The following is a 50741-nucleotide window of genomic DNA, read 5'->3' on the forward strand; positions in this document are numbered from 1 at the left end:
GAGTGCCCACACAGATTGCTTGATTCAAATTGTTAAAGAGCGTCACGCTTGTCGCGTTGAGGAGGCGCATATTACGCTTCTCACTTCGAAAGTCAAGCGATTGTTTTCGCTTTTCTTTCGGCGCCCACTTCGCTAGGAAGCTGGCTCATCAGTTTGGCGTGTTCCGCCGTGCTGGTAGGGGCGCATTATAGGGAGCGGCGCCGGGATGACAAGGGCTTTTTGCAAAAATGCGTTCGTTTGCTGAAAAAGCGAACTGAACGCCCCAAAACAACCCCTTGGCATCTCTTTTACGCCGCTTTTTTGCTCAATTCTTCGCTTTGTGCCCGAATATAGTTGACCCAGGTGGTTGCCTTCTGCTGCCAGTTATCCTGTTGCTGTAGCTCACGGGCTAGTTCCAGCGCCTGGGCATACTGCTCCTTATTAAGGTGTGCCTGCACCAGCAACGCTTTGGCACGATTGCCTTGCTCGCCTTTTACCGACTTGATGGCGGCGAGCTGGGTCATGGCAGCATCTGTCTTGCCCTGTTGCAGCAGCAGTTCGGCGGCGCGCATGGCGGCTTTGGGCTGACCGTGCTGGTTGGCTAGCTGCTGCCAGCTATCGACCGCTTGTGACCACTCCCGGGCACCTTCCCACAATTGGGCAAGCAGTTGGCGGTTTTCAGCACTTTGCTTCATCTGTCCCTTGGCCATGGCCGCTTCCAGCAGACGGGCACCACGATAAGGCAGCCCTTGCCAGGCATAGAGACGGATCAGCTGATTGCGGGCTGACGCGTCATCCATCAGTTTTCTGTCGATGGCAGTCTGCAGCAATGCCAACGCCTGATCGCCACGTTTGGCGGAGAGGTTGAGCGACACCGCCTGCTGCCACCATTTGCTCTCTTTGGGTTCGTGGCTGATCAACTCTGCCGCCTGATCGGCCGCCACGCCATAACGTTGCTGAGCGGTGAGGGCGGATAGGCGAATAATGGCGGCCTGCTTCTGCCAACCCTTCTTCAACAACTGTTCGCTCTGGCTGGCAGCATCACCATACTGTTTGTTGTGGTAATAGAGGCCGGCCAGACGCAGGCGCAGCCCATCGTCTTGTTTGAGTGCAAGTGCCGCCTTGTAGCTGGCGATGGCGCCAGACCAGTTGGATTGCTGGGCCTGAATATCGCCGCGCAGTCGCAGCAGCTGGAGCTGTTGTTGCTCGGGCCACTCTTTATAGGCAAGAGCCTGTTCGACATAACGGCTCGCCTGGGCGGTCTGTTGCAGATTGGCCGCCAGCGAGGCTTGCAACTGCGCCAGCCAGGCACGCTCGGCATCGCTATTTGGCTTGAGGCCGGACGCCTTGCTCTGGGCTTGTTGCCACTGACCGGACTGATAGAGCTTCATCACGGGTTCAAGCTGACGGGAGAAGTGAGGACTGACCTCCATCGCCAGACAGGCTTGGCCGACCAGGGCCAGCAGACAGATCCAGATCCGCAACATAGTTATGACTCCAGTTTGAATTTTAGCGTGATGACTTGCACCAGCTTGTCGGTAGCGCCCGGTCTCGGCTGATAGCGCCACTTGTTGATCGCCTGAATGGCCGCCCGCTCGAACTGACGCTTGGGCTTGGCCTCGACCACTTCCACATCCTGCACGCCACCTTCAGCATTCACGCTAAAGCGCAGGGTGACGAATCCTTCGATCCCTGACTGCTGGGCACGATAGGGGTAGACCGGCTCGATCCGTTGCAGCGGCATCAGCATGTCACCTGCGCCGATACCCGCTCCCTGCTGCTGGCCGTGGTAGTTGCCACTCAATACCGGTGCGGTACTGGTCGCCACTCCGGGGGCATAGACCTGCACCGCGCTGAGGCTGGAGACCAGATCCAGACTCGGCTCAACGGCCGCCAAGGGGGCCGCGGCAGGCATCGGCAGCGGTGTCGAGGCCAATGCAGCGGGAGGCTCTGGCAGAGGCTCGGGCTCCTGCGGCACTGGACGCTCGCGTACCTGCACCTCGGTCACCTCGTTCTGCATATTGATGACGATGGGCTTCTGTTCGCTCGCCACCTTCTCGCCCCGGGGCGGTTCAACCAGCGTGGCCATAAACAGCAGGATGCCCAGACTGAGGGCAATCCCCAGCCCCAGGCTCATCAGCTTGTATTTCATTTCGGCGCCACCGCCACGGCGATATTGGCGATACCCGCCGCCTTGGCCTCATCCATCACCCGCACCACCTTGCCATGGGGCACTCGCTCGTCGGCCTGGATCACCAGGCTGGCATCGGGCTGCTCCGCCAGCAGACGGGCGATGGTGGCCTGTACCCGCTCCACATCGATCTGCTTGCGGTCGAGGAAGATCTGACCCTGAGCCCCGATCGCCAGCATGATGCTGGAAGATTTCTGCGCCTTGGCCTGACTGGCCTGGGGTCTGTGTACCTCGAGCCCGGCTTCGCGCACGAAGGAGGTGGTGACAATAAAGAAGATCAGCATGATGAACACGATATCCAGCATGGGGGTCATGTCGATCTGTACTTCATCACGCTGGCGTTTGGATTGCCGTCTCATTGCATTACCTTCTCTTCTCGCAGGCCGTCCCGGGTCTTGGCCAGCGCACGCTTGGCCTGACTCTCGAGCCGACTGAGTAACAACACACCGGATAGCGCCACCACCATGCCTGCCATGGTGGGGATGGTGGCGCGGGAGATCCCGCCCGCCATGCTCTCCGGGTTAAAGCGGTTGGCCGCAGCCAACGCATCGAATACGCCGATCATGCCGGTCACTGTGCCCAGCAACCCCAGCATGGGGCAGAGCACCACCAGGGTGCGGATGAAGATCAGATGACGGTTCAGTTCCAACTCTGCCTGCGCCAGCCAGCGGCTGCGGATCGCCCGGGCGTGCCAGCTGTGGCGCTCGCTGCGGGCCTGCCAGCGGCCAAGCAGCTGTTGCTGCAAGGGACCGAAACCCAGATTGAGGTAGAGCAGCCGCTCGATCATCAAAATCCACATCAGCACCAGCAGGGCCAGAATGACCCAGAGCACAGGGCCGCCACGGCCCATGAAACTCTGCAGCTGTTGCCAGATGTCGAGCATCATGCTGCTCGCTCCATCCCGCCGTTATTGCTCTCGGCGCGCTCGGCCAAAATACCGGCTACCTGCTGCTCCAGTACATTGGAGAGCTCGGTGAAGCGCGATTGCAGCAGGCTGTGGGCCAGGATCAGCGGAATGGCCGCAACCAGACCCTGTACCGTGGTAACCAGCGCCATGGAGATGCCGCCAGCCATGATCTTGGGATCGCCGGTACCAAACTGGGTGATGGCCTGGAAGGTGCCGATCATCCCGGTTACGGTACCGAGCAGACCCAGCATGGGGGCGATGGCCGCGATCACCTTGACCATGCCGATGCCGCGCTCCATGCGAGGAGTCTCCTGCAGGATCGCCTCATCAAGACGCAGCTCGAGGGTCTCCATGCTCAGCTCGGGGTGTTTGTCTGCCACCGTCAGCACCCGGCCGAGGGCGTTGTCGGCGTGATACTCGCCGCTCTTGAGCTGGCGGCGCACCCGACCCAGTTCGCGGGAGAGGCTCCACAGCCGTACCGCCGCAATCCCCAAGCCGATGGCGGCCAACAGCACGATAATGGCGCCGACCTGACCACCTTGTTGTACCTGCTGCCAGAAGGTGGGCGCCTGTGCCAGCATCGCCAGCAGAGTGCCATGAGAAGGATCCAGCGGCAGCGCTTCCCCTTCCTGACCCTGATAAGCCGCAACGGCAGAGAGCACGCTACCGGGCAGACCCAGTACCGGGCTCAAGCCTTCGGCGGTCGGTTGCAGGAAGCCTTCGCTCCCCAGCAGGGCAAAACTGCCAACCCGGGTCAGCGACTGCTCGCTGGCAGCCCCCTGGGCATCGAGCACCTTGCCGTTGAACTGGGCAATCCGGCCAGATTCGCGGATCTCCTGCAGCAGCGTGGCGGGCAGCAGGGCGAGAGCGGCACGATCCGGTACCTGTTTATCCTGTGCCATGGCTTTCAGCGGGGCGAGACGCTCCGGGTACTGGCCCTCGACGGCGGATTCGCTCAGCAGCTTGACCGCATCGCTGGCGCCCTGACGGGTGACCGCGAAGATCTCGTTCATGTCGCCGGAGGCTTGCTCCCACTGGGCGTTAAGCTCGACCAGCTGCTTCTCGTTGCTGGCGAACTTGCCAGCCAGCTCCTTGCTCAGGCGCTGGGCCTCGGCCAGTCTGGCGCGGGCAGTGCCGAGCTCCTTGGCAACGGTCGCCAGATCTTGCTGAGCCTGCTGTTCACGAGCCTGTTCCTGCTGTTGCCACTCATCGGCGACAGCGGCGTTGGTCCCGCAGGAGAGGGCAATAAGGAGGGGGAACCACTTCATGGTGACTCTCATGATTGGGCCTCCTGACTGCGGCTGACAGAGAGGGGGACATTGAGCAACTGGGGAACTTTCTTGTCGGCGGCCACATCCATCGCCTCAGCGATAGGGGAGAGCCACTGGCTGTCGAGGGCTTGCCACTGCTTCGCCTCGGCAGACCAGCGCCATGCCTGACTGCGATCGGCCGTCATCGCCAGCAGGGAGACCCGACCCAGCGCCAGCACATCGACCCGACGCGGAGCACCATCCAGCTCCAGCTCGGCGGAATAGCTGTCCATCCTGCTGCCGTACTCGGCTTCAATCTGATAGGCCTGCAGCAGCTGACGGAATTTCTCTGCCTCGCTAACGTCTGCACGGGCCAGGGTCGCTTTCAACTGTTCAACCCGCGCCAGCCGATCTTCCTTGCGCAGCGGGATGTCGTTTTGCACCAGCTGTTCCAGATCTGCCTGCATCTGCAACATCAGCGGGATCAAGCCCTGACGGGTCTCTTGCACCGCTTCCAGCTGCTGACTCAATTTACCCAGCTCATTTTGCTGATCGGCCACCAGAGATTGCATGTAGCGGTTGTAGGCTTCGAGGTCGCGCAGTTGCAGCTGGGCATTTTGCAGCTCCAGTCGTGCGGCAACGGCGGCATCGGCGGCTTTTTCCACCCGCTGCTGGGAGGCTTTCCCGGCAGCTATGCTGTTCTTGAGGGCGGGAGCAACCAGCTCATCCCCGATGGCAGCAAAGTGGACTGACAGTGGCAGCAGGGCCACACCCCATAATTTGTTCATTGAAATACATCTTACTAATGATAACTATTATCATTATCTCAAATGCGGGGCGGACTGGCAACGAGAGGATTTTCTTGGCCTTTATGCACAAAAACAGGATAATTTTTAGACACGCACGGAATAAGTGGCGCCAATAGCCACCGCACAAATATAAATAACGAGAAAAAATCTTTTCGATCAGTGTGATAGAGATCGAAAAAGGAGAAAGTCATGCTCAACGATGCGATCTGGGAACATATCGACAAGTTCACCAAGGCAACAAAAACCAGCGATATCCAGCAACAACTGGAACGCTTCAGTCATCAAATGGGCTTTGATTACTTCCGGCTGTTGATTATTTTCCCCATCAGCATGCAGAAATCCCACGTGGCACTGTTCAACAACTGTCCGACCAGCTGGTTTGACGCCTACAGCGAAAACCAGTATCTGACCCAGGATCCGGTGGTCTATCTGGGGCTGAAACAGACCCAGCCTATCTTCTGGAACAAACTCGACTGCGACTCGCCCTGGCTGCCCAGCGCCAGCCGCGATGTGATGAATCTGGCTGCCGATTTCGGGGTGCGCAACGGCGTATCCTTCCCGCTCCACACCCCGCAGGGGGAGCACGGTATCCTCTCATTCATCACCAAGGAGAAGTCCAACTCTGATCTGATGTTTGAAAACGTTCCCTTGCTGTCATTCTGCGCCAGCTACATCTTCAACTCCGCACTGCAACTGATCAAAATCCGGCCTGACCTGATGAAGTACCTGACCGAACTGTCGGATCGGGAGAAGGAGTGCCTGTTCTGGGCCAGCGAGGGCAAAACCTCCTGGGAGATCGCCACCATCCTCGGCATCAGTGAGCGGACGGTCAACTTCCACCTGACCCAGGTGACCAACAAGACCGACTCGAAGAATCGCAGTCAGGCCATCGCCAAAGGGATCACCAGCGGCATCATAGTGCCCTCCCTCGACGAGGTCACCATCACCAACCTGCGGCTGTCGTAACCCTCAGCCGAAACAAAGAGAGCCGCAATTGCGGCTCTTTTTCATTTCAGAAAGTGACTTATCAGATAGCGACTTACTCAACGGTCACTGATTTTGCCAAGTTGCGCGGCTGGTCGACGTCAGTCCCCTTGATCAGGGCGACGTGGTAGGAGAGCAGCTGCAGCGGTACGGTATAGACGATGGGGGCGATCACCTCTTCCACATGGTTGAGGTTCATGACCCGCATGGTCTCGTCGCTCTTGAAGCCGGTATCGGCATCGGCGAACACGTAGAGGATACCGCCACGGGCGCGCACCTCTTCCACGTTGGACTTGAGCTTCTCCAGCAGATCGTTGTTCGGCGCCACCACAATGATGGGCATTTCGGCATCGATCAGCGCCAGCGGGCCGTGCTTCAGTTCGCCAGCGGCGTAAGCTTCGGCGTGGATGTAGGAGATCTCTTTGAGCTTGAGCGCCCCTTCCATGGCGATGGGGTACTGGCTGCCACGGCCGAGGAACAGGCTGTGCTGCTTGTCGGCAAACTCTTCGGCCAGGGTTTCGATATCCTTGGCCAGTGCCAGGCTCTCTTTAATTCGCAGCGGCAGGGCTTGCAGCGCCTTGACCAGTTCGGCTTCGGCGGCGGCGCTCAAGTGGCCACGGCAGTGACCGACCGAGGCCACCAGCATCAGCAGGCCAGCCAGCTGGGTGGTAAACGCCTTGGTGGAGGCCACGCCGATTTCGGCACCGGCGCGGGTCATGAAAGCCAGATCTGATTCACGCACCAGCGAGGAGCCCGGCACGTTGCAGATAGCCAGCGAGCTCATGTAGCCGGATTCCTTGGCCAGACGCAGCGCCGCCAAGGTATCGGCGGTCTCGCCACTCTGGGAGAGGGTCACCAGCAGGCTGTTGGGGCGCACTACCGATTTGCGATAGCGGAACTCGGAGGCGATCTCCACATCGCAGGAGACGCCAGCGATCTCTTCGAACCAGTAGCGAGCCACCATGCCGGAGTGATAGGAGGTGCCGCAGGCGACGATCTGCACGTGCTCGACCTTGTCAAAGATGGCGCGCGCGCCGTTGCCGAACGATTCGACCACCACGTGATCGCTGCCCAGACGCCCTTCCAGGGTGTTGGTGATCGCTTTGGGCTGCTCGTGGATCTCCTTGAGCATGTAATGACGGTATTCGCCCTTGTCACCGGCATCGTGGGAGAGCTCGGACTCCTGCTCTTCGCGCACCACGGCGTTGCCGTTGGTATCGAAGATGTGCACGTCGCGGCGGGTCACTTCGGCCACATCACCCTCTTCCAGGAAGATGAAGCGGCGGGTCACCGGCAGCAGCGCCATCTGGTCGGAGGCGATAAAGTTCTCGCCGATACCGCGGCCGATCACCAGCGGTGAACCGGAGCGGGCAACTACCACGCGACTGTCGTCGCGGCTGTCCATCACCACGGTACCGTAGGCACCGCGCAGCTGCTTCACCGCAGTCTGCATGGCGGCCAGCAGGCTGCCAGCGCTCTTCAGCTCGTGATGGACCAGATGGGCAATCACCTCGGTATCGGTGTCGGAGCTGAACACATAGCCCAGCGCCTTCAACTCTTCCCGCAGCTCTTCGTGGTTCTCGATGATGCCGTTGTGCACCACCACGATATGCTCGGAGATGTGGGGGTGGGCATTGCGCTCGGAAGGCTCGCCGTGAGTGGCCCAGCGGGTATGGGCGATGCCGGTACCACCATGGACGGACTGCTCGTCAAGCGCCTTGGCCAGCTCGGCCACCTTGCCCAGACGGCGAACCCGCTGCAACGGCTGGTTGGCGCTGAACACGGCCACACCGGCTGAGTCATAACCGCGGTACTCCAGACGGCGCAGGCCCTCTACCAGAATTTCAGCCACATCACGTTGGGCAACAGCCCCGACGATGCCACACATACACTTCTCCTTGAGATGCAAATCGTAAAGTCAGTTGGATGGTTCAGAGCTCGATGTCAGCAAGTGACCGGGGCGCAGATAAGCGTCACCCCCTGGGCTTGAATCTGTTCTCTGGCCTCGCTGGCCAGCCCCTCGTCGGTCACCAGGGTATGGATGCTCGACCAGGGAAGTTCGAGATTGGGGATCTTGCGGCCGATCTTCTCCGATTCGACCATCACAATGACCTCCCGCGATACCTCGGCCATCACCCGCGACAACCCCACCAGCTCATTGAAGGTGGTGGTGCCACGCTCCGGGTCGATACCGTCGGCACCGATAAAAAGCTGGTCGAAGTCGTAGGAGCGCAGCACCTGTTCCGCCACCTGCCCCTGAAAGGATTCGGAGTGAGGGTCCCAAGTGCCACCGGTCATTAACAGGGTAGGCTCATTTTCCAGCTCGCGCAGGGCACCGGCCACATTGAGGGAGTTGGTCATCACGATGAGGCCGCGCTTGTTGCCCAGCATGGGGATCATGGCGCTGGTGGTGCTGCCGCTGTCGATGATGACGCGGTTGTGATCACGCAGCCGCTCGGCCGCCGCACGGGCAATGGCTAACTTTCGGTTCGAAACTTGTTCAGGATTGACCTCGACCACCATCTCGCTCGGCAAGGGAACGGCACCACCATAACGGCGCAGCAGCAGACCGCCGGTCTCCAGTACCGCCAGATCTTTACGGATGGTCACTTCGGAGGTAGAAAAGTGTTTGGCGAGGGCGTCAACGCTCACTTCACCCTGCTCTTGTACCAGGGTCACTATGGTGTGTCGGCGTTGTTGAGTATTACGTTTGGTCATTTTTAAGTTTCGATTCGAAAGAACATCGAAATATTAGCCCCTTTTTTGAAAAAATAAAACAGCAAATAGGATCCGATTTGGTTCGATGCCAGAATGGAGTGCCAATTTGCGACGAGGATGCCATGCAAAAGAGAGTCATCTGGCTGGTGGAGGATGAGGCCAGCATCGCCGACACCCTGATTTACGCCCTGCAGACCGACGGGTTCGAGGTGGAGTGGTTCATGCTGGGCCAACAGTTGCTGACACGACTGGAACAGACGCGACCCGACTTCCTGATCCTCGATGTGGGGTTGCCCGACATCAGCGGCTTCGAGCTCTGCAAGCAGGTGAGGGCGCTGACCGATATTCCCCTGATGTTCCTCACCGCCCGCAGCGAGGAGATAGACCGGCTGATCGGGCTGGAGATCGGTGCCGATGACTATGTGGCCAAACCCTTCTCCCCCCGGGAAGTGTGCGCCCGGGTGCGGGTCATCCTGCGCCGCAGCCAGCCCGTCGCCCCCCAGCCCAGCGCCCTGCTGGTGCTGGATGAGGAGCGGGCCCGCATCCATTTTCGCGGCCAACCGCTGGCCCTCACCCGCTACGAATATCTGCTGCTAAAGACCCTGATGCTTGCGCCGGGCCGGGTCTATTCCCGCCAACAGCTGATGGATCTGGTGTGGCAGGATGCGGAGGAGAGTCTGGATCGCACCGTCGATACCCATATCAAGACCATCCGCGCCAAGCTGCGCGAACATGATCCCGAGGCAAACTTGATCCTCACCCATCGCGGGCTGGGCTACAGCCTGGAGCTGGCATGAGACTCGGGTTGCAACTGCTGTGCGGCCTGCTGCTGATCTTCGCGCTGGCCGCCTGGTTTGTACTGGAGATCTTCGTCGAGGAGATAAAACCCGGGGTGCGCAGCGCCACCGAGGATACCCTGGTAGACATGACCCAGCTGCTGGCGCCGCTGGCACTCGATGATCTGCAAGAGGGCAATATGATGAACGGGCGGCTGGCCAGCGCCTTCGCCCGCCTCAACCAGAATCCCATCAATGCGATGATCGACGGCCACCTCAAACAGCAGGCGGAGTACCGCATCTATGTGACGGATCGGCAGGGGATGGTGATTTACGACTCCGACGGCACCGATCTGGGCAAGGATTATTCCCGCTGGAACGATGTCTACCGCACTCTGCGCGGTCAGTATGGCGCCCGCAGCACCCGCACCGATCCCGACGATGCCGCCAGCTCGACCATGTATGTGGCGGCGCCGCTGCGGGAGGGGGCAGAGATCATCGGCTCCCTCACCGTCGCCAAACCCAATCGCACCCTGATGCCAGCCATCGAGCGGGGGGAACAGGAGCTGCTGCGGGCCGGCGGCCAGATGCTGCTCATCTCGCTGCTGATCGGCAGCCTGCTGGTGTGGTGGCTCAACCGCGCCATCGGCAAGCTGGTGCACTACGCCGACTCGGTCAGCAAGGGGGAGGCGGCACCGCTGCCGAAGTTACACACCGTCGAGCTGGATCGGCTCGGCCGCTCACTGGAGACCATGCGCCACCAGCTCGATGGCAAGAGCTACATCGAAGCCTATGTGCACAGCCTGACCCACGAGCTGAAGAGCCCGCTGGCCGCCATTCGCGGGGCAGGGGAGATTTTGGCCGAAACGCCGCCCCCCGAAGTTGCCAAACGGTTTATCGGCAACATCAATCTGGAAACCGCCCGCATGCAGCAGCTGATCGAGCGAATGCTGCAACTGGCACGGCTGGAGTCGGGGCAGGGGTTGGATCGTCAGTCGGTGGAACCGGCAAAACTGGGCAAGCGCACCCTCGATGCTCGCCAGATCATCGCCCAGCGCCGTCAGGTCGAGTTGGTGGCCGAGCTGGCCAGCGCGCCAAAACAGAAGTGGGATCCGCTGCTGGTGGAGCAGGCCATCGGCAACCTGCTGGATAACGCTATCGACTTCTCTCCCGCCAACGGGCAGGTCACCCTGAGCGGCAGCCAGCAGGAGGAGGGTTACTGCTTCCGGGTTTGCGACAGCGGTCCCGGCATTCCCGACTACGCCCTGCCACGGATCTTCGAGCGCTTCTACTCCCTGCCACGGCCGGACAAGGGCAAGAGCAGCGGTCTGGGGCTCAGCTTCGCCCATGAGGTGGCCCACCAGCATGGTGGCCGCCTGACCCTCGCCAATCGGCCGGAAGGTGGTGTGCTGGCGGAACTCTGGCTGCCGTTCGCCTAGTCACCCCCGCAACTTCACATTCCCCACACAAAGCGGCATTAGACTGCCGCTTTCTCTCATCCATTTGCTCAAGGAAATGCTATGTCCCGCCTGCTTCTCTCCAGCCTGCTGGCTGCCGGTCTGCTCGCAGCCCTGCCTGCCTCCGCCGCCAGCGGCTGCTTTCTCTATGCTGACGGCAACGGCCAGACCCTCTCCAGTGAAGGGGACTGCTCCAGCCAGCTGCCGCCCGCGTCCACCTTCAAGATCCCGCTGGCGCTGATGGGTTACGACAGCGGCTATCTGGTGGATGAAGAGCATCCGGCACTGCCTTACAAACCGAGCTATGACGGCTGGCTGCCCGCCTGGCGCGAAACCACTACCCCGCGCCGCTGGGAAACCTACTCGGTGGTCTGGTTCTCCCAGCAGATCACCGAGTGGCTGGGGATGGAGCGCTTCCAGCAATACGTCGACCGCTTCGACTACGGCAACCGGGATCTCTCCGGCAATCCGGGCAAGCATGACGGTCTGACTCAAGCCTGGCTCAGCTCCAGCCTCGCCATCAGTCCGGAGGAGCAGGCCCGCTTCCTCGGCAAGATGCTCAGCGGCAAGCTGCCGGTCTCGGCGCAGACCCTGCAGTACACCGCCAATATCCTCAAGGTGAGCGAGATCGACGGCTGGCAGATCCACGGCAAAACCGGCATGGGCTACCCGAAGAAGCTGGATGGCAGCCTCAACCGCGATCAGCAGATCGGCTGGTTCGTCGGCTGGGCCAGCAAACCGGGCAAGCAGCTGATCTTCGTCCATACCGTGGTGCAAAAGCCAGGCAAGCAGTTCGCCTCCCTCAAGGCGAAAGAAGAGGTGCTGGCCGCATTGCCCGGGAAGCTGAAGACCCTGTAATTCCTCCAGAAACCGGCGCAAGGCCGGTTTTTTTATCCCCCTTCACCATCACTTCACACAAGCCCATTCCCTCTTCACGTCCGGCCGGCAGACTCGCTCCATACAACAAGGGGACGTGTCATGGTCAAACAGATATTCACCCACAAAATCTTTCTGCTGCTGTTGCTCAGCCTGCTGCTGATGGTACCGGTACAATCCATCATGGAGCTCAACCGGGAGCGTCAGGCTTACCGCAATCAGGCCATTCACAGCATCATGGCCAGCAGCAGCGGCCCGCAACGACTGATGGGGCCCATTATCGTGCAGCCCTATACCCGTTCGGTGACGGTCGAGCAGGAGGGCAAGCGCTTCGTCCGTCAGGAGCAGATCTACCGCTACCTGCTGCCGGAGCAGTTGGATATCAAGGCCAACATGGAGGTCACCCCGCGCAAGCTGGGCATCTATCAGGCGCAGGTCTACCAGACCCGCCTCACCCTATCCGGCCACCTGCCAACCCGGCAGAGTTTGCTGAATGACGCGACCTCACCGCTCGGTGAAACGGCCGAGCTGGTGGCGGGCAAACCCTACCTGAGCCTGGTGCTCTCCGATGCCCGCGGTATCAACAGCGTCCCCGAACTGCAACTCGGCACACAGCGGATCCCGTTTGCCCCCGGCGCCCGCCTCGGTGATGCGCTCGCGGGTATCCATGCCCCGCTCGACAGCCTGCCGCAGCAGGATGGCACCTTCCATCTGGAGCTCAATCTGCAGGGGATGAACGCCCTCGACATAGTGCCGCTGGGCAAGGAGAGCACCCTGCAGCTGGCCGGCAACTGGCCCCACCCCAACTTTATCGGTGACTTTCTGCCGGGCAGTCGCACCCTGAGCCCACAAGGGTTTGAGGCCAACTGGCAAACCAGCTGGTTCGCCAGCGACATGGAGACCCGCTTCAACCGGATGATGAACGGGGGGGATAGCAATCTCTCCACCTTCAGCGTCAGTCTGGTGCAGCCGGTGGATCACTATCAGCTCAATGAGAGGGCGGCCAAGTATGCCCTGCTCTTCATCGGTCTCACCTTTATCAGCTTCTTCATGTTCGAGCTGCTCAAGGGGCTGAGGGTCCACCCGATCCAGTACGCGCTGGTGGGCATGGGGCTGGCCATTTTCTATCTGGTGCTGCTGGCGCTGACCGAACACCTCGGTTTTGGCTGGGCCTATCTCGTGGCCGCGCTGGCCAGCGTGCTGCTCAACGGCTTCTATCTGAGCCATGTGCTGGGCGGCCGGAAGCAGGGGATCGGCTTCGCTGCGCTGCTCGGGCTGGTCTATGCCATCCTCTACAGCCTGCTGCAGGCCGAAGAGATCGCCCTGCTGCTCGGTGCCCTGCTCTTGTTCGCCACACTGGCGCTGATCATGCTGCTGACCCGCAAGCTCGACTGGTATCAGGTGATGGACTACAGCGCACCCGCGACCACGTGGGCGGCCCCTCAGTCATCGACCAGTGACACCAACCATCAGTCATAAGCCAAAAAAACCGGCGCCATCAGGCGCCGGTTCTATTTTATCGATCGGGCATCACTTCTTCTTGACCGGACGAGCCCAGTTCTTGATGTGACGCTGGGGTACCCGGGTTATCACGAGTTCATTTTCACCCACGTCCTTGGTAATAGTAGAGCCGGCACCCAGGGTGGCCCCCTTGCCGATGCGAACAGGCGCTACTAGTTGGGTATCAGAACCGACGAATACATCATCCTCGATGATGGTCTGGAATTTGTTGACCCCGTCATAGTTGCAGGTGATGGTACCAGCACCGATATTTACCCCGGCTCCGATCTCGGCATCCCCCAGATAGGTGAGGTGACCACACTTGGAGCCAACCCCCAGACGGGCCTTCTTCATCTCGACGAAGTTGCCGACGTGGGCATCCTGCTCCAGCACGGCCCCCGGGCGCAGACGGGCAAACGGGCCGACCGAGCACAGATCCGCCACCTGAGCCCCTTCAACGATGGAGTAGGGCTTCACTTCGGTGTGATCGCCGATCACGCAATCCTTCAGCACGGCACCGGCACCGATACGAACATGGTTGCCGAGGGTTACCTTGCCTTCGATGATGACGTTGACGTCGATCACCACCTCTTCACCAATCTCGAGGGTTCCGCGCAGATCGAAGCGGGCCGGGTCGATCAGGGTAGCACCGGCGATCATCAGTTTCTCGGCCTGCATCTGCTGATAGCTGCGCTCAAGCTGAGCCAATTGCACCCGATTGTTGGCCCCTTCCACTTCAGCGGCGCGCTCCGGATGAACGGCGGCAATCGGGCAATTATCGCCGTGAGCCATCGCGATCACATCGGTCAGATAGAACTCGCCCTGGGCGTTTTTGTTGTCGAGACGAGACAACCATTGACGCAACTGGCCCCCATTGGCCACCAGCACGCCGGTATTCACCTCACGGATCTCCAGCTGTTCGGCGTTGGCATCCTTCTGCTCGACGATGCCGACTACCTGACCGTTTTCACGGACGATACGGCCATAGCCGGTGGGGTTGTCGAGCACCACGGTCAGCAATGCCATCCCGTTTTCAGCCTTGGCAGCCAGCAGTCGCTGCAGGGTCTCGGGCTGGATCAGCGGGGTATCGCCGTACAGCACCAGCACGTCGTCTTCATCCTTCCAGAACGGGATCGCTTGGGCGACGGCGTGACCTGTCCCCAACTGCTGGGCTTGCAGCACCCAGTTGACATCGGCCGCCACGATCCGCTCTTTCAGCAGCTCGGCACCGTGGCCATAAACCAGATGCAGTTGCTCGGCGCCGACCTGACGGGCAGTATCGATCACGTGGGAAACCATGGGTTTGTTGGCTACCGGGTGGAGTACCTTGGGCAGGGAAGAGCGCATGCGGGTACCTTTACCCGCCGCCAGGATCACGACGTTGAGGGACATAAATTGACCTTTGGAACATGAGAAAATACTCGGCGGAGTCTATCCAACGGGTAAAAAAAAAGCGACCCGAAGGTCGCTTTTTACATCACCGTTATTAGCGGTAATTCTTTTTGACGATATCGATGACTCGCAGTTGAGCCATCGCCTTGGCCAGCTCGGTGGCGGCCTGGGCGTAGTCGATATCACCATGGGAGCTGTGGATCCGCTCTTCGGCTGCGCGCTTGGCTTCCTGGGCTTTCGCCTCATCCAAGTCGTCAGCACGAATCGCGGTGTCCGCCAGCACGGTCACGGATTCAGGTTGTACTTCCAGCATACCGCCGGAGATGTACAGCACCTCTTCAGTTCCATTCTGCTTCACCAAGCGGACCAGGCCCGGCTTGATGGCAGTCAGCAACGGAGCATGACCGTGGCGGAGACCCAACTCACCTTCGGAGCCTGATACCTGAGCGGATTGCACGCGACCGGAAAACAGTTTTCCTTCGGCGCTCACCACGTCCAGGTGAAAGGAGATCATCTCTGCCATGGGCCCTCCTGTCGAGGCTTACAGTTTCTTGGATTTCTCGACGACTTCGTCGATACCGCCAACCATGTAGAACGCCTGCTCGGGCAGATCGTCATACTCGCCTTTCAGGATGCCCTGGAAACCACGGATGGTCTCTTTCAGCGGCACGTATTTACCCGGAGAACCGGTAAACACTTCTGCTACGAAGAACGGCTGAGACAGGAAACGCTCGATCTTACGGGCACGGGCTACGGTCAGTTTGTCTTCTTCTGACAGTTCATCCATACCCAGGATGGCGATGATGTCCTTCAGCTCTTTGTAGCGCTGCAGTACGGTCTGAACGCCACGAGCAGTCTCGTAGTGCTCTTTGCCAACCACCAGCGGATCCAGCTGACGAGAGGTAGAGTCCAGCGGGTCAACGGCCGGGTAGATACCCAGTGCCGCGATTTGACGGGACAGTACGACGGTCGCATCCAGGTGGGCGAAGGTGGTTGCCGGAGACGGGTCAGTCAAGTCATCCGCAGGAACGTAAACGGCCTGTACGGAGGTGATGGAACCGGTCTTGGTGGAGGTGATACGTTCTTGCAGAACACCCATCTCCTCGGCCAGGGTCGGCTGGTAACCTACTGCGGAAGGCATACGGCCCAGCAGTGCGGATACTTCAGTACCGGCCAGGGTGTAACGGTAGATGTTGTCCACGAAGAACAGCACGTCACGACCTTCGTCACGGAACTTCTCGGCCATGGTCAGGCCGGTCAGCGCTACGCGCAGACGGTTTCCGGGCGGCTCGTTCATCTGACCGTAAACCAGAGATACTTTGTCCAGTACGTTGGACTCCATCATCTCGTGGTAGAAGTCGTTACCCTCACGGGTACGCTCACCTACACCGGCGAACACAGAGTAACCACTGTGCTCGATCGCGATGTTACGGATCAGCTCCATCATGTTTACGGTTTTGCCTACACCGGCACCACCGAACAGACCAACCTTACCACCCTTGGCGAACGGGCATACCAGGTCGATAACCTTGATGCCGGTCTCCAGCAGATCGTTGCTGTTGGACTGATCTTCGTAGCTGGGGGCAGCGCGGTGGATAGACCAGCACTCTTCTTCACCGATCGGACCTTTTTCGTCGATTGGCTCGCCCAGTACGTTCATGATCCGACCCAGAGTCGCAGTACCGACCGGAACCTGGATGGATTTACCGCTATTCACTACTTCCAACCCACGACGCAGACCGTCGGAGGAGCCCATGGTGATGCAACGAACGACGCCGCCACCGATCTGTTGCTGAACTTCCAGCACCAGACCCTGGCCTTGACCTTCGCTAACGACCTTCAGTGCATCGTACACCTGGGGCACGGCATTCTGCGGGAACTCGATGTCCACCACAGCGCCGATGATTTGGACGATGAAACCGTTACTCATGTCAAATCCTCTAAACCTTTGATAACCCTTGCCTTACACCGCAGCAGCACCGGATACGATCTCTGTCAGCTCCTGGGTAATACTGGCCTGACGGGCCTTGTTGTATACCAGTTGCAGATCGTTAATCAGGTTACCGGCGTTGTCAGTCGCGGCTTGCATGGCAACCATTCGGGCTGCCTGTTCACTTGCCAAGTTTTCCACTACACCCTGGTAAACCTGAGATTCGACATAGCGAACCAGCAGGGTATCCAGCAGCTTCTTGGGATCCGGCTCATAGAGGTAATCCCAGTGGTGTTTCTTGGCGAGCTTGCTGTCTTCAGTTACGGGCAAAGGCAGCAGTTGATCGACCCGTGGTTGCTGCACCATGGTGTTGACGAACTTGTTGTACACCAGATACAGCTTGTCAATCTCACCGTTGTCGTAAGCCTTCAGCATGACCTTGACTGAACCAATCAGGTCATTGACGCTCGGACTATCGCCCAGTCCTGCGACATGAGCTTTCACCTTGGCGCCGTGCCGTTCAAAGAAGTTGGAGGCCTTGTTACCGATCAATGCCAGGTCAACCTTGGCACCTTTCGCGCTCCATTGCTTCATATCATTGAGGGCAGCCTTGAACAGGTTGATGTTCAAACCGCCACACAGGCCACGGTCGGTGGAGACGACGATGTAACCCACTCGCTTGACCTCACGTTCGATGAGGTAGGGGTGCTTGTATTCCAAGTTCCCCTGAGCGATATGGCCGATCACCTTGCGCATGGTTTCAGCGTACGGACGGCTGGCAGACATGCGTTCCTGCGCACGGCGCATTTTGCTTGCTGCCACCATTTCCATAGCGCCGGTGATCTTCTGAGTGTTTTTCACACTCCCGATCTTGTTACGTATCTCTTTTGCGCCGGCCATCTCTTACTCTCCATCAAGTGGCAGCTCACGCTGCCACACACGCTTACCAGGTCTGGGTTGCTTTGAAGCTATCCAGCAACGCAGTCAGCTTGCCAACGATCGCGTCGTTGTAGTCGGCTTTGGCATTGATTTCAGCCATCAGCTCGGCATGCTGGGTATTGGCGTAAGAGAGCAGAGCGGCTTCGAAGTCGACGATCTTGTTCAGCTCGACATCGGAGAGATAGCCTTTCTCGGCGGCGAACAGCACCAGAGACTGGTGAGCCACGCTCAGCGGAGAGTACTGCTTCTGCTTCATCAGCTCGGTCACTTTCACACCGTGATCCAGCTGCTTGCGAGTCGCCTCGTCCAGATCGGAAGAGAACTGGGCGAATGCCGCCAGTTCGCGATACTGGGCCAGCGCGGTACGGATACCACCGGACAGCTTCTTGACGATCTTGGTCTGAGCAGCACCACCTACACGGGATACGGAGATACCCGGGTCAACCGCCGGACGAATACCGGAGTTGAACAGCTGTGAAGTCAGGAAGATCTGACCATCGGTGATGGAGATCACGTTGGTCGGAACGAACGCAGATACGTCACCCGCCTGGGTTTCGATGATCGGCAGGGCGGTCAAAGAACCGGTTTTGCCTTTCACTTCACCCTTGGTGAACTTCTCTACGTACTCGGCGTTAACGCGAGCAGCACGCTCCAGCAGACGGGAGTGCAGATAGAAAACGTCACCCGGGTAAGCTTCACGTCCTGGCGGACGGCGCAGCAGCAGGGAGATCTGGCGATAAGCTACGGCCTGCTTGGACAGGTCATCATAGATGATCAGCGCGTCTTCACCGCGGTCACGGAAGTACTCACCCATGGAGCAACCGGCATACGGAGCCAGGTACTGCAGAGCAGCCGCTTCGGAGGCAGAGGCAACAACCACGATGGTGTTGGCCAGGGCGCCGTGCTCTTCCAGCTTGCGCACCACGTTGGCGATGGTGGAGGCCTTCTGGCCAATCGCAACGTAGACACACTTAATGCCGGAATCTTTCTGGTTGATGATGGTGTCGATCGCGATGGCGGTCTTACCAACCTGACGGTCACCGATGATCAGCTCACGCTGGCCACGACCGATTGGGATCATGGCATCGATGGCTTTCAGACCGGTCTGGACCGGCTGGTCAACAGACTTACGCTCGATAACGCCCGGTGCGATCACTTCGATCGGCGAGAAGCCGTCGTTGTCGATCGGACCTTTACCGTCGATCGGCTGACCCAGGGTGTTCAACACCCGGCCCAACAGACCACGACCTACCGGCACTTCCAGAATACGGCCAGTACCTTTTACTTTCATTCCTTCTGACAGACCGTCATAGGAACCCATAATCACCGCACCAACGGAGTCACGCTCCAGGTTCAATGCCAGAGCGTAGCGGTTGCCCGGCAGCTCGATCATCTCACCCTGCATGGCATCAGCCAGGCCGTGAATACGAATGATACCGTCGCTCACAGAGACGATAGTACCTTCGTTACGCGCTTCGCTCTTTACATCAAACTGCGCAATGCGCTGCTTGATCAGCTCGGCGATTTCAGTGGAATTCAGTTGCATGCTCTAATACCCCAATCAAGATTGCAGCGCGTCAGCCATGCGATCCAGCTTACCGCGGACTGTGCCGTCGATTACCAGATCACCGGCCTTGATGAGCACCCCGGCCATCAAGGACGCATCGATGCTGCAATTCAGCTTCACTTTGCGCGCGAGACGTTGTTCCAGAGAAGCCTGAATATTGGCTTTCTGCTGGTCGGTCAGTTCGATCGCCGAAATCACGTCAGCCTGAACCTCTTTATCCAGTTCAGCTTTGAACGCTACAAATTCAGCAACGACCGCCGGCAGCACACCCAAGCGACCATTCTCGGCCATCACCCGGATCAGGTTCTGGCCATGCACGTCGAGTTGCTCACCGCAGACACCGACAAACAGCGTTGCCAGCTCTTCGGCGGCCACAGAGCCGTTTACCAGGTTGTGCATGGTCTCGTTTTCCACTACTTGCGCAGCGAAACCGAGCATACCCAGCCACTGGTCAACCGCCTTGTGCTCAACGGCAAACTCGAAAGCAGCCTTGGCGTAGGGGCGAGCGATTGTAGTCAGTTCAGACATAGCCCCGTTCCCGTTACAGTTCTGCTACCAGTTTGTCGACGATGTCGCTGTTGGCAGCCTGGTCGATTTGACGCGCCAGGATCTTCTCTGCACCAGCAATGGCAAGAGCAGCAACCTGCTTACGCAGTTCTTCTTTGGCACGATGACGTTCAGCTTCGATCTCGGCACGGCCCTGAGCCAGGATTTTTTCCCGCTCAGACTGGGCACCAGCGGCAGCTTCATCAATGATCTGGGCTTTACGTTTGTTAGCCTGCTCAATGATTTCAGCAGCCTGCAGCTTGGCTTCTTTCAGCTGATCGGTGGCGTTGGCCTTGGCCAAATCCAGATCTTTCTTGGCACGTTCGGCAGAAGAGAGACCGTCAGCAATAGCTTTCTGACGGGCTTCGATGGCTGCAATCAGCGGCGGCCATACGTACTTCATGCAAAACACTACGAAGAAGAAAAAAGCAATTGCTTGGCCGAGGAGGGTGGCATTGATATTCACAGCCGATGTCCTCTTAAGTTAGTTAATGGGTTATGCCTGGAGAGTCGTACGACTTAGCCAGCAACCGCAAACATCACGTACAGACCCAGACCAACGGCGATCATCGGGATCGCATCCACCAGACCCATTACGATGAAGAACTGGGTACGCAGAACAGGGATCAGATCCGGTTGACGAGCAGCACCTTCCAGGAACTTGCCACCCAGGATACCGATACCGATGGAAGCGCCGATAGCAGCCAGACCCATCATCATTGCAGCAGCGATGTACAGCAGGTCCATGTTCAAGTTTTCCATGAGGATCTCCAGTTATTTAGATGTAATTGATTGTATAAAAAGGATTATTTGAGTTGCATCAACCATGGTCTTCCTGCGCCATCGACAGATAGACGATGGTCAGAACCATGAAAATGAATGCCTGCAAAGTGATGATCAGGATGTGGAAAATTGCCCAAGGCACGGACAGGATCCACTGTGACCACCAGGGTAACAAACCAGCAATCAGGATAAAGATCAGTTCGCCAGCATACATGTTGCCGAACAGTCGAAGACCCAGAGAAACAGGTTTGGAAATCAGCGTAACAGTTTCCAGGATGAGGTTAACCGGGATGGCCGCCGGGTGGTTGAAAGGCTGAAGCGTCAGCTCCTTCACAAACCCGCCGATACCCTTGACCTTGATGCTGTAATACAGGATCAAGAAGAACACGCCCAAAGCCATGGACATGGTGATGTTAACGTCAGCAGAGGGAACCACACGCAGATAGGGAATACCCATCAATTGTGCAGCGTGAGGGATAAAGTCAACGGGGATCAGATCCATGAAGTTCATCAGGAAGATCCACACAAACACCGTCAGCCCCAAAGGTGCGATGACCTTGTTGCGACCGTGAAAGATGTCTTTGACGTTACCATTCACAAACTCGACCAGCATCTCCACAAAGCACTGCAGCTTACCCGGCACCCCGCTGGTAGCGTTAACGGCTACTTTGCGGAACAGCAGGATAAACAGGGCGCCTAGCACGACGGAAAATACCATTGAGTCGATATTGACCGTCCAGAACCCGGACCCGACTTGAAGGTGGGTCAGGTGGTGGGAGATATATCCCTGAGGAGTCAGGACTTCTCCGGTTGCAGACATGAGTTTTCCTAATAGTGGTTGTTAAGCGTGAATGAAACCATCCACTGTACAACGAGGGCGAGGATATAAGTGGCGAAAAACGAGACGGTAACGACCTCGACTCCCGCACCAAACATCAGGGCGAATAGACCTGTTGTAGAAATGAGCTTAATCCCTGCCCCACCATAAAAGTCCCGCAAAACCAGGCCCACACTCTCGGTTGTCACCTTGCGGCGCAGCACCCAGACAGTAAACAAGGCTTGAGGAACCCAGTACATCCCCCCTCCGTAGAGGGCGGAATAACCGGCGCTGGCACCAGTCAGGTAAAACCAGACGGCACTCATCGCCAGGATCAGGATGAGCTGACAAACGAGCATAACCAAGGCCAGTGTCAAACCTTCCAAGGCTATTTTCTGCTTCACCAACCTACCCCTGAACATTACAGAACTGTAAAAAATCGGGATCCGAAGACCCCATGTTAACAGCTCTTAAAGCCGGTCAAATTATACCCTTGAGGGCAGCTATTGCAATATGACAAAAATCCTTAATTTTTGCGGCTTTCCGCGGCAAATCAGGGTTATGGTCATATCAAAAGGAATGGATGTTTTATTACTACAAAAAGCGTAAAAATCACGATTCCGACACGCCAAAATAGCCCAATATACGGTCCAAATCGGACAAATTCTCGTAACTTATTACTAACTTCCCGCTATCCCGCTTGCCAGGCTGAAGTTGCACCTGATTGCCAATTTTTTCTGCCAGTTGGCGCTCTAGGTAGCCGATCTGCGGATCACGGGCCGGTTCGACCCTGGCTTTTGCCGGTTCGAGCGCTTTTTGCACCAGCTTCTCGGTATCGCGTACGGTCAGCCCTTTCTGGGCAACCAGCTTGGCCAGTTCGGACTGGGCCTGGCCACTCAGGGCCAGCAGGGCACGGGCATGGCCCATGTCGAGGTCACCATGCTCGACGAAACGCTTCACGTCATCGTTGAGCTGGTTGAGACGCAACAGGTTGGTCACCGTGGTGCGGGACTTGCCCACCGCCTCGGCCACCTGCTGGTGGGTGAGTTCGAATTCGGTCAGCAGTCTTTGTAAAGCGACCGCCTCTTCGATGGCATTGAGGTCTTCCCGCTGAATGTTTTCAATCAGCGCGATGGCGACGGCAGCCTCATCGGGTACATCCTTGACGATGCAGGGCACCACCTCAAGCCGCGCCAGCTGGGACGCGCGCCAGCGCCGCTCACCGGCAATGATTTCGAAGGATTGTTCGCCGAGAGGGCGTACCACGATGGGCTGGATCACCCCCTGGGCGCGGATGGAGTTGGCAAGCTCTTCCAGTGCATCCTGGGACATGTCCTTGCGGGGCTGGTACTTGCCGGACTGCAACCACTCCACCGGCAGCTTGCGCAGCTCGCCCTGATTGGTGGGGGCCATGGCCTCTTCAGTACGTTGATCGCTCATCACCTGTTTCTGGCGGGCAGCCGTGCTGGTACTGAGCAGGGCATCCAGCCCCTTGCCCAGTCCACGTTTTTTCGGAGTCATATGCTCTCTCGGTCTGCGATGGTCGCCTGACGTTCCTGCTCCTGGCGGCGCAGGATCTCGCCAGCCAGTGCCAGGTAGGCCTTGGCGCCCACCGATGATTTGTCATAGTGCATGGCCGGGGCACCGAAACTCGGGGCCTCAGCCAGTCTAACGTTGCGGGGAATGATGGTGCGGTAGACTTTGTCGCCAAAGTGCTGTTTTAGCTGATCGGACACATCATTGGCCAGCCGGTTGCGATGATCGAACATGGTGCGTAGCACCCCTTCGATCTTGAGCTCCGGATTGACCACGGCGGCCAGCTTGCTGATGGTGTCGACCAGGGCGGTGAGCCCCTCCAGCGCGTAATATTCGCACTGCATGGGCACCAGCACGGAGTCGGCGGCGGCCATGGCGTTCACGGTCAGCATGTTGAGAGAGGGCGGGCAGTCGATGAAGACGTAGTCGTATTTGTCCCGCACCGAAGCCAGCGCATTGCGCAGGCGGATTTCGCGAGCGAAAAATTCCATCAGACGGATTTCGGCCGCGGTCACGTCGGCGTTGGCGGCAATCAGGTGATAGCCCCCGGTGGTTTCGGGGATGATCACTTCGCTGATGGGGGCATCCTCGATCAGCAACTCATAGGCGGTGCGCTCGACGTCATACTTGTCGACACCGCTGCCCATGGTGGCATTGCCCTGCGGATCCAGATCGATCACCAGCACCTTGCGCCGGGTGGCAGCCATGGAGGCGGCCAGATTCACACAGGTGGTGGTTTTACCCACTCCACCCTTCTGGTTGGCTATGGCGATGACTTTTCCCACACGATCCCCTAAATGAAACTGCGACCCTATTCGGGCTGGATATGTTTGAATTCCAGCAGATGACGTTCGCCTTCCAGCTCCGGCACCCGCAACTCATGACAGGCTACCAGACGGATATTGGCAGGCAACTGGGCCAGCTCCTGTTCGGGATATTGTCCCTTGAGTGCCAGGAAGCAGCCCTGTTCTGACGGCAGGTGGTGACACCAGCTCAGCATGTCCTCCAGCGAGGCAAATGCCCGACTCAGTACACCATCAAATCCCACCTCGGGTTGATACTCTTCAACCCGGGATTTGACCGGCGTCACATTGGTCAGACCCAGCTCCTGGATCACCTGACGGATGAAGTTGATCCGCTTGCCCAGACTGTCGAGCAGGACGAACTGCTTGTCCGGATTGATGATCGCCAGCGGCAATCCCGGCAGGCCGGGACCTGTCCCCACGTCGATGAAGCGCTCACCGTGCAAGTGGGGGCTTACCACCAGGCTATCGAGGATATGCTTGACCAGCATGGCGTCCGGCTCTCGCACCGAGGTGAGATTGTAAGCCTTGTTCCACTTGTGCAGCAACTCGACCAACTGCACCAGTTGGCTCTTTTGGGTATCGGTGATAACAATTTCGGCCTGCTTGAGCAGGCCGTTCAATCTTTCCAGCATATTTTCCAACGGTAAGAATCCTCAGGCGGTTTTACGCAACAGGCCGTGTTTTTTCAGGTGAACCAGCAGGATGGAGATGGCCGCCGGGGTGATGCCGGAGATGCGGGAAGCCTGACCAATGGTCTGCGGCTTGGCATCGTTCAACTTGGCTTTCACCTCGTTGGAGAGGCCGTTCACCTCGCGATAGTCCAGATCCAGCGGCAGCAGGGTGTTCTCGTTGCGCAGCTGCTTTTCCACTTCATCATGCTGACGCTCGATGTAACCGGCGTACTTGATCTGGATCTCAACCTGTTCGGCCGCGGCAGGATCAGTCACGGAAGGGCCGACACCTTCGATGGCCATCAGCGCATCATAGGTCACCTCGGGGCGACGCAGCAGCTCTTCCAGACTCTGTTCGCGGGTCAGCGGCGTGTTGACCAGGGCGTTGACTGCCTCCAGTGACGGATGTTGCGGGTGGATCCAGGTTGAACGCATGCGCTGACGCTCCAGCTCGACCTGTTCCATCTTGGCGTTGAATTTGCTCCAGCGCTCGTCATCCACCAGACCCAGTTCGCGACCGATGGCAGTCAGGCGGATATCGGCGTTGTCTTCCCTCAGCAGCAGGCGATATTCGGCGCGGCTGGTGAACATGCGGTAAGGCTCGCGGGTCCCCAGGGTGGAGAGATCGTCCATCATCACGCCCATGTAGGCCTGATCCCGACGAGGATTCCAGGGATCCTTGTCCTGCGCACGCAGGGCCGCGTTCAGGCCGGCCATCAGGCCTTGTGCCGCCGCCTCTTCGTAGCCGGTCGTGCCGTTGATCTGGCCGGCAAAGAACAGATTTGGAATGCACTTGCTCTCCATGTTGGCCTTGAGATCCCGCGGATCGAAGAAATCATATTCGATGGCATAGCCGGGGCGGGTGATGTGGGCGTTCTCGAAGCCGCGCACGGAACGGACGATCTGCACCTGCACGTCAAACGGCAGGCTGGTGGAGATCCCGTTCGGATAGAGTTCGTGGGTGGTCAGGCCTTCCGGCTCGACGAAGATCTGGTGCGCTGTCTTGTCGGCGAAACGGGTGATCTTGTCTTCGATCGATGGGCAGTAGCGCGGGCCGATCCCCTCGATCACCCCGGCGTACATGGGGCTGCGATCCAGGTTATTGCGGATCACTTCGTGGGTACGCTCGTTGGTATGGGTGACGTAGCAGGGCACCTGACGGGGATGCTGGCTGGCATCGCCGATAAACGAGAAGACCGGACGCGGATCGTCGCCATGCTGTTCCTGCATGACGGAGAAATCGACGCTGCGGGCATCGATGCGCGGCGGGGTGCCCGTCTTGAGGCGATCGATGCGCAGCGGCAGTTCACGCAGGCGCTGGGCCAAGGCGATCGAGGGAGGATCCCCGGCACGGCCGCCCTTGTAGTTTTCCATCCCGATGTGGATCAACCCGTTCAGGAAGGTACCGACCGTCAGCACCACTGTCTTGCCGCTGATGCGGATCCCGCTCTGGGTGACCACACCGGCAACACGATCCCCGTCCATGATCAGATCGTCACAGGCCTGCTGGAAGATCTTCAGGTTCGGGTAGTTCTCCAGCATCTGGCGAACGACAGCCTTGTAGAGCAGGCGATCCGCCTGGGCACGAGTGGCTCGCACTGCCGGGCCCTTGGAGGAGTTGAGGGTGCGGAACTGGATCCCGCCAAGATCGATGGCACGCGCCATGATCCCGCCGAGTGCGTCAACTTCCCTGACCAGGTGTCCCTTGCCGATCCCGCCGATCGCCGGATTACAGGACATGTGTCCCAGCGTATCGATATTGTGGGTCAGCAACAGGGTGTTCATGCCCATACGGGCAGCCGCTGTTGCTGCTTCGGTTCCGGCATGACCGCCACCGACGACGATCACATCAAATTGTTCATGGTATTGCATTGGGATCACCTTGATCTGCACGCCTGAAGATCTTTATTTGCCTGGGCTAAAGGGCGGAACATTCTATCTGTTTCGCGTCCTGAGGGGAACGTCTACTTAACGTTCAGTATGAAGGGAGGATCCACTAATTAGATCTTAAGGATCTTTAGATCGATCTTTTACTGGATCTCTTATTAGGATCCGCCCTTTCTGTTGATAAGCACTTTTTGATCATAAAGATCATTAATTTAAGGACGATCCTAGCTTGTGGAAAAGCTTGGATCCTGGCCTGGTGAACGAGGGGATAACCAGGGCTTTTATACACAGAGGTCTGTCGGTCTGGATCTAATACATGGATAACTATAGGTTTTGCAGAGCTTTACACCGTAGTTATGCACATTACCCCTGGGCGTTGTGGGTAACCTTGTAGAACAACTCCCCCGGATCAATCTGTTAATAACATGGTGGATAGTCGATCTGGGGATAAGTGGGGAGATCAAGCTTTTTTTCAGGATCTCCCGCACGCTGATCAGGCGATCATCGTCATCCAGTCGCGGATCCACACTTCGGCGGCATCTTCGGGGATCTCGTGTTGGGTCACATCAATGTCGAGCCGCTCGCCGATCCGGCTGGCACCGCACTCGGCCAGCAGCCGATCCAGCGTCTTGCCACCCTGGCAAAAGGTGTCATAACTGCTGTCACCAAGGGCGATCACGCCATATTTCAATGAATTAAGGTCCGGATGCTGCTCGGCAAGATCCTTGGAGAAGGGTTGCAGGTTGTCGGGCACATCCCCGGCACCATGGGTGGAAGTGACCACCAGCAGGATGGATCCCGCATCATCCAGCACCTCTGCCAGCTTGGCCGGGTTGTGGATCCGGGTCTGGTGGCCAGCCTGTTCCAGCAGGTTGGCGACGTGGTCTGCGACATATTCGGCGGCGCCCAGCATGGAGCCGACGACGAGATTGAGTTTGGCCATGAAATGGATCCTGATTTCAGACAAAGAAACGGAAAGCCGGATTCTACCGCCAAAGGGTGTGGATAAATATGGATAAAGCTTGGGGATAATGGATCCAGTCAGATAATGCCACCGGATCCATCCTGCCGATCTTTTTTCTGCTTCTTTATATTCCTCTCCATTTTCTTCTCCGCTCATAGCTCTCCTGATGACTCCCATCCCCCGTAAAATCCTGCCAACGACGCAGTTAGATAACAATGCAGATGCAAATGATTAGCAATTATTGAATCGATTCGATCACGGCTCCTGTAGTAGGATTGCGCTGCTTTATTCGCCCATGGAACAGGGTGATGTCGTGACAAACGACCACAAATAACAATTAAAACAACATAACTCATTGATAAACGAGACTTTAATATGATTGCGCAAAAATACACTACAGGACCCGGCAAGAAGGGCGCCTTCGGCGTGCTTTCGCTCTCCGGTTTGCTCGTCTCCCTGCCGCTGATGGCCGAACAAACTACCGCTGAGCTGCCCAAAGCCAGCGAAACCATGGTGGTGACAGGTACGGCCATGAAGGTGGAAGTGCCGATGGCCGAGACCCCTCGCGCCGTCTCCGTGGTTAACCGGGAGGAACTGGATCAGCACGCCGTGTTGCAGCTGGATGAAGCGATTCGCTACCGTTCCGGCGTATTGACCGGTCTCTATGGTTCCGACAACAACACCGACTGGTTCAAGGTACGTGGCTTCGATGCCGCCTCTTATCTGGATGGCAACCGGTTGTTTGGCACCGGCTACTACGTCTGGACGCCGGAACCGTTTGGTCTGGAGAGTGTGGAAGTGCTGAAGGGGCCTGCCTCGATCCTTTACGGTGAGGCGCCTCCGGGCGGGGTGATCAATGCCATCAGCAAGCGGCCGACCGCCACGTCGCAAGGGCTGGTGGATCTGCAGCTTGGCAGCCGGGATCATCGTCAGGTCGGGGTGGATGTCTCTGACGCGCTCTCCGACAACAGCCGCTACCGCATGGTTGCTCTTTATAAAGAGCGTGATGGGGTGCTTACCGGTACTTACAACGATCGGGTTTATCTGGCGCCGAGCGTCACCTTCGATCTTTCGGATCGTACCAGCCTGACCCTGCTGGCCAGCTTCCTGCACGACGAAGGGGTCCCGACCAACGGCTTCTTCCCGGTCTATGGCACCCTGAATACGTCAGGTGGCCAGATTGATCCCTCCACCAATCTGAGTCAGCCGGATTACGATCGCAACCGCAATACCCAGATCTCCACCGGTTACGAGCTGGCCCACCAGCTCAACCAGACCTGGGAGTTCAAGCAGAACGTCCGCTTCAACTACAACGATCTGCTGCTGCGCCAGACCTATATCTTCCCGACCTATGAAGGCACAACCGCCAGTCGTGGCCTAGTTTACCGCGATGGCAATACCAAGAGTGCCACCATGGATAACCAGATGGTGGGCTACTGGAACACCGACAGCACCGAGCAGACCTTGCTGCTGGGGGTGGATCTGCAGCGTCACGTCAATGAAGGGGTCGAGGCCGACAACTACGGTATGGGCACCATTAATACCATGAACCCGGATTACAGCGGCTTCCCCGGTTTTGACGAGTCGACCGCCACTCACCAGAAGAGCAGCAAGGGCCAGAGCGGTCTCTATGCCCAGCACCAGATCCGCTGGGACGATCGCTGGTTGCTGACTGCCGGTGGCCGTTTCGACTATGTGGAGACCCACAACACCAATACCAGCAAGGACGAGCGCCAGTACGATCACGAGCTATCCCTCTCGGGCAGCCTGATGTATCTGGCTGACAACGGCCTCTCTCCCTACTTTGCCTATGCCGAGTCGTTCGAGGTGCTGCCGGGGATAGATCCCAACACCAAGAGTTCCTACAAGCCGCTCAAGGGCAAGCTCTACGAGACCGGCGTGAAGTATGCGCCAGCCTTCCTCGACGGTTACATCAATCTGGCGCTGTTCGATCTGGCCCAGACCAACTCGCTGGTCTCTACCGGTTCCGGCCAGCAGACCCAGGCGGGTGAAGTGACCTCTCAGGGGGTTGAGCTGGAAGGGAGCGTGCAGGTAACAGATGCGCTGCGTCTGACCGCTGCTTATACCTACACAGATGCCAAAACCAACGACACCGGCAGTGGCGATCGCCGTGCCAGCCTGATCCCGCGCCATCAGGCCTCCTTCTGGGGTAACTACAAGGTGCAGCAAGGGGTGGCTTCGGGTCTGGAGCTGGGTACCGGTGTACGTTATATCGGTTCCAGCGTGGGTATTGGCGCCGTGAATGCGGACTACACCCCCATCTACGGCTCTGCCGAGGTGCCGGCCCATACCGTGTGGGATGCGATGATCGGGTATGACTTTGCCAAGAACTGGCGTGCCCAGCTCAACGTCAACAACCTGCTGGGTGAAACCTACGTGGCCAGTTGTGACTACTACTGCTACTACGGCGAGCCGCGCAGCGTAGTGGGCAGCATCAACTACCGCTGGTAATCGAAGTCGGGCGGGAACCAGATTCCCGCCCTTCTTTTCACCCGCAGTTGTTCTGATCTCTCTGGAATACCGGTCCGTTATGGAACTCTTGTCTCTGGTTTATCGCCAATATCGTTGGCCCTTTATCGTCATTACCCTGCTCAGTCTGCTCAGTGCCGTCAGCGGGATTGGCGTCATTGCTTTTATTAATCAGTCTCTTATCGAATCTATAGGTGATCCGCTGCCGATCCTTGGTCAGCTGGTCGGCCTGATTGTGTTGCTGCTGGTGATCACGCTCGGATCTCAGCTGGCCCTGACCACCCTCGGTCACCATTTTGTCTACCGGTTGCGCGGCCGTCTGCTCAAGCAACTGCTGGATACCGATGTCGCCCGCATCCGCCAGATTGGTCAGGGGCCGCTGCTGGCATCCCTCTCCAGCGATATCGGCCAGATCACCATCGCCTTCGTGCGCCTGCCGGAGCTGGTGCAGGGGCTGGTGCTCACGCTGGGTTCTGCCCTTTACCTCGGCTGGCTCTCTCCTGCATTACTCGGGGTGACCGCGCTCTGGGTCACCTTCACCATGGTGGTGGGCTGGTTGTTGGTGAACCGTGTTTATCGCCATATCTCCCACATGCGTCAGGCCGAAGATCGGCTCTATCAGAACTATCAGGCCATCATCGCCGGCAGCAAGGAGCTGGCGCTCAACCGCGAGCGGGCTCACTTCGTTTACCACCAGCTCTATGAGCAAAATGCCCGTGACTACCGCCAGCAGATCATTCGCGCCGACACCTATCACCTGAGCGCGGTGAACTGGTCGAATATCATGATGCTGGGGGCTATCGGTCTGGTCTTCTTTCTGGCCAACGGCCTTGGCTGGGCCAACACCAATGTGGCTGCTACCTTCGCCCTGACCCTGCTGTTCCTGCGCACCCCGCTGTTGCAGGGGATTGGCGCCCTGCCGACCCTGCTTGCCGCTCAGGTGGCGTTCGACAAGATCGCCGCCCTCAATCTGGCCGAGCCGGATGCGGACTTCCCGCTGCCGCCCGCCATCCGACCCTGGCAGCGTATCGAGCTGGAGCAGGTGAGCTTTCACTATCAGGGGGAGTGCGGTTTTGCCGTTGGCCCCATCGATCTGGTCATCGAAAAGGGGGAGCAGATCTTCATCATCGGCGGCAATGGCTCCGGCAAGTCGACGCTGGCCATGCTGCTGACCGGCCTTTACCAGCCGGTATCGGGCCGGATCCTGCTGGATGGTGAGCCGATCACCGATCGCAACGGCTATCTGGCGTTATTCTCAGCCATCTTCACCGACTATCACCTGTTCCAGCACCTGCTGGGGCCGGAACCCAAGGATGAGCTGGTGGCCGAGTGGCTGGAGCGGCTGCAGATGGGCAGCAAGCTCACCATCGAGGATGGATTTATCGCCGATATCGATCTCTCCCAAGGGCAGCGCAAGCGGGTCGCCCTGCTGCTGGCGCTGGCCGAGCAGCGCGAGGTGATGCTGTTTGACGAGTGGGCCGCGGATCAGGATCCCCAGTTCCGGCGCATCTTCTATCAGGTGCTGTTGCCGCGCCTCAAGGAGATGGGCAAGACGGTGATTGCCATCAGCCACGACGATCACTACTTCCCGCTGGCCGATCGCCTGCTGGAGATGCGGCAGGGAAAACTCACCGAACTGACCGGCGCGCGCCGTGCCGCAGTGAGCCGCGATGCGATCGCCCATCTGGATTGCGAGGTGCCGGCTTGATGCCGGCACCGATGAGACTGGCGGCAAGCTAGCACAGGAATTGATTATGTTCGAGATGAAATCAGCCAGCTTCACGGTCAATGACCGCACGCTGCTGCACTCCACCGACCTGCGTTTCAAGCAGGGACAGGTCTATGGCCTCATCGGCCACAATGGGTCGGGTAAATCGACCCTGCTCAAGCTGCTGGCTCGCCAGCAACCCCTTAGCGACGGCGAGATCCTGTTCGATGGCAAGCCGCTGCCCGACTGGGGCAACCGGGAGTTTGCCCGTCAGGTGGCCTATCTGCCCCAGCATCTGCCGAGCGCCGAGAATCTGCTCGGGCGGGAGCTGGTGGAGATGGGCCGCTACCCCTGGCGCGGCCTGCTGGGCCGGATGGGGGCGGAGGATCACCGTCAGGTCGATCGGGCCATCGCCCTTACTCATACCGAACGCTTTGCCGATCGACTGGTGGATACCCTCTCCGGCGGCGAGCGGGGGCGGGTCTGGCTGGCGATGCTGCTGGCCCAGGAGAGCCGCTTCATCCTCCTGGACGAGCCGCTGGCCGCGCTGGATGTGGCCCATCAGGTGGAGGTGCTGACGCTGGTCAAGCAGTTGAGCCGTCAGCTAAACCTCGGGGTCATCATCGTCATTCACGACATCAATATGGCCTCCCGCTTCTGTGATCGGCTGGTGGCGCTCCACTCCGGCCGCCTGCTCACCCACGGTGAACCTGAGGGGATCATGACCAGCGAGACCCTGCACGCCATCTATGGCATTCCGATGGAGGTCATTCGCCACCCGGCTCATGCCCATCCCATCGCCATCGTCTGACCGGGGGGCTCTCTTGAACCGTTTATTGAAGAAGATGGCACCCTGCCTTATTAGCCTGCTGCTGCCACTTGCGGCGCAGGCCGACAAATCCCCGATCGCTTCTGCGCCGCTACCCCGTATCGCCACCGTCGATTGGACCATAGCCGAAACCCTGCTGGCACTCGGGGTGACGCCGCTGGCGGTGGGGGATTCAGGCCCCTATCAGGCATGGGTCGGCGAGCCACGGCTACCTGCCGGGGTGGTAGATATCGGCCTGCGCACCCAGCCCAACCGCGAGCTGCTGGCGGAGCTCAAACCCGATCGCATCCTCATCTCGCCGCTGGCGGCCCCGCTGGCGCCAACTCTTTCCCGCATTGCACCGGTGAGCACCATCGCCCTCTATGATGGGCAAACCGATCTGTGGCAGAGACTGCACGAGGTGACCCTGACCCTCGCCCGTATAGTGGGCAAAACCGCCGAGGGCGAACGGCTGCTGGCCGGGCTGGATCGGGATCTCGCCAGAATGCAGGCCGGATTGCCTACGGATCTGCCGCCTCTGCTGGTGGTGCAGTTTATCGATGAGCGCCATGTGCGGGTGTTTGGTCGCCACAGCCTGTTCGATGCGGTGATGACGCGGCTTGGGCTGCGTAATGGCTGGCAGAAGCAGACCAATGACTGGGGTTTCTCGGTGGTCAGCATCGAGCAGTTTATGACCTTGCCAACCGCGCGGCTGGTGGTGGTCGATCCCATCCCGGTAGGGGTGAGCGAACGGCTGCAGGAGCCTGGGCTGTGGCAGCATCTGCCGCTGGTACGGCAGGCGCCCGTGCTGCATCTGCCTGCGGTCTGGAGTTTTGGCGGCGTATTGGCCGCCCGCCGTTTCGCCGGTCTGCTCAGCGATGCATTGCTGCAAGATGCCGAGCGTATGGAGGCGAGCCGATGAAGCGACTGCTCACATCGCCGCTGCTGTGGCCGGTCTCGATCCTGCTGGGGTTGACCCTCTTGCTCGCGTATTGGGAGCTGGCTCGCCAGCTGCCCGGTGCGCTCTGGTGGCAGAGCCTGTTCACCCCCAATCTGGATGATGTCAGCCAAGCGGTGGTGCATTTCAGCTGGCTACCCCGCTTGGCGGTCACCCTGCTGGCCGGGGCGGCGCTCGGGCTGGCAGGCACCCTGATGCAGCAGGTGCTGCGCAACCCGCTCGCGTCACCGACCACATTGGGGGTGGCCTCCGGTGCCCAACTGGCGTTGATGATGGTGACCCTGTTTGCCCCCTCCTGGTTGCTGCTGGGGCGGGAGTGGATCGCCATGGCCGGTGGTGGCCTCGCGATGGCGCTGGTGTTCGCCCTAGCCTTGCGTCGTCAGCTCAATCCGGTGGTCATCGTCTTTGCCGGGCTGGTGATCAACCTCTATCTGGCGGCCATCAGCATGGGACTCTTGCTGTTCTTTCAGGAGGAGCTGAAAGGTTTGCTGGTGTGGGGCAGTGGCTCTCTGGTACAGAACAGCTGGAGCGGGGTGAGTTACCTGTTGCCCCGCCTGCTGGCAGCCGCTGCGCTGGCTGCGGTGCTGGTACGCCCGCTGGCGGTGCTGGAGCTGGATGATGCCAGCGCCCGCAGTCTGGGGGTCTCCCTGCAGCATCTGCGTTTTGCCGGACTGGGGCTGGCGGTGTTTGTCACCGCTTGCGTGGTGAGCGTGGTGGGGCTGATCGGCTTTATCGGGCTGGCAGCGCCCGCCATGGTGCGGCTGCTCGGGATCCGTCAGCTCGGCCAGCGGCTATTGTGGGCACCGATCCTCGGCGCCCTGCTGCTGGCGGCGACCGATCTGCTGCTGCAGAGTCTGAGCCGCTTCTGGCCAGTCTTGATCCCCACCGGCGCCATGACCGCCCTGCTGGGTGCGCCGCTGCTGCTCTGGTTGATCCCGCGCCTTGGCATCAAGTCGGGTACGCCGAAGGCTAACGCCGGCCTGCTGGTGGCTCGCCATCCGGCTCCGGCTCGCCTTATTGGCCTGTTGCTGGTCGGGCTGATGCTGGCTGTGGTCGCCTCCCTGCTGGTTGGACAGGGGATGACGGGCTGGAGTTGGCCAAGCTGGCTCCGCTGGCAGGCCCAACTGGAGTGGCGGTTGCCGCGCACTCTGGCGGCGGGGGCGGCTGGCGTGCTACTGGCGCTGGCGGGCACTCTGTTGCAGCGGGTCAGCAACAATCCTATGGCGAGTCCTGAGCTGCTGGGGGTGAGCGGCGGCACCTTTATGGGGGTGATAGCCACGGCGCTGTTGCTGCCTGCATTGCCCCTGCCGTTGATGCTGGCCGGTGGCCTGCTCGGTGCCTTCGGCTGCCTGTTGTTGCTGGTGGTGGTCAATCGCAAACACGGCTTCCAGCCGGAACGGATCCTGCTCTCAGGTATTGCCATCACGGCGTTGTTTGAGCCGCTGCAGGCTATCGCGCTGGCCAACGGCGACATGCGGGTGCAGCAACTGCTCTCCTGGATGTCTGGTTCCACCTATTACGTCACCTTGCCGGTGGCCTATGGGCTGGTGGGGCTGGCGCTGTTGATGCTGGCCGCCTGCCTGCTTGTCAGCCGCTGGCTCGATCTGATGCCGATGGGGGCGGCGGTAGCCACCGCACTCGGCATTCGCCTCAACCGCGCCCAGCTCGCCATCCTGCTGCTGGTGGCCGTGCTCACCGCCAGTGCCACCTTAGTGGTGGGGCCGCTCTCCTTCGTCGGTCTGTTGGCGCCACATATGGCCAAGCTGATGGGGCTGGTGCGGGCACGCTGGCTCCTGCTTGGGGCCGCTACTTCCGGTGCCCTGTTGATGGTGTCGGCTGACTGGGTCGGCCAGCAGATCCTTTTCCCGCAGGAGGTGCCGGTCGGGTTGGTCTCCACCCTGTTAGGGGGCGCTTACTTCATGTGGTGTTTGCGCCGCCTCTAGGTTTGTGGACGAAAAATGCACAAAAAAGCCCAGGACGAACCTGGGCTTTTTATTGTCTGCCGAACCGGCTTATTTGCCGATGCAGAAGCTGGAGAAGATACGGCCCAGCAGATCGTCTGAGCTGAATTCGCCGGTGATCTCGGAGAGGGACTCCTGCGCCAGGCGCAGCTCTTCGGCCACCAGCTCGCCAGCCACGAACACTTCCAGCTGCTCCTTGGCCACCAGCAGACGCTCGGCGGCGCGCTCCAGCGCATCCAGATGGCGGCGGCGGGCCATAAAGCCCCCTTCGGTGTTGCCCTGGAAGCCCATGCAGGCTTTCAGGTGCTCGCGCAGGGCAGGCAGCCCCAACTCGGTCTTGGCTGAGATGCGATAGACGGCGTGGCCCTGCTCCCGGCTCGGCGCCAGATCTTCACCGGTCAGATCGGCCTTGTTGCGAATGACGGTGAGGCCGATGTTTTTTGGCAACCGATCAACAAATTCCGGCCAGATTTCGCGCGGGTCTACGGCGTCTGTGGTGGTGCCATCCACCATAAACAGCACCCGATCGGCCTGTTCGATCTCGGCCCAGGCGCGCTCGATACCGATCTGCTCCACCTTGTCTTGGGTGTCGCGCAGGCCGGCGGTGTCGATGATGTGCAGCGGCATGCCATCGAGATGGATGTGTTCGCGCAGTACGTCGCGGGTGGTACCGGCAATCTCGGTTACGATGGCAGACTCACGGCCTGCCAGAGCGTTGAGCAGGCTCGATTTGCCGGCGTTGGGACGACCGGCTATCACCACCTTCATCCCTTCCCGCAGCAGGGCGCCCTGCTTGGCTTCACCACGCACGTCGTCCAGCTCGGACATGATGGCGTAGAGGTCGCCCGCCACCTTGCCGTCGGAGAGGAAGTCGATCTCCTCGTCCGGGAAGTCGATGGCCGCTTCCACGTAGATGCGCAGCCGGATCAGGCTCTCCACCAGTTGCTGGATTTTGCTGGAGAACTGCCCCTGCAGGGAGTGCATGGCGCTGCGGGCGGCCTGTTCGCTGGAGGCTTCAATAAGGTCAGCGATAGCTTCGGCCTGGGCCAGATCCAGCTTGTCGTTGATGAAGGCGCGCTCGCTGAACTCGCCGGGGCGGGCAGGGCGGATGCCATCGATTTTCAGAATGCGGCGGATCAGCATGTCCATGATGACGGGGCCGCCGTGGCCCTGCAGCTCCAGCACATCCTCGCCGGTGAAGCTGTTGGGGGCTTTGAACAGCAGGGCGATGCCCTGATCCAGTACCTGGCCTTGCTCATCCTTGAACGGCAGATATTCGGCGTAGCGCACCCGCGGGAGCTTGCCGAGCACTATCCCGGCGACCTGTTCGGCGGCGGGGCCGGAGACCCGGACTATGCCGACGCCACCACGGCCTGGCGCGGTGGCCTGGGCCACGATCGTATCTGTTGTCATCTTGCTTGGCTCGTTTGTTCGCTGATAGGAAAACGTAGTGGGAGACATTGTAATAAAAAAGGCGGCCCGAAGGCCGCCTCTTTTGTCATCACGGGAAGATTAGCTGCGTGAATGCAGTCCTTTCTTCTCCAGCTGACGATAGATGATGGTCTGCTGGATGATGGAGATGACGTTGCTCACCAGCCAGTAGAGAGTCAGGCCAGCCGGGAACCAGAGGAACATGAAAGTGAAGATGATCGGCATGAACTGCATCACTTTCTGCTGCATCGGGTCGGTTACGGTGGTCGGGCTCATCTTCTGCAGATACCACATGGAGGCACCCATGAGGATTGGCAGCACGAAGAAGGGGTCCTTCACTGACAGGTCAGTGATCCACAGGGCAAACGGCGCGTGACGCAGTTCAACGGACTCCATCAGTGCCCAGTAAAGGGCGATGAAGATCGGCATCTGAACCAGGATCGGCAGGCAGCCACCCAGCGGGTTGACCTTCTCCTTCTTGTACAGCTCCATCATGCCCTGAGACATCTTCTGGCGGTCATCGCCGAAGCGCTCGCGCAGGGCCGCAATCTTGGGTTGCAGCATGCGCATCTTGGCCATGGAGGTGTACTGGGCCTTGGTCAGCGGGAACATGATGCCGCGCACCAGCAGGGTCAGCATGATGATGGCCAGACCCCAGTTCTGGACGAAACCGTGGAACACGGTCAGCAGCCAGTGCAGCGGTTGGGCGATGAACCACAGCCAGCCGTAGTCGACGGTCAGGTCGAGGTGGTTAGCCACCTTGGCCATCTGGTCTTGCAGCTTGGGACCGACCCACAGCTTGCTGGTCACTTCGGCCTGTTGGCCGGCAGCCACGTCAACCAGCGGCGCCTTGTAACCGATGATGGCCTGGCCTTTGCCCGGGATCACACGGCTGTAGAAGCTGTTGGTATCGTCGGCATTCGGTGCCCAGGCAGAGACGAAGTAGTGTTGCAGCATGGCGACCCAACCACCCTTGGTGGCCTTGTTCAGGTCGGCATCCTTCATCTCGTCGAAGGTGTACTTCTTGTAGCGGGTATCTTCAGTGGAGAAGGCACCACCACGGTAAGCGCTGGCTACCATGGCATGACCTTCCTGATCCTTCGGCGTTGCTACGGTCTGCTTCAGCTGACCATAGAACTGCACCTGAACCGGCTCGGCAGATTTGTTGTCGATCTTGTAATCAACGCCAACGGCATAATCGCCACGCTTGAGGATGAACTCCTTGGTGAAGACCACGCCCTTGCTGTCGGTCCAGGTCATCGGAACGACGACTTGATCCTGACCATCGGCCAGCTGATAGCTGGTCTGGGTGGCTTCATAGGTAGGACGACCTTCGGCCTGACTGTCCGGACCGTTGCGACCCACCAGACCGCTCTGGGCGATATAGAGGTGCTCAGGCTTGCTGGTCAGCAGCACGAACGGTTGGTCCTTGCCCTCTTCCAGTTTGTGAGACAGCAGTTCGGCAGACACGATGTCGCCACCCTGGGTATCCAGGGTCAGCTTGAGCACGTCAGAGGAGACGGTGATCAGCTTGCGTGCAGCTGTCGCATTGGCTTGCTCGGAAACCTGAGGAATATCACCGGTCTGACCGGCTTCAGGTACGAAATGTTCGGTTTGGGCCACGGTAGTCGGGGCCGGCTTCGGAGCCTTGTCGGACTCCCACTGTTGCCAGAGCAGAAAGCTCACGAACAGCAAACCGATCAGGAGTAGATTGCGTTGTGATTCCATAGTTTTCAGTTTCTTCGCTTTGGTTGCGGAACCGGGTCATAACCACCCTCGGATAAGGGATGGCATTTTAATAGACGTTTGCTGGCTAACCAAACGCCTTTTATGAAACCGTGAAGTCGGATGGCTTCTATCGCAAATTGGGAACAAGTCGGGGTAAAACGGCAGCGCGGCCCAAGCAGAGGGCTAATGATTAGCTGATACAGGCGTATCAGTTTGATAGCTACCCATTGCAACGGCGTGACAGGGTGCGCCATAGCTTTTCCAGTAACTTGAACAGTTCCTCGTTATCCATCTCTTTCACACCGGCCTTGGCGATCACCACGATGTCGATAGCGGGCAGCTGATGTTGTTTGAGGCGGAAACTTTCCCGAACCACCCGTTTGACACGATTACGCCAAACGGCACGCTTGAGTGCTTTTTTGGGCACAGCGAGACCAAGACGAGGGTGTTCGAGCGAATTGGGAGAAGCGAGAAGGGTAATCTGCGGAGAGGCGGCCCGGACAGGCTCGGCGAAAACGCGTTTGAAGTGTTCGGGAGTTAACAGACGTAACTCCCGAGAGAAGGTGTGCTGGGTAGGCATTAGACTACCAGGCGGGCACGACCCTTGGCACGACGAGCGGCCAGAACTTTACGACCGTTGGCAGTTGCCATGCGGGCGCGGAAACCGTGAGAGCGCTTGCGCTTCAGGTTGGACGGTTGAAAAGTACGTTTCATGATTCGATTCCGTATTTCTGTACAGTTTTGATTGTCACACTTAGCCGACGCGCCAGCTATAGCGTGTGACGACTAGCAAAAGAGGCCGAATTCTAAACAGAGTTCGGCTTTTAGTCAATCCGCCGTTCCCTCTCATCCTGCCATGGTCTTGAAAAGGCCACTGCCGAGCGTGAGGATCCAGAGGATCAAGGGCTCCGGATTATACTGGCAACCCGGGGTTAAACAAGGGATCCCTCAATAAAAAAGGCGGCCAGGCCGCCAAAGAGAGAGCTATTTAAGGACTTTCCGCAAGAACTCCCGGGTACGGGGATCCTTGGGATCGACCAATATCTTATCCGGCGGGCCTTGCTCGACGATCCGCCCTCCTTCCATGAAGATCACCCGATCGGCAACATCACGAGCAAATTCAATCTCATGAGTCACCACCACCATGGTCTGGTGCTGGCGGGCCAACTCCTTCATCAACCCCAAAACCTCGTCGACCCACTCGGGATCGAGGGCCGAGGTGGGCTCATCAAACAGGATCACCTTGGAGTGGGCCGCCATGGCGCGGCCAATGCCGACCCGTTGTTGTTGGCCACCGGAGAGGGAGGCCGGATAGGCATCCTGCTTGTCGGCGAGGCCAATGTCCTTGAGGATGCCGAGTGCTGTGGCACGGGCCTCCGCTTTTGGCTGCTTCCAGACGGTGATCAGCCCTTCGGCGATGTTGTCGAGCGCTGTTTTGTTGGCAAAAAGGGCGTAGTTCTGGAACACAAAGGAGGCCCGCTTGCGCAGCTCGATCGCCTGCTGTTCACTGGCCTTGGCCAGATTGAGCTCGAGATCGTCGATGGCCAGGGTGCCCGCATCCGGGGTCTCCAGCAGGTTCAGGCAGCGCAACAGGGTCGACTTGCCGGTGCCGGAGGGGCCGATGATGACGACAATTTCCCCCTTTTTGACCTCCAGATCGATACCGTTGAGAACCTGATTGCCGTGATATGCCTTGGAGAGGCCGGTTAGCTTGATCATGAGCGCCCTCCTTTAATAGGCACGGTTGAGACGGACTTCCAGCAGATGCTGCAAGCGGGTAAAGAAGATCACCACCACCCAGTAGATCAGCGCCACCGTCATAAAGCTCTCGAAGAACTTGAAGGAGGAGGAGGCTTCCATCTGCGCTTTGCCCATTATCTCGGCCACTCCCAGCGTGAAGGCCAGCGAGGTGCTCTTGATCATGTCGATGAAGTAGTTCATCAGCGACGGGGTGGCGATACGGGCCGCCTGCGGCAGGATGATCCGCTGCATCGCCTGATAACGGCTCATGCCGATACTGAGCGCTGCTTCCATCTGGCTTTTGTGAATGCCGAGGATGGCTGCGCGGATCGACTCGGCCATGTAGGCGGCGAAGTGCAGGGTCAGACCGACGATGGCGGCAGTAAAGGCATCCATCCCCACGAAGATCGGGAACAGTTGCGGCAGTCCGTAGTAGAGCAGGAACAGCTGAACGAGTAGCGGTGTACCCCGAAAGAACGAGATATAGAGCATCGCCAGCCAGTGGATCACGGGGATGCGAAAGACCCGTACTATCGCCAGGGCCAGCGACAGTACGAGTGCCAAAGCGAATCCCCACAGGGCCATCTCCATCGTGGTGCCCAGATATTTGAGCAGGATGGGAAACAGCCCCAGCGTGTATTCGAGGTCAAATTCCATCATTTATTTATCGGTGATGTCGGAAGCGAACCATTTCTCGGAGATCTGACGCAGGGAGCCATCCTTGCGCATGGCGGTCAGGGCCTCGTCGACCTTCTTCAGCAGCGCCTGTTTCTCCGGGGTCTTCAGGAAGGGCAGGGCGTTCTCGATAGTCTCGAACGGTGCGCCAGCCTGTTGCAGCGGCAGCTTGGACTCTTTGATCAGCTGGGCGGTGGAGACGCGGTCCATCACGAAGGCATCGATGCGACCCAGGGCGACATCCTGCTCGAAGGCGGAATCATAGGTGCGGATGTCGATCTTCTTGTTCGGGTCGTTCTTGCGCAGCAGCTCTTCGAAGTTGGAACCCAGGTTCACGGCCACCTTCTTGCCTTCCAGATCCTTGATACCATGGATGGTGCTGTTGCCCTTGCGTACCACGATCTGGGCGCCGTCATAGACGTAAGGCTGGGAGAAGTCGTACTTCGCCTTGCGCTCGTCGGTGATGGTGATCTGGTTGGAGATGGTGTCGATGCGGCCGGTTTCCAGCATGCCGAACAGGCCGGAGAAGCTGGCGGTCACGAATTCGACCTTGTAGCCGGTACGTTCGCCGATCTGGTTCCACATATCCACTTCAAAGCCCTGCAGCTTGTCCTGCTTGACGAAGGTGAACGGGAAATATTTGCCGGACATGCCGACCTTAATGGTCTCCTGGGCGATAGCCTGACCAGACAGGGTAGCCAACAGGATGGCTGCGCCGGAAATCAGTTTGATGGAAGTTTTCATGGGGTTTCTCTCTCTAAATGTCTTGTATTTGTAGTTGTAATAACTGCTTTGGCGCTGATGTTATTGGAATAAAATTTAAAAAATAAATGACATTTGGTTATATGAAATAACAGGAGAGAAGCACGGGATCGACCAATCCGGACGGTGGATCAAGCTGTGGGTAACTTTGGGGATGAAATCCGATCCAAAGGCGCTGGATCCTTGAAAGTCAAGGATCTTATTTGCTGGATCCGCCGGGCGATGGCTGGAGATCCGGCGGCTAAAAACGTAGAATAGCCGGTCTTTAGTTAATCAATCGACAGGAGTTTAGAGTGACTGCTTCGCTATGGCAGCAGTGCCTTAACCGGCTGCAAGATGAGTTGCCCTCGGCAGAATTCAGCATGTGGATCCGGCCGCTTCAAGCGGAGTTGAGTGACAATACTCTGACCCTGTATGCACCGAATCGCTTTGTTCTGGACTGGGTACGAGACAAGTACCTCATCCGGGTGAACGGCATTATTAACGAACTTTGCGGGGTCGATGGCCCCGCCCTGCGTTTTGATATTGGCAATCGTCCCCACCCCGTCACCGTCGCTGCAAGCAGAGCGCCGGCGCAGGGTGCTGCGCCTGTGAATAACTTGCAGAAGAGCTGGGAAAGCAAGCCCGAAACCAAGCCCGAGCCTAACCACAAGAGCAACACCAACGTGAACTATACCTTCGAGAATTTCGTCGAGGGTAAGTCCAACCAGTTGGCTCGTGCGGCGGCCCGTCAGGTGGCGGACAATCCGGGTGGCGCTTACAACCCGCTGTTCCTCTATGGCGGTACCGGTTTGGGTAAAACCCACCTGCTGCACGCCGTTGGCAATGCCATCAAGGAGAGCAAAAAAGATGCGAAAGTCATCTATATGCACTCCGAGCGGTTCGTGCAGGATATGGTGAAAGCGCTGCAAAACAACGCCATTGAAGAGTTCAAGCGTTACTACCGCAGCGTCGATGCCCTGCTCATCGATGACATCCAGTTCTTCGCCAACAAGGAGCGCTCCCAGGAGGAGTTCTTCCATACCTTCAACGCCTTGCTCGAAGGCAACCAGCAGATCATCCTGACCTCGGATCGCTATCCGAAAGAGATCAACGGTGTCGAGGATCGCCTCAAGTCCCGCTTCGGCTGGGGCCTGACCGTGGCGATCGAGCCGCCTGAGCTGGAGACCCGCGTCGCGATCCTGATGCGTAAGGCAGACGAGAACCAGATCCATCTGCCGGACGAAGTGGCCTTCTTCATTGCCAAACGTCTGCGATCCAACGTCCGTGAACTGGAAGGCGCCCTCAACCGGGTGATCGCCAACGCCAACTTCACCGGCCGTGCCATCAACATCGATTTCGTGCGTGAAGCGCTGCGCGACCTGTTGGCACTGCAGGAGAAGCTGGTCACCATCGACAATATCCAGAAGACGGTGGCGGAGTACTACAAGATCAAGCTGGCGGATCTGCTCTCCAAGCGTCGTTCTCGCTCCGTTGCCCGTCCGCGCCAGCTGGCGATGGCACTGGCCAAGGAGCTGACCAACCACAGTTTGCCGGAGATAGGTGATGCCTTTGGTGGCCGTGACCACACTACCGTTCTTCATGCCTGCCGCAAGATCGAGCAGCTGAAGGAGGAGAGTCACGACATCAAGGAGGACTATTCCAACCTGATCCGTACCCTTTCTTCCTGATAACGGAATTGAGTGGACAGATGCAGCGCGAATATTCCAACCTGATCCGAATCTTTTCCTCCTAATCACAACGGAGAGCACAGATGCAGCTCGAAATTAGCCGTGAGGCCCTGTTACGTCCTCTGCAACTGGTGTCCGGCGCCCTCGGCGGCCGACCGACCCTGCCGATCCTCGGCAACGTGCTGCTTGATGTCAGCAACGGTCTGTTGTCACTGACCGGTACCGATCTCGAAGTAGAGATGATCGGTCAGGTCTATCTGAACGGGGCCAGCGAAGATGGCCGCACCACAGTACCGGCGCGCAAGCTGCTGGATATCTGCCGTGGTTTGCCGGAAGGCGCCGAGATCCGTCTCAATACCGAAGGCGAGCGCCTGATCATCCGCTCCGGTCGCTCCCGCTTCAACCTCTCGACCCTGCCGGCGACCGAGTATCCGAACATCGAGGATTGGGAATCCGTGCTCGAGTTCGATATCAGCCAGCTGGAGCTGAAGAAGCTGATCGATGCGACCCAGTTCTCCATGGCCAGCCAGGACGTGCGTTACTACCTGAACGGCATGCTGTTCGAGAGCGAAGGTCACGGTCTGCGCACCGTGGCGACCGACGGTCACCGTCTGGCTACCTGCCGCCGCGAGGTGGTCGGGGAATCGCTGCCCGATCATCAGGTTATCCTACCGCGCAAAGGGGTACTGGAGCTGGTTCGTCTGCTGGAAGCGGAAGACAAGCCGGTGCGGCTGCAGATCGGTCGCAGCAACCTGCGTGCTGCGCTGGACGGCTTCATCTTCACCTCCAAGCTGGTGGATGGCCGCTTCCCGGATTGGCGCCGCGTCATTCCGCGCAACAGCGACAAGGCGCTCATCGCCGGCCGTGAGGATCTGCGTCAGGCGTTTGCCCGCGCAGCCATCCTCTCCAACGAGAAATTCCGTGGGGTGCGTCTCAATCTGCAGGAAAACCTGCTGCGCATCACCGCCAACAACCCGGAACAGGAAGAAGCCGAAGAGCTGCTTGACGTACAATATGCCGCTGGCGAGATGGAGATCGGCTTTAACGTCTCTTATGTGCTCGACGTGCTGAATACGTTAAAATGTGACCAAATTCGGATTAGCCTGAGCGATTCCATCAGCAGTGCCATTATTGAGGATTTTGAACATCAGGATGCTCAGTACGTGGTGATGCCGATGCGGATCTAGTCGTGTCCCTGGTCAAACTCCAGCTCAGCGACTTTCGCAATATCCAGCAAGCCAGTCTCAAGCTGTCGCCCGGCCTCAACATTCTGGTCGGGTGCAATGGCAGCGGCAAGACCAGCGTGCTGGAAGCCATTCACTACCTTGGTCTGGGGCGCTCCTTTCGCACTCATTTGACCGGGCGGGTTATCCGCCAGGGGGAGAGGGCGTTTACCCTGTTTGCCCAGTGCGAGCTGGAGGGGCGTCAGGTACCGATCGGTCTTGCCAAAGACAAGAGTGGCGAGACCCAGCTCAAGATTGCCGGGGCACAGGCCCAGCGGTTGGCCGATTTGGCGGAGCTGTTGCCGGTGCAGTTGATCCATCCCGATGGCTTCAACCTGCTGACGGGCGGGCCTCAGGCTCGCCGGGCCTGGCTCGATTGGGGCGTTTTCCATCAGGAGCCGACCTTCTTTGCCCTCTGGGGGCGAGTGCGGCGGCTGCTGAAACAGCGCAATGCGCTACTGCGCCAGAGCACCCAGTACCGCCAGCTGGCGTTTTGGGATCAGGAATTGGTGCGGCTGGGTGGGGAGCTGGCCGAGTTTCGCGCCAGTTATTGTCAGGCCATTACGCCCCTGATCAAGGAGATGACGGCGGATTTTCTGCCGGAATTCGATATCAGTCTCGGCTTTTACCGGGGCTGGGAGAAAGATACTCCCCTCGGCGATCTGCTGGAGGCGGGGTTTGAGCGGGATCGGGCGCTGGGCTATACCGGTGTCGGTCCACAGAAAGCCGATGTGCGCCTCAAGGCGAACGGGGTGCCCGCTCAGGATATTTTGTCCCGGGGTCAGCTGAAGTTGCTGGTCTGCGCTATGCGACTGGCCCAAGGGCTCTATTTGAATCAACATAGCAGCCGTGGCTGTATTTTTTTAATTGACGATTTTGCCTCTGAACTGGATGTCGACAAGCGCCGCTTGCTGGCCGCAAGGCTGAAGCAGTGTGCGTCCCAGGTGTTTATCACCGCCATCGACACCGGTCAGCTCGCAGACATGATGGATGCGAATGACTGTAAGTTGTTCCACGTGGAACAGGGTAAAATCTCCGAAACGTTAGAGAAGGCAGAGAGTAAGCTATGAGTGAAAATACTTACGACTCCTCGAATATCAAGGTGCTGAAGGGCCTGGATGCGGTCCGCAAGCGCCCGGGGATGTATATCGGCGATACGGATGATGGCTCGGGTCTGCACCACATGGTGTTCGAGGTCGTCGATAACTCCATTGACGAGGCGCTCGCTGGCTACTGCTCCGATATTCTGGTCAAGATCCATTCCGACGGTTCTGTCTCTGTGCGTGACAATGGCCGGGGTATCCCGGTAGACATGCACGAGGAGGAGGGCCGCTCCGCCGCAGAGGTCATCATGACCGTGCTGCACGCAGGCGGTAAGTTTGATGACAACTCCTACAAGGTATCCGGCGGCCTGCACGGTGTGGGTGTCTCCGTCGTTAACGCCCTCTCTGACAAGCTGTTGCTGACTATTCGTCGTAACGGCCACGTCTACGAGCAGACCTATCATCTGGGTGAGCCACAGGCGCCGCTCAAGCAGATTGGCGACAGCACCGGCACCGGTACCGAAGTTCGCTTCTGGCCGAGCCCTGCCATTTTCAGCGATACCCTGTTCCACTACGAGATCCTGGCCAAGCGCCTGCGCGAGCTCTCCTTCCTCAACTCCGGTGTCTCCATCCGTCTACAAGACGAGCGTGATGGCCGCGAGGCGCATTTCTGCTACGAGGGTGGCATCAAGGCGTTCGTTGAATACCTGAACCAGAACAAGACCCCGATCCACCCGAAGGTGTTCCATTTCACCACCGAGCAGGATGGTATCGGCGTGGAAGTGGCGATGCAGTGGAACGACGCCTATCAGGAAGGGGTCTACTGCTTCACCAACAACATCCCGCAGCGGGATGGTGGTACTCACCTCGTTGGTTTCCGTACCGCGCTGACCCGTACTCTGAACTCCTATATGGACAAAGAGGACTACAGCAAGAAGGCCAAGTCTGCCGCCAGTGGCGACGACGTGCGTGAAGGTCTGATTGCCGTTATCTCCGTGAAGGTGCCGGATCCCAAGTTCTCATCCCAGACCAAGGACAAGCTGGTCTCTTCCGAAGTGAAGACCGCCGTTGAACAGGCGATGGGTGAGAAGCTGGCTGACTTCCTGCTGGAAAACCCGGGCGATGCCAAGATCGTGGTCAACAAGATCATCGATGCGGCCCGTGCCCGCGAAGCGGCCCGCAAGGCCCGCGAACTGACTCGCCGCAAAGGCGCGCTGGATATCGCCGGTCTGCCCGGCAAGCTGGCTGACTGTCAGGAAAAAGACCCGGCTCTCTCCGAACTCTACATAGTGGAAGGGGACTCTGCTGGCGGTTCCGCCAAGCAGGGTCGCAACCGTAAGAACCAGGCCATCCTGCCGCTCAAGGGTAAAATCCTGAACGTGGAGAAGGCCCGTTTCGACAAGATGATCTCCTCCCAGGAGGTGGGCACCCTGATCACCGCACTGGGCTGCGGTATCGGTCGCGACGAGTACAACCCGGACAAGCTGCGTTATCACAACATCATCATCATGACCGATGCGGATGTCGATGGTGCGCACATCCGAACTCTGCTGCTGACCTTCTTCTATCGTCAGATGCCGGAAATCATCGAACGTGGCTACGTCTACATTGCCCAGCCGCCGCTCTACAAGGTGAAGAAGGGCAAGCAGGAGCAGTATCTGAAAGACGAAGACGCGCTGCTGCAGTACCAGACCGCCATGGCGCTGGATGGTGCCACCCTGCACGTCAACGAGTCTGCCCCGGCTATCGGTGGCGAGGCACTGGAGCGTCTGGTCAACCAGCACCGCTCGGTGACTCACCTGATCACCCGTATGTCTCGTCGTGCGCCGGAAGCGGTACTGACCCAGCTGATCTATCAGCCGGAGTTGAACGAAGCGCTGCTGAACAGCGAGAGCGATCTGCTGGCCTGGTGTCAGGGTATGGAAGCCGTGCTCAACGAGAGCAACCAGGGTATCCAGTACCAGATGCAGGTTCGCCGCGATGAAGAGCGCCGCCTGTTCGTGCCGCACGCCGTGGTACGTCAGCACGGTGTCGACCGCGAATATCCGATCAGCTACGACTTCCTGCAATCCTCCGAGTACCGTCAGCTGGTCTCGCTGGGTAAGGAGATCGCCAACCTGATCGAGGAAGGTGGTTACATCAAGCGTGGCGAGAAGGTGAAGCCGGTCTCCAGCTTCGTCGAAGCGGTCGAGTGGCTGATGGGCGAAGGCAAACGCGGCATCTACATCCAGCGCTATAAAGGGCTGGGCGAGATGAACCCGGACCAGCTGTGGGAAACCACCATGGATCCGGAAGCTCGTCGCATGCTGCGCGTCACCATCGACGACGCCGTCGGTGCCGACCAGCTCTTCTCCACCCTGATGGGTGATGCAGTAGAGCCGCGTCGCGACTTTATCGAGACCAACGCCCTGCGCGTAGCCAACCTCGACGTCTAATCGACGCTTTCAGCCCGATATAAAAAAGCCGCTCCCTGTGAGTGGCTTTTTGTTTTTCTGGCGGAGGATGTTGCTCGTTCCACGTGGAACATCGTGCTTTGGTATCAGGGGTTCTGGCCACGAAAAGAGCGTCGCCACTCGCTGGGGGAGATGGCAAAGCGGGCGCGGAAGTGATTGCGCAGGGAGGTGGCACTCTTGAAGCCGACCAGCTCGGCGATGCGATCGATGGAATGGCCGCTCACCTCCAGCAGCTCCTGACTGCGCCTGAGCCGCTCCGCCAGCAGCCATTCACCCACTGAAAGGCCGGTTGCCTGATGAAAACGGCGGGTAAAGGTGCGTCGACTCATCAGGGTGTGATCTGCCAGAGAGTCCAGGGTGTGAGGCTCGGCCAGATGGGCACGCAGGTGATCGAGCAACTGGTTCATCCGGACATCGCGGGTGGAGGCGGGCACCGGCTGCTCGATAAACTGGGCCTGACCCCCTTCCCGGTGGGGCGGGATCACCAGCCGCCGCGCCACCTTGTTGGCGATGGCCGAGCCGTGGTACTGGCGTACCAGATAGAGGCAGCAGTCCAGCCCGGCGGCAGTGCCTGCCGAGGTGACAAGCCCTTCGTCATCCACATAGAGGGCGTTGGTATCGAGCTGCACGCAGGGAAAGCGGCGGCAGAAATCTTGTTCGTACTCCCAGTGGGTCGACGCTTTGCGACCATTGAGCAGCCCGGCGTAGGCGAGCACATAGGTGCCGAGGCAGAGTCCGACCAGCCGTGCGCCTCTGGCTCTGGCGACAATCAGGGCATCGAGCAGTGCTGCGGGTGGCTGTGCTGCCGGGTCGTGCCAGAAGGGGATGACGATGATCTCAGCCTCGGCCAGCACCTCCAGCCCATGAGGAGCCTGAATGGTGAAGCCTTGCGCCGAGTGTGAATGAGGGTTGCCATCACCGCAGCAGATCTTGAGCTCGAACAGTTGCTGGCCCGGCAGGATGTCTCCGAAGATGAGGCAGGGGACGGCGCAGTGAAAAGGGCTGAAGTGATCGAAGGTCACCACGGCAACGATCGGGGTGGGCATTATGTTGGCTCCTCTCTGCGCGCAGACACTCATCATAAACGTCAGGCTGTGAAAGCCGAAGGGCCATGTCTGGCATGGGCCCTCCTGTGGGTCACAGCGATATCTCCTCGCCATCTTGCGGCACCCGTACCCGATCCATCATGCCCCGTTCCGCCAGATAGTCGCGCAGTTCCTGGCGCGACAGCACTGCGTGGTTAACCGCCTCCATATGGCTGGCGATCAGCGTGGCCTGCGGTGCGGCCTGATAAACGGCGGCGACATCCTCCTTGCCCATGATGATGGAACCGAGCCCGGGCACCTGTGCATCGCCACAGTTGAGGATGATGACCTCGGGCTGATGCTGTTGCAGGGCTTGCTCGACCGAGGGATGCCAGATGGTATCACCGGCCAGATAGAGGCACTGTTCGTCGGGATGGGAGAAGACCACGCCGCACACTTCTCCCATGCGTTCACCCAGTACCGCCATCAACTGGTCGTTGCCGTGCTGGCCACCGGTCTGCTGCAGGCGAATGCCGGCAAACTCGGGCTGGTCGCTCAGCAGACGCACATCCTCAAAGCCACTGGCACGAATAGCATCGGCATCTTTCTGATGTTGCACCAAGAGCGGCAGATGCTTGGGGATCCGGGCTCTGGCGGCATCATCCCAGTGGTCGGGATGGTCGTGGGTGACGATAACGGCGTCCACATCGACCAGCTCATCGATCGGTAGCGGCAGCTCGACCAGCGGATTGCGCAGATGGCTGTTGGCGGTGCCCTCAAAGCCGGGGAAGGCCCCTTTGGCCGAGAGCATGGGGTCGATCAGAAAGCGGGTGCCGGCATAGTCGAGCAGCAAGGTGGCGTTGCGAACCTGGGTAATCTTCATGGGATGGCTCCATGTTGGCTGGTGGGTATGCAACCAATTATGGGAGACGGAGCGAATTGCCATCAGTGGCCCACGGGTCGATTATCATCACTATCGGGCCAACAAGTTGATGTTCTACAGGTCGGCGCGGCCATTTAAAAAATTTGAAAAAATCCCCTTGAAAGGAAAAAGTGAGCCCCTATATAGGTAACAAGGCCGGAACGCTCGACAGAGGTTTCGACCAGGCGCCCGTCCATAAGGAGGGCAAACAATCCGTTATCGCTCACAAGAGGGTAATACTATGCGTTCTATCGACTTTTCTCCGCTCTATCGTTCTGCCATCGGTTTCGATCGTCTGGCCAATCTCATCGAATCTGCGGCCAGCAATGGCAATGCCGGTTATCCCCCGTACAACATCGAGCAACTGGGTGACAACGACTACCGCATCAGCATGGCGGTGGCGGGCTTTACCCAGGAAGAGCTGGAGTTGAGCTTCCAGGAAAATCTGCTGACTGTGAAGGGCAACAAGCAGGCCGATACCGGGCGCAACTATCTCTATCAGGGGATTGCCGAACGTGGTTTCGAGCGCCGCTTCCAGCTGGCCGACTATGTGCGGGTGAAAGGGGCCGATCTGAAAAACGGCTTGTTGCACATCGAGCTTGTGCGTGAAGTGCCCGAGGCGATGAAGCCGCGCAAGATTGAGATCAACGGCTGATAGCCTGAATTCACTGAAATTTTAAAATTTCCCGGGTGCCGATGACGGACCTGTGGAGAGTTGAACCTGTTGCTTATTAGAAGGATAGGATTATGCGTAACCTCGATTTTTCTCATCTCTATTCCAACTGCATATTCCGGCCGATCATGAACACCGATTCCGGTTCAACGTGAACACCATTTCCGGACCAATGTGAACGCTCAT

General features: G+C 58.8%; 48 protein-coding genes. 15 read left to right on the forward strand and 33 right to left on the reverse strand.

The window, feature by feature from the left end:
- Positions 1–287: 287 nt before the first annotated feature.
- From NOM06_RS17155 to NOM06_RS17180, 6 genes are read right to left on the reverse strand one after another with little or no spacing between them, the layout of a single operon-like run.
- Complete coding sequence (locus NOM06_RS17155) at positions 288–1466, reverse strand: hypothetical protein (RefSeq protein ID WP_255912497.1); 1179 nt, start codon at positions 1464–1466, stop codon at positions 288–290.
- Positions 1467–1468: 2 nt separating this feature from the next.
- Complete coding sequence (locus NOM06_RS17160) at positions 1469–2131, reverse strand: energy transducer TonB (RefSeq protein ID WP_005339371.1); 663 nt, start codon at positions 2129–2131, stop codon at positions 1469–1471.
- Positions 2128–2529 carry a biopolymer transporter ExbD gene (locus tag NOM06_RS17165; RefSeq protein ID WP_005339369.1) on the reverse strand — a complete coding sequence of 134 codons (402 nt, stop codon included), beginning with the start codon at positions 2527–2529 and terminating at the stop codon, positions 2128–2130. Before NOM06_RS17165 ends, NOM06_RS17160 begins: the two co-directional genes overlap by 4 nt.
- Positions 2526–3056 (reverse strand): MotA/TolQ/ExbB proton channel family protein, encoded by a 531-nt coding sequence (locus NOM06_RS17170; protein WP_005339367.1) that lies wholly within the window; start codon positions 3054–3056, stop codon positions 2526–2528. Before NOM06_RS17170 ends, NOM06_RS17165 begins: the two co-directional genes overlap by 4 nt.
- Positions 3053–4357: a MotA/TolQ/ExbB proton channel family protein gene (locus tag NOM06_RS17175; protein ID WP_042082287.1), complete on the reverse strand. Its 1305-nt coding sequence runs from the start codon at positions 4355–4357 to the stop codon at positions 3053–3055. The genes NOM06_RS17170 and NOM06_RS17175 overlap by 4 nt, the downstream gene beginning before the upstream one ends.
- Complete coding sequence (locus tag NOM06_RS17180) at positions 4354–5115, reverse strand: DUF3450 domain-containing protein (protein WP_005357258.1); 762 nt, start codon at positions 5113–5115, stop codon at positions 4354–4356. The genes NOM06_RS17175 and NOM06_RS17180 overlap by 4 nt, the downstream gene beginning before the upstream one ends.
- A 210-nt stretch (positions 5116–5325) precedes the next feature.
- Between NOM06_RS17180 and NOM06_RS17185 the strand changes: the two genes are divergently transcribed.
- On the forward strand, positions 5326–6102 hold the full coding sequence (locus NOM06_RS17185; RefSeq protein WP_255912499.1) for a LuxR family transcriptional regulator: 777 nt from the start codon (positions 5326–5328) through the stop codon (positions 6100–6102).
- A 73-nt stretch (positions 6103–6175) separates the two neighbouring features.
- Here the strand turns inward: NOM06_RS17185 and glmS are convergent, their stop codons facing one another.
- Both glmS and NOM06_RS17195 read right to left on the reverse strand, forming a co-directional pair.
- Entirely contained in the window at positions 6176–8008 is a 1833-nt protein-coding gene (gene glmS, locus NOM06_RS17190) for a glutamine--fructose-6-phosphate transaminase (isomerizing) (RefSeq protein WP_042082285.1), read from the reverse strand.
- A 56-nt stretch (positions 8009–8064) separates the two neighbouring features.
- Positions 8065–8838, reverse strand: coding sequence for a DeoR/GlpR family DNA-binding transcription regulator (locus NOM06_RS17195; protein ID WP_005355851.1), 774 nt, complete (start codon positions 8836–8838; stop codon positions 8065–8067).
- 122 nt (positions 8839–8960) lie between these two features.
- On the opposite strand from NOM06_RS17195, the gene blrA reads away from it, so the two are divergent.
- The 4 genes from blrA to creD all read left to right on the forward strand — a co-directional run bounded on the left by blrA (position 8961) and on the right by creD (position 13426).
- The gene (gene blrA, locus NOM06_RS17200) at positions 8961–9635 is read left to right on the forward strand and encodes a beta-lactam response regulator transcription factor BlrA (protein ID WP_013724228.1); all 675 of its coding nucleotides are present in this window, start codon (positions 8961–8963) and stop codon (positions 9633–9635) included.
- Entirely contained in the window at positions 9632–11053 is a 1422-nt protein-coding gene (gene blrB, locus NOM06_RS17205) for a beta-lactam sensor histidine kinase BlrB (RefSeq protein ID WP_255912501.1), read from the forward strand. The genes blrA and blrB overlap by 4 nt, the downstream gene beginning before the upstream one ends.
- 81 nt (positions 11054–11134) lie before the next feature.
- Positions 11135–11929, forward strand: a complete 795-nt coding sequence (gene blaOXA / locus NOM06_RS17210; RefSeq protein WP_219594924.1) for an OXA-12 family class D beta-lactamase — start codon at positions 11135–11137, stop codon at positions 11927–11929.
- A 120-nt stretch (positions 11930–12049) separates the two neighbouring features.
- A complete protein-coding gene (gene creD, locus NOM06_RS17215; RefSeq protein ID WP_255912503.1) occupies positions 12050–13426 on the forward strand; it encodes a cell envelope integrity protein CreD in 1377 nt (458 codons plus the stop codon).
- 51 nt (positions 13427–13477) lie between these two features.
- On the opposite strand, the gene glmU is transcribed toward creD, so the two are convergent.
- The 15 genes from glmU to mioC all read right to left on the reverse strand — a co-directional run bounded on the left by glmU (position 13478) and on the right by mioC (position 27264).
- Complete coding sequence (gene glmU / locus NOM06_RS17220) at positions 13478–14839, reverse strand: bifunctional UDP-N-acetylglucosamine diphosphorylase/glucosamine-1-phosphate N-acetyltransferase GlmU (protein ID WP_255912505.1); 1362 nt, start codon at positions 14837–14839, stop codon at positions 13478–13480.
- Between the two features lie 94 nt (positions 14840–14933).
- Entirely contained in the window at positions 14934–15362 is a 429-nt protein-coding gene (locus tag NOM06_RS17225) for a F0F1 ATP synthase subunit epsilon (RefSeq protein WP_005339345.1), read from the reverse strand.
- A gap of 18 nt (positions 15363–15380) precedes the next feature.
- Positions 15381–16769, reverse strand: a complete 1389-nt coding sequence (atpD, locus tag NOM06_RS17230) for a F0F1 ATP synthase subunit beta (RefSeq protein WP_005339344.1) — start codon at positions 16767–16769, stop codon at positions 15381–15383.
- A gap of 33 nt (positions 16770–16802) precedes the next feature.
- Complete coding sequence (atpG, locus tag NOM06_RS17235; RefSeq protein ID WP_005339343.1) at positions 16803–17669, reverse strand: F0F1 ATP synthase subunit gamma; 867 nt, start codon at positions 17667–17669, stop codon at positions 16803–16805.
- A gap of 43 nt (positions 17670–17712) precedes the next feature.
- Positions 17713–19254 (reverse strand): F0F1 ATP synthase subunit alpha, encoded by a 1542-nt coding sequence (gene atpA / locus NOM06_RS17240; protein WP_005339342.1) that lies wholly within the window; start codon positions 19252–19254, stop codon positions 17713–17715.
- Positions 19255–19269: 15 nt separating this feature from the next.
- Positions 19270–19803, reverse strand: coding sequence for a F0F1 ATP synthase subunit delta (gene atpH, locus NOM06_RS17245; protein WP_005339341.1), 534 nt, complete (start codon positions 19801–19803; stop codon positions 19270–19272).
- A gap of 13 nt (positions 19804–19816) precedes the next feature.
- On the reverse strand, positions 19817–20287 hold the full coding sequence (atpF, locus tag NOM06_RS17250) for a F0F1 ATP synthase subunit B (RefSeq protein WP_005339336.1): 471 nt from the start codon (positions 20285–20287) through the stop codon (positions 19817–19819).
- 53 nt (positions 20288–20340) lie between these two features.
- Entirely contained in the window at positions 20341–20583 is a 243-nt protein-coding gene (gene atpE / locus NOM06_RS17255; protein ID WP_005307205.1) for a F0F1 ATP synthase subunit C, read from the reverse strand.
- Positions 20584–20641: 58 nt separating this feature from the next.
- Entirely contained in the window at positions 20642–21424 is a 783-nt protein-coding gene (gene atpB, locus NOM06_RS17260) for a F0F1 ATP synthase subunit A (protein ID WP_005339335.1), read from the reverse strand.
- 8 nt (positions 21425–21432) lie between these two features.
- Positions 21433–21843, reverse strand: coding sequence for an ATP synthase subunit I (locus NOM06_RS17265; protein WP_019445506.1), 411 nt, complete (start codon positions 21841–21843; stop codon positions 21433–21435).
- A 190-nt stretch (positions 21844–22033) separates the two neighbouring features.
- Entirely contained in the window at positions 22034–22942 is a 909-nt protein-coding gene (locus tag NOM06_RS17270) for a ParB/RepB/Spo0J family partition protein (protein WP_005342343.1), read from the reverse strand.
- A complete protein-coding gene (locus tag NOM06_RS17275) occupies positions 22939–23742 on the reverse strand; it encodes a ParA family protein (RefSeq protein WP_005357226.1) in 804 nt (267 codons plus the stop codon). Before NOM06_RS17275 ends, NOM06_RS17270 begins: the two co-directional genes overlap by 4 nt.
- A 26-nt stretch (positions 23743–23768) precedes the next feature.
- A complete protein-coding gene (gene rsmG, locus NOM06_RS17280; protein WP_123174231.1) occupies positions 23769–24395 on the reverse strand; it encodes a 16S rRNA (guanine(527)-N(7))-methyltransferase RsmG in 627 nt (208 codons plus the stop codon).
- Positions 24396–24416: 21 nt separating this feature from the next.
- Entirely contained in the window at positions 24417–26306 is a 1890-nt protein-coding gene (gene mnmG, locus NOM06_RS17285; protein ID WP_058056584.1) for a tRNA uridine-5-carboxymethylaminomethyl(34) synthesis enzyme MnmG, read from the reverse strand.
- A gap of 508 nt (positions 26307–26814) precedes the next feature.
- The gene (mioC, locus tag NOM06_RS17290; RefSeq protein WP_005355827.1) at positions 26815–27264 is read right to left on the reverse strand and encodes an FMN-binding protein MioC; all 450 of its coding nucleotides are present in this window, start codon (positions 27262–27264) and stop codon (positions 26815–26817) included.
- A 396-nt stretch (positions 27265–27660) separates the two neighbouring features.
- Here mioC and NOM06_RS17295 point away from each other — a divergent pair, with 396 nt between their 5' ends.
- From NOM06_RS17295 to fhuB, 5 genes are all read left to right on the forward strand, one after another.
- Positions 27661–29757, forward strand: a complete 2097-nt coding sequence (locus tag NOM06_RS17295) for a TonB-dependent siderophore receptor (RefSeq protein WP_255912507.1) — start codon at positions 27661–27663, stop codon at positions 29755–29757.
- Positions 29758–29836: 79 nt separating this feature from the next.
- The gene (locus tag NOM06_RS17300) at positions 29837–31483 is read left to right on the forward strand and encodes a multidrug ABC transporter permease/ATP-binding protein (RefSeq protein ID WP_255912509.1); all 1647 of its coding nucleotides are present in this window, start codon (positions 29837–29839) and stop codon (positions 31481–31483) included.
- A 46-nt stretch (positions 31484–31529) separates the two neighbouring features.
- On the forward strand, positions 31530–32294 hold the full coding sequence (locus NOM06_RS17305) for an ATP-binding cassette domain-containing protein (protein WP_255912511.1): 765 nt from the start codon (positions 31530–31532) through the stop codon (positions 32292–32294).
- A gap of 34 nt (positions 32295–32328) precedes the next feature.
- The gene (locus NOM06_RS17310) at positions 32329–33213 is read left to right on the forward strand and encodes an ABC transporter substrate-binding protein (RefSeq protein ID WP_255912519.1); all 885 of its coding nucleotides are present in this window, start codon (positions 32329–32331) and stop codon (positions 33211–33213) included.
- A complete protein-coding gene (gene fhuB, locus NOM06_RS17315; RefSeq protein WP_255912513.1) occupies positions 33210–35192 on the forward strand; it encodes a Fe(3+)-hydroxamate ABC transporter permease FhuB in 1983 nt (660 codons plus the stop codon). The genes NOM06_RS17310 and fhuB overlap by 4 nt, the downstream gene beginning before the upstream one ends.
- A 69-nt stretch (positions 35193–35261) precedes the next feature.
- Here fhuB and mnmE read toward each other — a convergent pair whose 3' ends face one another.
- From mnmE to NOM06_RS17355, 8 genes are all read right to left on the reverse strand, one after another.
- Positions 35262–36623, reverse strand: coding sequence for a tRNA uridine-5-carboxymethylaminomethyl(34) synthesis GTPase MnmE (gene mnmE / locus NOM06_RS17320; protein WP_255912514.1), 1362 nt, complete (start codon positions 36621–36623; stop codon positions 35262–35264).
- 99 nt (positions 36624–36722) lie between these two features.
- Positions 36723–38369, reverse strand: a complete 1647-nt coding sequence (gene yidC / locus NOM06_RS17325) for a membrane protein insertase YidC (protein WP_255912515.1) — start codon at positions 38367–38369, stop codon at positions 36723–36725.
- A 5-nt stretch (positions 38370–38374) separates the two neighbouring features.
- A complete protein-coding gene (gene yidD, locus NOM06_RS17330; RefSeq protein WP_075116235.1) occupies positions 38375–38623 on the reverse strand; it encodes a membrane protein insertion efficiency factor YidD in 249 nt (82 codons plus the stop codon).
- Entirely contained in the window at positions 38590–38949 is a 360-nt protein-coding gene (gene rnpA / locus NOM06_RS17335; protein WP_005342318.1) for a ribonuclease P protein component, read from the reverse strand. The genes yidD and rnpA overlap by 34 nt, the downstream gene beginning before the upstream one ends.
- Positions 38949–39083, reverse strand: a complete 135-nt coding sequence (gene rpmH, locus NOM06_RS17340; protein ID WP_005307156.1) for a 50S ribosomal protein L34 — start codon at positions 39081–39083, stop codon at positions 38949–38951. The genes rnpA and rpmH overlap by 1 nt, the downstream gene beginning before the upstream one ends.
- A 270-nt stretch (positions 39084–39353) precedes the next feature.
- Positions 39354–40088, reverse strand: a complete 735-nt coding sequence (locus tag NOM06_RS17345) for an amino acid ABC transporter ATP-binding protein (protein ID WP_255912516.1) — start codon at positions 40086–40088, stop codon at positions 39354–39356.
- 12 nt (positions 40089–40100) lie between these two features.
- Positions 40101–40769 carry an amino acid ABC transporter permease gene (locus NOM06_RS17350; protein ID WP_255912517.1) on the reverse strand — a complete coding sequence of 223 codons (669 nt, stop codon included), beginning with the start codon at positions 40767–40769 and terminating at the stop codon, positions 40101–40103.
- A complete protein-coding gene (locus NOM06_RS17355) occupies positions 40770–41528 on the reverse strand; it encodes an amino acid ABC transporter substrate-binding protein (RefSeq protein WP_005339308.1) in 759 nt (252 codons plus the stop codon).
- A gap of 311 nt (positions 41529–41839) precedes the next feature.
- On the opposite strand from NOM06_RS17355, the gene dnaA reads away from it, so the two are divergent.
- The 4 genes from dnaA to gyrB all read left to right on the forward strand — a co-directional run bounded on the left by dnaA (position 41840) and on the right by gyrB (position 47917).
- Positions 41840–43216, forward strand: a complete 1377-nt coding sequence (gene dnaA, locus NOM06_RS17360; protein WP_033115253.1) for a chromosomal replication initiator protein DnaA — start codon at positions 41840–41842, stop codon at positions 43214–43216.
- A gap of 83 nt (positions 43217–43299) precedes the next feature.
- Entirely contained in the window at positions 43300–44403 is a 1104-nt protein-coding gene (gene dnaN / locus NOM06_RS17365; RefSeq protein ID WP_005339306.1) for a DNA polymerase III subunit beta, read from the forward strand.
- A gap of 2 nt (positions 44404–44405) precedes the next feature.
- Positions 44406–45509: a DNA replication/repair protein RecF gene (gene recF, locus NOM06_RS17370; protein WP_005339305.1), complete on the forward strand. Its 1104-nt coding sequence runs from the start codon at positions 44406–44408 to the stop codon at positions 45507–45509.
- Positions 45506–47917, forward strand: coding sequence for a DNA topoisomerase (ATP-hydrolyzing) subunit B (gyrB, locus tag NOM06_RS17375; protein WP_236269430.1), 2412 nt, complete (start codon positions 45506–45508; stop codon positions 47915–47917). Before recF ends, gyrB begins: the two co-directional genes overlap by 4 nt.
- Before the next feature lie 104 nt (positions 47918–48021).
- Here the strand turns inward: gyrB and NOM06_RS17380 are convergent, their stop codons facing one another.
- Both NOM06_RS17380 and NOM06_RS17385 read right to left on the reverse strand, forming a co-directional pair.
- Positions 48022–48981, reverse strand: coding sequence for a helix-turn-helix domain-containing protein (locus NOM06_RS17380; RefSeq protein ID WP_255912518.1), 960 nt, complete (start codon positions 48979–48981; stop codon positions 48022–48024).
- Positions 48982–49072: 91 nt separating this feature from the next.
- Entirely contained in the window at positions 49073–49843 is a 771-nt protein-coding gene (locus NOM06_RS17385; RefSeq protein ID WP_184237128.1) for an MBL fold metallo-hydrolase, read from the reverse strand.
- Between the two features lie 280 nt (positions 49844–50123).
- Between NOM06_RS17385 and NOM06_RS17390 the strand changes: the two genes are divergently transcribed.
- Complete coding sequence (locus tag NOM06_RS17390) at positions 50124–50537, forward strand: Hsp20 family protein (RefSeq protein ID WP_005339298.1); 414 nt, start codon at positions 50124–50126, stop codon at positions 50535–50537.
- Positions 50538–50741 lie beyond the last annotated feature (204 nt).

The sequence above is a fragment of the Aeromonas sp. JL9 genome, from assembly GCF_024436075.1.
GTDB lineage: Bacteria > Pseudomonadota > Gammaproteobacteria > Enterobacterales > Aeromonadaceae > Aeromonas > Aeromonas veronii.

Bases quoted from the DNA above. Each gene is read 5' to 3' on its own strand.
- NOM06_RS17185 (WP_255912499.1), top strand. From the start codon at position 5,326: ATGCTCAACGATGCGATCTGGGAACATATCGACAAGTTCACCAAGGCA.
- glmS (WP_042082285.1), bottom strand. From the start codon at position 8,008: ATGTGTGGCATCGTCGGGGCTGTTGCCCAACGTGATGTGGCTGAAATT.
- atpH (WP_005339341.1), bottom strand. From the start codon at position 19,803: ATGTCTGAACTGACTACAATCGCTCGCCCCTACGCCAAGGCTGCTTTC.
- NOM06_RS17270 (WP_005342343.1), bottom strand. From the start codon at position 22,942: ATGACTCCGAAAAAACGTGGACTGGGCAAGGGGCTGGATGCCCTGCTC.
- gyrB (WP_236269430.1), top strand. From the start codon at position 45,506: ATGAGTGAAAATACTTACGACTCCTCGAATATCAAGGTGCTGAAGGGC.
- blrB (WP_255912501.1), top strand. From the start codon at position 9,632: ATGAGACTCGGGTTGCAACTGCTGTGCGGCCTGCTGCTGATCTTCGCG.
- rnpA (WP_005342318.1), bottom strand. From the start codon at position 38,949: ATGCCTACCCAGCACACCTTCTCTCGGGAGTTACGTCTGTTAACTCCC.
- glmU (WP_255912505.1), bottom strand. From the start codon at position 14,839: ATGTCCCTCAACGTCGTGATCCTGGCGGCGGGTAAAGGTACCCGCATG.
- NOM06_RS17300 (WP_255912509.1), top strand. From the start codon at position 29,837: ATGGAACTCTTGTCTCTGGTTTATCGCCAATATCGTTGGCCCTTTATC.
- NOM06_RS17170 (WP_005339367.1), bottom strand. From the start codon at position 3,056: ATGATGCTCGACATCTGGCAACAGCTGCAGAGTTTCATGGGCCGTGGC.
- creD (WP_255912503.1), top strand. From the start codon at position 12,050: ATGGTCAAACAGATATTCACCCACAAAATCTTTCTGCTGCTGTTGCTC.
- NOM06_RS17225 (WP_005339345.1), bottom strand. From the start codon at position 15,362: ATGGCAGAGATGATCTCCTTTCACCTGGACGTGGTGAGCGCCGAAGGA.
- rsmG (WP_123174231.1), bottom strand. From the start codon at position 24,395: ATGCTGGAAAGATTGAACGGCCTGCTCAAGCAGGCCGAAATTGTTATC.
- NOM06_RS17310 (WP_255912519.1), top strand. From the start codon at position 32,329: ATGGCACCCTGCCTTATTAGCCTGCTGCTGCCACTTGCGGCGCAGGCC.
- NOM06_RS17385 (WP_184237128.1), bottom strand. From the start codon at position 49,843: ATGAAGATTACCCAGGTTCGCAACGCCACCTTGCTGCTCGACTATGCC.
- NOM06_RS17175 (WP_042082287.1), bottom strand. From the start codon at position 4,357: ATGAGAGTCACCATGAAGTGGTTCCCCCTCCTTATTGCCCTCTCCTGC.
- NOM06_RS17180 (WP_005357258.1), bottom strand. From the start codon at position 5,115: ATGAACAAATTATGGGGTGTGGCCCTGCTGCCACTGTCAGTCCACTTT.
- NOM06_RS17160 (WP_005339371.1), bottom strand. From the start codon at position 2,131: ATGAAATACAAGCTGATGAGCCTGGGGCTGGGGATTGCCCTCAGTCTG.
- NOM06_RS17195 (WP_005355851.1), bottom strand. From the start codon at position 8,838: ATGACCAAACGTAATACTCAACAACGCCGACACACCATAGTGACCCTG.
- NOM06_RS17355 (WP_005339308.1), bottom strand. From the start codon at position 41,528: ATGAAAACTTCCATCAAACTGATTTCCGGCGCAGCCATCCTGTTGGCT.
- NOM06_RS17305 (WP_255912511.1), top strand. From the start codon at position 31,530: ATGTTCGAGATGAAATCAGCCAGCTTCACGGTCAATGACCGCACGCTG.
- NOM06_RS17345 (WP_255912516.1), bottom strand. From the start codon at position 40,088: ATGATCAAGCTAACCGGCCTCTCCAAGGCATATCACGGCAATCAGGTT.
- mioC (WP_005355827.1), bottom strand. From the start codon at position 27,264: ATGGCCAAACTCAATCTCGTCGTCGGCTCCATGCTGGGCGCCGCCGAA.
- mnmG (WP_058056584.1), bottom strand. From the start codon at position 26,306: ATGCAATACCATGAACAATTTGATGTGATCGTCGTCGGTGGCGGTCAT.
- dnaN (WP_005339306.1), top strand. From the start codon at position 43,300: ATGCAGCTCGAAATTAGCCGTGAGGCCCTGTTACGTCCTCTGCAACTG.
- atpG (WP_005339343.1), bottom strand. From the start codon at position 17,669: ATGGCCGGCGCAAAAGAGATACGTAACAAGATCGGGAGTGTGAAAAAC.
- atpA (WP_005339342.1), bottom strand. From the start codon at position 19,254: ATGCAACTGAATTCCACTGAAATCGCCGAGCTGATCAAGCAGCGCATT.
- yidD (WP_075116235.1), bottom strand. From the start codon at position 38,623: ATGGCGCACCCTGTCACGCCGTTGCAATGGGTAGCTATCAAACTGATA.
- atpD (WP_005339344.1), bottom strand. From the start codon at position 16,769: ATGAGTAACGGTTTCATCGTCCAAATCATCGGCGCTGTGGTGGACATC.
- yidC (WP_255912515.1), bottom strand. From the start codon at position 38,369: ATGGAATCACAACGCAATCTACTCCTGATCGGTTTGCTGTTCGTGAGC.
- atpB (WP_005339335.1), bottom strand. From the start codon at position 21,424: ATGTCTGCAACCGGAGAAGTCCTGACTCCTCAGGGATATATCTCCCAC.
- NOM06_RS17390 (WP_005339298.1), top strand. From the start codon at position 50,124: ATGCGTTCTATCGACTTTTCTCCGCTCTATCGTTCTGCCATCGGTTTC.
- NOM06_RS17295 (WP_255912507.1), top strand. From the start codon at position 27,661: ATGATTGCGCAAAAATACACTACAGGACCCGGCAAGAAGGGCGCCTTC.
- atpE (WP_005307205.1), bottom strand. From the start codon at position 20,583: ATGGAAAACTTGAACATGGACCTGCTGTACATCGCTGCTGCAATGATG.
- rpmH (WP_005307156.1), bottom strand. From the start codon at position 39,083: ATGAAACGTACTTTTCAACCGTCCAACCTGAAGCGCAAGCGCTCTCAC.
- blaOXA (WP_219594924.1), top strand. From the start codon at position 11,135: ATGTCCCGCCTGCTTCTCTCCAGCCTGCTGGCTGCCGGTCTGCTCGCA.
- mnmE (WP_255912514.1), bottom strand. From the start codon at position 36,623: ATGACAACAGATACGATCGTGGCCCAGGCCACCGCGCCAGGCCGTGGT.
- NOM06_RS17165 (WP_005339369.1), bottom strand. From the start codon at position 2,529: ATGAGACGGCAATCCAAACGCCAGCGTGATGAAGTACAGATCGACATG.
- NOM06_RS17380 (WP_255912518.1), bottom strand. From the start codon at position 48,981: ATGCCCACCCCGATCGTTGCCGTGGTGACCTTCGATCACTTCAGCCCT.
- NOM06_RS17155 (WP_255912497.1), bottom strand. From the start codon at position 1,466: ATGTTGCGGATCTGGATCTGTCTGCTGGCCCTGGTCGGCCAAGCCTGT.
- NOM06_RS17350 (WP_255912517.1), bottom strand. From the start codon at position 40,769: ATGATGGAATTTGACCTCGAATACACGCTGGGGCTGTTTCCCATCCTG.
- blrA (WP_013724228.1), top strand. From the start codon at position 8,961: ATGCAAAAGAGAGTCATCTGGCTGGTGGAGGATGAGGCCAGCATCGCC.
- fhuB (WP_255912513.1), top strand. From the start codon at position 33,210: ATGAAGCGACTGCTCACATCGCCGCTGCTGTGGCCGGTCTCGATCCTG.
- NOM06_RS17265 (WP_019445506.1), bottom strand. From the start codon at position 21,843: ATGTTCAGGGGTAGGTTGGTGAAGCAGAAAATAGCCTTGGAAGGTTTG.